The 56,838-nt window shown below is 69.9% G+C and carries 51 protein-coding genes, 1 pseudogene and 1 other annotated feature (2 of these 53 cut by a window edge); of the genes and pseudogenes, 25 read left to right on the top strand and 27 right to left on the bottom strand.

The features are described 5' to 3' along the window. The 3 genes from ACNF49_RS40335 to ACNF49_RS40325 form a co-directional block, all read left to right on the top strand. A protein-coding gene (locus ACNF49_RS40335; protein ID WP_482941011.1) for a TOMM precursor leader peptide-binding protein crosses the window boundary here: on the top strand, positions 1-108 show its 3' end. It extends 1,779 nt beyond the left edge of the window; 108 of the gene's 1,887 nt are visible here — the last part of the coding sequence; its start codon lies beyond the left edge, outside the window; its stop codon occupies positions 106-108. A gap of 11 nt (positions 109-119) precedes the next feature. Further along, positions 120-1,376: a hypothetical protein gene (locus ACNF49_RS40330; protein WP_482941010.1), complete on the top strand. Its 1,257-nt coding sequence runs from the start codon at positions 120-122 to the stop codon at positions 1,374-1,376. Between the two features lie 422 nt (positions 1,377-1,798). Further along, a complete protein-coding gene (locus ACNF49_RS40325; RefSeq protein ID WP_482941009.1) occupies positions 1,799-2,596 on the top strand; it encodes a nuclear transport factor 2 family protein in 798 nt (265 codons plus the stop codon). Here the strand turns inward: ACNF49_RS40325 and ACNF49_RS40320 are convergent. Further along, a pseudogene (locus ACNF49_RS40320) lies at positions 2,593-2,757 on the bottom strand (IS481 family transposase); the annotation flags it as partial. The gene ACNF49_RS40325 and the pseudogene ACNF49_RS40320 sit on opposite strands and share 4 nt — an antisense overlap. Before the next feature lie 828 nt (positions 2,758-3,585). On the opposite strand from ACNF49_RS40320, the gene ACNF49_RS40315 reads away from it, so the two are divergent. After that, complete coding sequence (locus ACNF49_RS40315) at positions 3,586-6,090, top strand: excinuclease ABC subunit UvrA (RefSeq protein WP_482941008.1); 2,505 nt, start codon at positions 3,586-3,588, stop codon at positions 6,088-6,090. Positions 6,091-6,144: 54 nt separating this feature from the next. Here the strand turns inward: ACNF49_RS40315 and ACNF49_RS40310 are convergent, their stop codons facing one another. Next, positions 6,145-7,440 (bottom strand): alpha/beta hydrolase, encoded by a 1,296-nt coding sequence (locus ACNF49_RS40310; protein ID WP_482941007.1) that lies wholly within the window; start codon positions 7,438-7,440, stop codon positions 6,145-6,147. Between the two features lie 494 nt (positions 7,441-7,934). Between ACNF49_RS40310 and ACNF49_RS40305 the strand changes: the two genes are divergently transcribed. The 4 genes from ACNF49_RS40305 to ACNF49_RS40290 all read left to right on the top strand — a co-directional run bounded on the left by ACNF49_RS40305 (position 7,935) and on the right by ACNF49_RS40290 (position 12,617). Then, a complete protein-coding gene (locus tag ACNF49_RS40305; RefSeq protein ID WP_482941006.1) occupies positions 7,935-9,167 on the top strand; it encodes a sensor histidine kinase in 1,233 nt (410 codons plus the stop codon). Next, positions 9,164-9,865: a response regulator gene (locus ACNF49_RS40300; protein ID WP_482941005.1), complete on the top strand. Its 702-nt coding sequence runs from the start codon at positions 9,164-9,166 to the stop codon at positions 9,863-9,865. The genes ACNF49_RS40305 and ACNF49_RS40300 overlap by 4 nt, the downstream gene beginning before the upstream one ends. 1,112 nt (positions 9,866-10,977) lie before the next feature. After that, positions 10,978-11,592: a TetR/AcrR family transcriptional regulator gene (locus ACNF49_RS40295; RefSeq protein WP_482941004.1), complete on the top strand. Its 615-nt coding sequence runs from the start codon at positions 10,978-10,980 to the stop codon at positions 11,590-11,592. Between the two features lie 164 nt (positions 11,593-11,756). After that, positions 11,757-12,617, top strand: coding sequence for an alpha/beta fold hydrolase (locus ACNF49_RS40290; protein ID WP_482941003.1), 861 nt, complete (start codon positions 11,757-11,759; stop codon positions 12,615-12,617). Between the two features lie 331 nt (positions 12,618-12,948). Here the strand turns inward: ACNF49_RS40290 and ACNF49_RS40285 are convergent, their stop codons facing one another. Beyond that, on the bottom strand, positions 12,949-14,181 hold the full coding sequence (locus ACNF49_RS40285; RefSeq protein ID WP_482941002.1) for a chymotrypsin family serine protease: 1,233 nt from the start codon (positions 14,179-14,181) through the stop codon (positions 12,949-12,951). A gap of 61 nt (positions 14,182-14,242) precedes the next feature. Next, positions 14,243-15,465, bottom strand: a protein-coding gene (locus tag ACNF49_RS40280) for an IS3 family transposase (RefSeq protein WP_482939532.1) whose coding sequence is annotated in 2 segments (ribosomal slippage) — positions 14,243-15,186 and positions 15,186-15,465 — 1,224 coding nt in all. Because the reading frame shifts where the segments join, the coding sequence is not laid out codon by codon here. Next, positions 15,074-15,187: a sequence feature (AL1L pseudoknot), on the bottom strand. (Overlaps the previous gene by 114 nt.) Before the next feature lie 310 nt (positions 15,466-15,775). Here ACNF49_RS40280 and ACNF49_RS40275 point away from each other — a divergent pair. Then, entirely contained in the window at positions 15,776-17,182 is a 1,407-nt protein-coding gene (locus ACNF49_RS40275; protein WP_482941001.1) for an FG-GAP repeat domain-containing protein, read from the top strand. Between the two features lie 470 nt (positions 17,183-17,652). Here the strand turns inward: ACNF49_RS40275 and ACNF49_RS40270 are convergent, their stop codons facing one another. The 6 genes from ACNF49_RS40270 to ACNF49_RS40245 form a co-directional block, all read right to left on the bottom strand. Further along, positions 17,653-18,738, bottom strand: coding sequence for an LLM class flavin-dependent oxidoreductase (locus ACNF49_RS40270; protein WP_482941000.1), 1,086 nt, complete (start codon positions 18,736-18,738; stop codon positions 17,653-17,655). Then, complete coding sequence (locus ACNF49_RS40265; protein ID WP_357971531.1) at positions 18,738-19,553, bottom strand: ABC transporter ATP-binding protein; 816 nt, start codon at positions 19,551-19,553, stop codon at positions 18,738-18,740. Before ACNF49_RS40265 ends, ACNF49_RS40270 begins: the two co-directional genes overlap by 1 nt. Further along, the gene (locus ACNF49_RS40260) at positions 19,537-20,571 is read right to left on the bottom strand and encodes a taurine ABC transporter substrate-binding protein (protein ID WP_482940999.1); all 1,035 of its coding nucleotides are present in this window, start codon (positions 20,569-20,571) and stop codon (positions 19,537-19,539) included. The genes ACNF49_RS40265 and ACNF49_RS40260 overlap by 17 nt, the downstream gene beginning before the upstream one ends. Before the next feature lie 22 nt (positions 20,572-20,593). Continuing rightward, positions 20,594-21,373 (bottom strand): ABC transporter permease, encoded by a 780-nt coding sequence (locus tag ACNF49_RS40255; RefSeq protein WP_482940998.1) that lies wholly within the window; start codon positions 21,371-21,373, stop codon positions 20,594-20,596. A 161-nt stretch (positions 21,374-21,534) separates the two neighbouring features. Then, positions 21,535-22,092, bottom strand: coding sequence for a hypothetical protein (locus tag ACNF49_RS40250; protein ID WP_357971528.1), 558 nt, complete (start codon positions 22,090-22,092; stop codon positions 21,535-21,537). A 42-nt stretch (positions 22,093-22,134) separates the two neighbouring features. Beyond that, on the bottom strand, positions 22,135-22,698 hold the full coding sequence (locus tag ACNF49_RS40245; RefSeq protein ID WP_357971527.1) for a hypothetical protein: 564 nt from the start codon (positions 22,696-22,698) through the stop codon (positions 22,135-22,137). Between the two features lie 606 nt (positions 22,699-23,304). Here ACNF49_RS40245 and ACNF49_RS40240 point away from each other — a divergent pair. Next, on the top strand, positions 23,305-25,383 hold the full coding sequence (locus tag ACNF49_RS40240; protein WP_482940997.1) for a WD40 repeat domain-containing serine/threonine protein kinase: 2,079 nt from the start codon (positions 23,305-23,307) through the stop codon (positions 25,381-25,383). Between the two features lie 345 nt (positions 25,384-25,728). On the opposite strand, the gene ACNF49_RS40235 is transcribed toward ACNF49_RS40240, so the two are convergent. Continuing rightward, positions 25,729-25,983, bottom strand: a complete 255-nt coding sequence (locus tag ACNF49_RS40235; RefSeq protein WP_357971564.1) for a MerR family transcriptional regulator — start codon at positions 25,981-25,983, stop codon at positions 25,729-25,731. Positions 25,984-26,873: 890 nt separating this feature from the next. Here ACNF49_RS40235 and ACNF49_RS40230 point away from each other — a divergent pair. The 6 genes from ACNF49_RS40230 to pqqE all read left to right on the top strand — a co-directional run bounded on the left by ACNF49_RS40230 (position 26,874) and on the right by pqqE (position 30,351). Beyond that, positions 26,874-27,644: a PQQ-dependent sugar dehydrogenase gene (locus ACNF49_RS40230; RefSeq protein ID WP_482940996.1), complete on the top strand. Its 771-nt coding sequence runs from the start codon at positions 26,874-26,876 to the stop codon at positions 27,642-27,644. A 62-nt stretch (positions 27,645-27,706) separates the two neighbouring features. Then, the gene (locus ACNF49_RS40225; protein ID WP_482940995.1) at positions 27,707-27,868 is read left to right on the top strand and encodes a hypothetical protein; all 162 of its coding nucleotides are present in this window, start codon (positions 27,707-27,709) and stop codon (positions 27,866-27,868) included. A gap of 137 nt (positions 27,869-28,005) precedes the next feature. Then, positions 28,006-28,290: an MBL fold metallo-hydrolase gene (locus ACNF49_RS40220; protein ID WP_482940994.1), complete on the top strand. Its 285-nt coding sequence runs from the start codon at positions 28,006-28,008 to the stop codon at positions 28,288-28,290. Then, the gene (gene pqqC / locus ACNF49_RS40215) at positions 28,287-28,958 is read left to right on the top strand and encodes a pyrroloquinoline-quinone synthase PqqC (RefSeq protein WP_482940993.1); all 672 of its coding nucleotides are present in this window, start codon (positions 28,287-28,289) and stop codon (positions 28,956-28,958) included. The genes ACNF49_RS40220 and pqqC overlap by 4 nt, the downstream gene beginning before the upstream one ends. 14 nt (positions 28,959-28,972) lie before the next feature. After that, positions 28,973-29,194 carry a pyrroloquinoline quinone biosynthesis peptide chaperone PqqD gene (gene pqqD / locus ACNF49_RS40210; RefSeq protein WP_498703307.1) on the top strand — a complete coding sequence of 74 codons (222 nt, stop codon included), beginning with the start codon at positions 28,973-28,975 and terminating at the stop codon, positions 29,192-29,194. Beyond that, the gene (pqqE, locus tag ACNF49_RS40205; protein WP_498703306.1) at positions 29,191-30,351 is read left to right on the top strand and encodes a pyrroloquinoline quinone biosynthesis protein PqqE; all 1,161 of its coding nucleotides are present in this window, start codon (positions 29,191-29,193) and stop codon (positions 30,349-30,351) included. The genes pqqD and pqqE overlap by 4 nt, the downstream gene beginning before the upstream one ends. Here the strand turns inward: pqqE and ACNF49_RS40200 are convergent. The 4 genes from ACNF49_RS40200 to ACNF49_RS40185 are packed head-to-tail and all read right to left on the bottom strand — an operon-like array spanning position 30,306 to position 36,555. After that, positions 30,306-31,649 (bottom strand): FAD-binding oxidoreductase, encoded by a 1,344-nt coding sequence (locus ACNF49_RS40200; RefSeq protein ID WP_482940990.1) that lies wholly within the window; start codon positions 31,647-31,649, stop codon positions 30,306-30,308. The genes pqqE and ACNF49_RS40200 overlap by 46 nt on opposite strands. Continuing rightward, positions 31,646-33,508: an ABC transporter ATP-binding protein gene (locus ACNF49_RS40195; protein ID WP_482940989.1), complete on the bottom strand. Its 1,863-nt coding sequence runs from the start codon at positions 33,506-33,508 to the stop codon at positions 31,646-31,648. Before ACNF49_RS40195 ends, ACNF49_RS40200 begins: the two co-directional genes overlap by 4 nt. Positions 33,509-33,513: 5 nt before the next feature. Continuing rightward, positions 33,514-36,351 (bottom strand): type 2 lanthipeptide synthetase LanM family protein, encoded by a 2,838-nt coding sequence (locus ACNF49_RS40190; RefSeq protein ID WP_482940988.1) that lies wholly within the window; start codon positions 36,349-36,351, stop codon positions 33,514-33,516. Between the two features lie 15 nt (positions 36,352-36,366). Next, positions 36,367-36,555 (bottom strand): DUF6229 family protein, encoded by a 189-nt coding sequence (locus ACNF49_RS40185; protein ID WP_125634764.1) that lies wholly within the window; start codon positions 36,553-36,555, stop codon positions 36,367-36,369. Between the two features lie 141 nt (positions 36,556-36,696). Here ACNF49_RS40185 and ACNF49_RS40180 point away from each other — a divergent pair, with 141 nt between their 5' ends. From ACNF49_RS40180 to ACNF49_RS40170, 3 genes are all read left to right on the top strand, one after another. Beyond that, a complete protein-coding gene (locus ACNF49_RS40180) occupies positions 36,697-37,287 on the top strand; it encodes a helix-turn-helix transcriptional regulator (RefSeq protein ID WP_357971519.1) in 591 nt (196 codons plus the stop codon). A gap of 684 nt (positions 37,288-37,971) precedes the next feature. Then, entirely contained in the window at positions 37,972-38,184 is a 213-nt protein-coding gene (locus ACNF49_RS40175; protein WP_357971518.1) for a hypothetical protein, read from the top strand. 751 nt (positions 38,185-38,935) lie between these two features. Next, positions 38,936-39,385 carry an RICIN domain-containing protein gene (locus ACNF49_RS40170; RefSeq protein ID WP_482940987.1) on the top strand — a complete coding sequence of 150 codons (450 nt, stop codon included), beginning with the start codon at positions 38,936-38,938 and terminating at the stop codon, positions 39,383-39,385. 584 nt (positions 39,386-39,969) lie between these two features. Here the strand turns inward: ACNF49_RS40170 and ACNF49_RS40165 are convergent. After that, the gene (locus ACNF49_RS40165) at positions 39,970-40,476 is read right to left on the bottom strand and encodes a GNAT family N-acetyltransferase (RefSeq protein WP_482940986.1); all 507 of its coding nucleotides are present in this window, start codon (positions 40,474-40,476) and stop codon (positions 39,970-39,972) included. Between the two features lie 441 nt (positions 40,477-40,917). Here ACNF49_RS40165 and ACNF49_RS40160 point away from each other — a divergent pair, with 441 nt between their 5' ends. Next, positions 40,918-42,477, top strand: a complete 1,560-nt coding sequence (locus ACNF49_RS40160; RefSeq protein ID WP_498703305.1) for a PHP domain-containing protein — start codon at positions 40,918-40,920, stop codon at positions 42,475-42,477. A 547-nt stretch (positions 42,478-43,024) separates the two neighbouring features. Next, complete coding sequence (locus ACNF49_RS40155; protein WP_357971513.1) at positions 43,025-43,987, top strand: LysR family transcriptional regulator; 963 nt, start codon at positions 43,025-43,027, stop codon at positions 43,985-43,987. On the opposite strand, the gene ACNF49_RS40150 is transcribed toward ACNF49_RS40155, so the two are convergent. From ACNF49_RS40150 to ACNF49_RS40120, 7 genes are all read right to left on the bottom strand, one after another. Then, positions 43,974-44,822 carry an alpha/beta fold hydrolase gene (locus ACNF49_RS40150; protein ID WP_498703304.1) on the bottom strand — a complete coding sequence of 283 codons (849 nt, stop codon included), beginning with the start codon at positions 44,820-44,822 and terminating at the stop codon, positions 43,974-43,976. The two genes, ACNF49_RS40155 and ACNF49_RS40150, sit on opposite strands and share 14 nt — an antisense overlap. Before the next feature lie 126 nt (positions 44,823-44,948). Then, positions 44,949-46,763: a dipeptide ABC transporter ATP-binding protein gene (locus ACNF49_RS40145; RefSeq protein WP_482940983.1), complete on the bottom strand. Its 1,815-nt coding sequence runs from the start codon at positions 46,761-46,763 to the stop codon at positions 44,949-44,951. Beyond that, entirely contained in the window at positions 46,756-47,742 is a 987-nt protein-coding gene (locus ACNF49_RS40140; RefSeq protein ID WP_482940982.1) for an ABC transporter permease, read from the bottom strand. The genes ACNF49_RS40145 and ACNF49_RS40140 overlap by 8 nt, the downstream gene beginning before the upstream one ends. Beyond that, positions 47,739-48,668, bottom strand: a complete 930-nt coding sequence (locus ACNF49_RS40135) for an ABC transporter permease (protein WP_482940981.1) — start codon at positions 48,666-48,668, stop codon at positions 47,739-47,741. Before ACNF49_RS40135 ends, ACNF49_RS40140 begins: the two co-directional genes overlap by 4 nt. Continuing rightward, positions 48,655-49,812, bottom strand: coding sequence for an ABC transporter substrate-binding protein (locus tag ACNF49_RS40130; RefSeq protein ID WP_482945647.1), 1,158 nt, complete (start codon positions 49,810-49,812; stop codon positions 48,655-48,657). Before ACNF49_RS40130 ends, ACNF49_RS40135 begins: the two co-directional genes overlap by 14 nt. Continuing rightward, the gene (locus ACNF49_RS40125) at positions 49,797-50,369 is read right to left on the bottom strand and encodes an ABC transporter substrate-binding protein (RefSeq protein WP_482940980.1); all 573 of its coding nucleotides are present in this window, start codon (positions 50,367-50,369) and stop codon (positions 49,797-49,799) included. Before ACNF49_RS40125 ends, ACNF49_RS40130 begins: the two co-directional genes overlap by 16 nt. A 244-nt stretch (positions 50,370-50,613) precedes the next feature. Continuing rightward, positions 50,614-51,255 (bottom strand): TetR/AcrR family transcriptional regulator, encoded by a 642-nt coding sequence (locus tag ACNF49_RS40120; protein WP_482940979.1) that lies wholly within the window; start codon positions 51,253-51,255, stop codon positions 50,614-50,616. A gap of 158 nt (positions 51,256-51,413) precedes the next feature. On the opposite strand from ACNF49_RS40120, the gene ACNF49_RS40115 reads away from it, so the two are divergent. Further along, positions 51,414-52,328 carry an aldo/keto reductase gene (locus ACNF49_RS40115; protein ID WP_482940978.1) on the top strand — a complete coding sequence of 305 codons (915 nt, stop codon included), beginning with the start codon at positions 51,414-51,416 and terminating at the stop codon, positions 52,326-52,328. Between the two features lie 170 nt (positions 52,329-52,498). Further along, positions 52,499-52,636 (top strand): hypothetical protein, encoded by a 138-nt coding sequence (locus ACNF49_RS40110; RefSeq protein ID WP_482940977.1) that lies wholly within the window; start codon positions 52,499-52,501, stop codon positions 52,634-52,636. Between the two features lie 149 nt (positions 52,637-52,785). On the opposite strand, the gene ACNF49_RS40105 is transcribed toward ACNF49_RS40110, so the two are convergent. After that, positions 52,786-53,436, bottom strand: a complete 651-nt coding sequence (locus ACNF49_RS40105) for a TetR/AcrR family transcriptional regulator C-terminal domain-containing protein (RefSeq protein ID WP_482940976.1) — start codon at positions 53,434-53,436, stop codon at positions 52,786-52,788. 405 nt (positions 53,437-53,841) lie between these two features. Here ACNF49_RS40105 and ACNF49_RS40100 point away from each other — a divergent pair, with 405 nt between their 5' ends. Continuing rightward, a complete protein-coding gene (locus ACNF49_RS40100) occupies positions 53,842-54,327 on the top strand; it encodes a DUF6326 family protein (protein WP_482940975.1) in 486 nt (161 codons plus the stop codon). 53 nt (positions 54,328-54,380) lie between these two features. On the opposite strand, the gene ACNF49_RS40095 is transcribed toward ACNF49_RS40100, so the two are convergent. Next, the gene (locus ACNF49_RS40095) at positions 54,381-55,148 is read right to left on the bottom strand and encodes an SDR family oxidoreductase (RefSeq protein WP_357971501.1); all 768 of its coding nucleotides are present in this window, start codon (positions 55,146-55,148) and stop codon (positions 54,381-54,383) included. A gap of 180 nt (positions 55,149-55,328) precedes the next feature. Between ACNF49_RS40095 and ACNF49_RS40090 the strand changes: the two genes are divergently transcribed. Next, a complete protein-coding gene (locus ACNF49_RS40090; protein WP_482940974.1) occupies positions 55,329-56,171 on the top strand; it encodes a helix-turn-helix transcriptional regulator in 843 nt (280 codons plus the stop codon). 82 nt (positions 56,172-56,253) lie between these two features. On the opposite strand, the gene ACNF49_RS40085 is transcribed toward ACNF49_RS40090, so the two are convergent. Both ACNF49_RS40085 and ACNF49_RS40080 read right to left on the bottom strand, forming a co-directional pair. Then, positions 56,254-56,658: a DUF4267 domain-containing protein gene (locus ACNF49_RS40085; protein ID WP_482940973.1), complete on the bottom strand. Its 405-nt coding sequence runs from the start codon at positions 56,656-56,658 to the stop codon at positions 56,254-56,256. Between the two features lie 33 nt (positions 56,659-56,691). Further along, a protein-coding gene (locus ACNF49_RS40080) for a hemerythrin domain-containing protein (RefSeq protein WP_482940972.1) crosses the window boundary here: on the bottom strand, positions 56,692-56,838 show its end. 492 nt of this gene lie beyond the right edge of the window; the window shows 147 of its 639 coding nt (coding positions 493-639); the start codon falls outside the window, past its right edge — the gene reads right to left on this strand; it ends in the stop codon at positions 56,692-56,694.

Below are 56,838 nucleotides of genomic sequence, written 5' to 3'. Positions count from 1 at the left end.
GCCAACCGGCGCCTGCGCGGCCTGGACCGGCTCTGGAGCGTCCCCGCCCGCCTGGGCCGCCGCCCCACACGTGAACCCGACCGCCTGCCACCCCACCCATTCCCGTGACGGAGCCTCTCATGGCGGAGTCCCCTGCCCCGTCGTCGGCCGACGGCATCGACTTACCAGCCGACAGCATCGCCGCCGTCCTGGCCGCCGTCCACGAGCACGGGCCGGGCAAGGGCCCGCACTCCGAGGGCCCGGTACGGCCCGAGCCGCCCGCCGTTCCAGGCCCCCCGCTGAGCTCGCTCGCGGCCTGGGGTGACTTCGGCGCCGCCCTGGCCAGGCTCCTGACGGACGTGCTCACCCCGACCCGCTGGGAGCCGCACAACCCGTTCAACGACCACCGCGCCTACCCCTCGCCGCGCGCCGCCTACCTGATCGAGCCCTGGCTGCGGATCGGCATCAGTGCCTGGCGCGTCGACCCGGTCCGGCGCACCCTGGCCGGTCCCGGCTCGCCGCGCCCCGCCCGGAGGGTCAGGCTGGATCTGCGGCGCCGTCCGGACCGGCTGCCCGCCGGCTACGGCTCGCTCGCCGAGGCCCTGGCCGAGTTGGAAGCCGGGCACCTCATGGGAGCCCTGGCCGAACGTGCGCCCGGCCATGGGCTCACCCTCGTCCCGGATCCTGCGGGCGTCACGATCACCCCCGGCGCCTCGGCCGCCGTCGCCTTGCCGCTCCTGCCCTCCTGGCGCAGCGCCGGTCTGGGGCCGCGCGGCGTGTCGGCCGACCCCAGGCCCTTGCCGGAGTCGGCTGCCCGGGCGGTCGCCGAGGCGCTCACGGATCCGCCGCCGGGCTCACCTGTCGCGACCTCGCGCCTGAGAGTACGGCTGGCGCTCAGGAACGTGACCGGCTTGCCGGACGGCTGGTACGCGCTGTCTCCCTTGGAGCCGCGAAGGTGCGACGACCGCCACCCGCAGTCCCCCCTGGAGGTACGACAACCGGGCGCCGCGATGGCGGCGGTCCAGGCCGCCTTCACCTACCCGCCCGAGCAGATCCACGTAGGCGGCATGAACCTGGCCGTTCTCATCACCGCCGACGTCGGGCGCGCGGTGCGGGAGGAGGGACCCCAGGCCTACCCCGCTCTCCTGCGGGCCGCCGGAGCGCTGGCGCAGCACGCCTGTACGGCTGCGGCCGTACAGGGCCTGTTCTGCCGCCCGGTGCGCAGCGTCAGGGAAGCGTCCCTGGAGGCCGCCGCCGGCGCACCCGCCGCTCATGACCTGCTCTACCTGGCCCTGGTCGGACGCCCACGGTTCGCCTCGCTCTCCTACGACCTGACGCCGCTCCGCCCGGAAACAGACCGCCCAGGACGAGAAGGCCGTCGGCGCGGCCGAAGCTGAACGCGACACCGCCCTCCAGGCCGAAGCCCACGCCATCACCGCGCACGCGCAGGTGAGCGAGGACCTGCGCGCTGAACGTGCGAGGGGATCGCGAGGACCGGCACAGATGACAACGCTTCCGTCTGAGCCTGGGTCCACGGTGTGAATTGTTGTGATCGTTCTTTGGCTCAATTTCTCGGGTCGCGGCTTGTCCGGGTGCTGCGGGCTGGGGCAGTGGGTGGGCCACAATGGCCGGTGACTGTCGTGGTCGTCGGGTTCGAGGCGGTGGCGCGGGACATGGGACGGGTCAGGCCGCTCGGGCCGGTGGCGGGTCGTGGACGGCCTCGAAGGCGTTCAGCCAGCCTGCTGCCGGCGCCAGCGCGCGTAGAAAGCGCTGGCTAGTACTCCAGTGACACTTCGCGATCTTGAGGCGTTCAGGTCACATGGCGACGGCCACCGCGAGATCTCCGGAGTTGGTGAAGACAACCAAAGATCGTGCGGTGGCCGCGAACCACAGCGGAGACCCTGATGGCTGGATGGTCATCTGCAACGAGCTGATGGCCCGGATCGCCGGCCGGTTCGGCCGCGTCGAGCCCCGTCGGGCCGCGACTGCAGGCCAGACGAAGGAGCACGGCCGAGCCGTCCCGGAGGTAGGACAGCGCGTCCAGTGGTGCGGGCCGGTCGTCGGTGGCGAGCTTGCCGCCTACGGGTCCGATTTACGCCGGATGCATCCTGTCCGAGGCGGACATGATGAGCGCATGATGGAAGAAGCAATGACGAATGACGGTCCGGCTTCGGGGGGCGACGAGGGCAGGAGCTCACTGGCAGTGCTGGAGCGGTTCTACCGGGCGGAAGTTGCCTATATCGCCGCAGGGGGCTTCGGCAAGGCCGACTTCGGCCAGCTTGCCGAGTGCCTGGACCCAGAGGTCGTGATGTACCAGGCGGACTCCCTGCCCTACGGGGGCACCTGGCGCGGACCGAGCGGCATCGAGCGGTTCATGGCCGCCATGAGCGAGGCATGGCAGTCCCTGGAGTTCCTGGAGCAGAAGTATGTGGTCGACGGCGGCAGTGTCGTGGTCTGGAACCGCGGCATCCTGCGCGCCCGCGCCACCGGCCGGGCCTTGGAGACCTCGGTGATGCAGCTGATGACGATCAGGAATGATCGCATCACCGAGATACACCCGTTCTACCTGGACACTTCTGCGGTCCTGCACGCCCTGCGCCCGGACGACGACGTCTAGCTGTTCTGTCCCGTGAGGTCGAGTACGCGGCTGGCTGGTGGCAGACCTGCTGGTGCGGTGTGGCCGCGGTGGTGATTGAAGGTGTGCAGCCAGTACGGCACGTGGCGGCGTTCGATCTCTGAGGCGTAGCGCCGGGCGTAGGCCCATTCGTCCAGCAGGGTGCCGTTGTCTGTCAGCGCTGCCAACGGCGAGAGGCCCTCCTGCGCCGCCCCGCACCCGGCTCGACCAGCCCGTGACGCACCAGCGCCCGATACACCCCCATCCGCGACGGCGGCGGATCCACGCCACGGCGACCGGCCTCGTGCGCCGGCCGGCCCGGTCCCCGCCGCGGATGCTGACGCCGCAACTCACACACCAGCACCTCCGCCGAAGACAGCACCTGTCACCCATGCCTTGGGACCGACGTGTCAAGCATGTCCCGGGACGGGACACGGATGAAAACATGACACAAGGCGTCGGGTTTCAGAGTGATCATCAATGCACCGGTCGGCGCCGATGTGGGCGTGGACCGGGGGCCTCATGGATAGACAAGGACCTCAATGCGCGAAACGCCCGAGGAGCTCAAGAAGCTTCAGGCTCTCCTCGAAGCCTCCCTGTCCCGTTCGCCAAGGCGCGCCACCTGGCCGCCCGTCCCGCCGCCGCACACATGCGCGGTGAGGATCTGGGCGTGTTCACGCACGGCACAGTGGAGATCCTCAACCCGAGGACGGGGAGCCGGCGGCGGACTGGCCGTACCTGTTCGCGTACTGCAAGAACTTCTACGGCGACGACGCCTTCGACCGGGACGATGACGTGGTCTACGGCCGGCCGCATCCGCACTGGATGACCGCCTATGCCCGGACCGGCCACGTACTGAGGGATCTGATCAAACGGCCGCGTAGTGGCGGAATCAACTTGTTCGACATGGGTGGGAGTCCGTCCGCCCGTGTTCTGTTGTGTTGCGAGAGGGTGGATCAAGGTTGACTGCGTTCGTACGGGACGTCGCCAGTATGGGGCGAGAGGCCATCGAGGTGGTGGGGGCTCGTACCAACAATCTGCGGGACGTGTCGGTGAGCATCCCCAAGGGGTGGCTCACCGCCTTCACCGGGGTGAGCGGCAGCGGCAAGACCTCGCTGGCCATCGACACCCTGCACAACGAGGCCCAGCTGCGGTACCTGGAGGGGCTTTCGCCGTTCGTACGGCAGTACATCACCCAGCGCAATCGGCCGAAGGTCGACCGCATCCTGGGGCTCGGCGTGACACTCGCCGTCGACCAGCGCCGCCTGAACCGCAACCCCCGGTCCACGGTCGCGACGATCACCGGCATCGACGGGCATCTGGGACTGCTGTACTCGCGCCTTCCGGGGATCGGCGCGGAGCCGGCGGCGCAGAGCGTCAACGGGCCTCTGACGACCGCTCATTTCGACCGCAACACCCCGGAAGGCGGCTGCACGGACTGTCACGGCGTGGGCGGGCGCTGGCAGGCGCAGGAGGACCTCATCATCACCCATCCGGAGCTTCCCCTCTTCGAGGGGGCCTCGCCCTGGTACGCCAAGTGGCGGTCGGGGGAGCACGCGTTCGTGCCGGCGCTCGCCGACAAGCGCGGCGTGGACCTCGGCCTGCCATGGCGGTCGCTGCCGGAGGAGTTCCGCCACTGCGTGCTGTACGGCACAGGTGAGGAGAAGGTCGAGGCGACCGTCGACATGACCAGCAAGAAGGAGACGGTCTCGGTGACCTACACCTCCAGCCAGCCGCTGCGGGGGGCGCTGGCCGAGGTGGAGCGGGTGTTCTTGAACGCCCAGACCGCCAGCGCCAAGCAGCGCTACCTGCCGTACATGCGCAAGCAGCCGTGCGGCACCTGCGGCGGCAGCGGGTACGACCAGGTGGCCCGGTCCGTGCGGCTCGGCGGGCTGACCTTTCCCGACCTGCTCCAGGTGGACGTACGGGAGGTACGCAGCTGGGCCGAGCGGGTGGTCGGCGACCTGGACGCCCGGCAGCGCGAGGTGGGTGAGCCGCTGCTGCAGGACCTGGGCCGCAGACTCGGGATCCTCGACCGCCTCGGCCTGGCCCATCTCCAGCTGTCCCGGAGCGCGGCGACCCTGTCCGGGGGCGAGTTGCAGCGAACCCGGCTCGCCGCGCAGCTCAGCACCGAGCTGAGCGGCATCGTCTTCGTCCTGGACGAGCCTGGGACCGGGCTGCATCCGGCGGACAAGGCGCACCTGCTCGACATCGCCCTGGAGCTGCGCGAGGCCGGCAACACGGTGCTCCTGGTCGAGCACGACCCCGAACTGATCGCCCGGGCCGACTGGGTGATCGACATGGGGCCCGGCGCGGGCCGCCTCGGCGGTGAGATCCTGGTGTCGGGGCTTCCCGCCGACGCGGCCGCCCACCCCACGTCACTGACCGGACGCTACCTGGCCGGTCAGGGGCCACGGCTGCGCCGGTCCTGCCGTCCGGCCGGGGATGACACCGGCTGGGTGGAGCTGCACGGCCTGCGTGCGCACAACGTGGCCGCGGACGTGGTGCGTTTCCCCGCCGGTCGGCTCACCTGTCTGACCGGGGTGAGCGGCAGCGGCAAGAGCAGCCTGCTCGGCGCGCTCGCGACGAGCGTGGAGGCCGCTTTGAACGGGACGACGATCGACACCGTGCGGCAGGTGACCGGCCTGGAGGGGTTCGACTGGGTCGCCGTCGTCGATCAAGAACCGCTCGGGCGCACGCCGCGATCCAACCCGGCCACCTACAGCAAGGCGTTCGACGTCGTCCGTAAGCTGTTCGCCGAAACCGACATGGCGCGCGCACGTGGGGTCAACGCGTCCTGGTTCAGCTTCAACACCGCGGGCGGTGGCCGCTGCGAACCCTGCACCGGTTATGGCCGCAAGCTGGTCGACATGCACTTCCTGCCGGATGTGTGGGTGGTCTGCGACGCATGCCAGGGGCGGCGCTACACGCCGGAGGCCTTGGAGATCAAGTACCAGGGATTGGCCATCGATCAGGTGCTGGAGCTGACCGTCGCCGAGGCGGTGGGGCAGTTCTCCGAACCCCGGCAACTCGCCGAAACCCTTGGAGCCTTGGACCAGGTCGGGCTCGGCTATCTGCAGCTCGGCCAGAGCGCCACAGAGTTGTCCGGCGGCGAGGCGCAGCGGCTGAAGCTGGCGTCCGCCATCCAGCGCGGTGCCGCGGGCCGCAAGGCCGGTCTTGTCGTTCTCGACGAACCCGTCTCGGGCCTGCACCCCTCTGACATCCAGCGTGTGGTGGATGCGTTCGACGTGTTGCTCGACTCGGGCAATACCGTCGTCGTGGCCGAACATGACATCCCCGTCGCCGCGTCCGCGGACTGGGTGATCGACCTGGGGCCGGGAGCCGGTCCGGACGGGGGCGCGGTGGTCGCGGAGGGCACCCCGGACGCCGTCGCAACCGCGAACACCCCGACCGCCGGCTTCTTCCGGCGGTACGCGGCGGGCCTGCCGCTCCTGGAAGGGCCGCGGCTCGGGTTCATGTCGCCAGCCGCACAGTAACGAGTCGATCACGGCCGCGATCGGGGTGCGCGTCGGCCCAGGCGCGGATCTGTGTCAGACGGCCGGGCGGCCGCAGGTGACGTCCTTACCGGGCAGGACACCGTCGACCAGGTAGCCGGTGACCTTGGTGTCGACGCAGGCGTTGCCCGCCGCGAGGTAGACGCCGTGACGGAAGGCGCCGTTCAATGTGATCATGCGGGAGCCGGTCAGCGCCCGGTGCATGGCCTGCTGGCCGGGATAGGGCGTCGCGGGGTCACCGGCCGCGCCGACGATCAACGCCGGTACGGAGTTGCCGATCCTCGTGGGCGCTTCAAGCGGCTTGACCGGCCAGAACGCGCACGGGGTGATGTTGCGGACGAGCGGTCCGAACAGTGGTTCGGCGGTGCGGTGCCGCTGGATGTCGCGGTAGTAGGTCGCCGGGTCGCGGGGTGCGGCCCGGTCACCGCACAGGATCGCCGTGCCCGCCCGGTCCGAGGCCGCTCCGGCACCGGTGAACAGGCCGTCGAGGAATTCCTTCAGCGAGGCGGGCGGCGGTGTCTCGCCGCCGCGGCTCAGCGCCCGCGCCTCCTCGGCGAGGACGGCATAGGACTGCGGGCCGTCGCTGTAGAGGCGTACGAACAGCCAGTACGGCACGACATGGGCATCGACGCGGTATCCGCCGATCTTCACGGGATGCCGGTTGATCTTCTCTACGGTCGCCAGGACGGCGTCACGTGTCCTGCCCAGCCCGTACTCCTTGTCATGTGCTGCGGCCCAGGACGCCCAGCGCCGCAGCGCGGCGTCGATCGCGGGGGCGGCGCGTGAGAGCATGCGCGGGCCGTACACCCGCGGGTCGACGGCGCTGTCGAGCACCACCCGGTCGGCCCGCGAGCCGAACATCTGCAGGTAGGTCGCACCCAGGTAGGTGCCGTAGGAGTAGCCGAGGTAGGACAGCTTCCGCTCGCCGAGCGCGGCCCGGATCACGTCCATGTCGCGTGCGGTGTTCCTGGTCGTGGCGTACGGCAGGGTCTGGAGATTGCCCTTGGCGCAGCCCGCCGCCAACTGTTCGGCGAGGCGCACCCCCTCATCGAAGGTACGCCGGTCGGGCCCCGCCGAGCGGAGGAAGGTGTCGGTCTGCCACCGGCAGCTGATCGGTGTGCTGCGGCCGACGAATCGGGGGTCCATGCCCACCAGGTCGTAACGGGCCGCGACCTCGGGCATCTCCTTGCCCAGGAGCGTCATCGAGAGGCCGGCGCCTCCCGGCCCGCCGGGGTTGAGCAGCAAGACGCCGCGGCGCCGGGAGGAATCGGTGGCCTTGATCCGGGAGAGCGCGATGGAGAGGGTCCGCCCCTGCGGTCTGCGGTAGTCCATCGGGACCAGAACGGTGGCGCATCGAGCACCGGCGGCGTCCATCTGTTCGCCCATCTGATCGCCGGGTCCGGTTGCGCAGGCGCGCCAGGTGATCGTCTGATGGTGGAAGCGGTCCAGGGGGTGGCCGCCTGCGCCGGCCCGGCGGCGCCCAATCCGATGCCGGCCGTGAGTGCCACTGCGGCAGCCGTTCCACTCTTGATGAGGAGCATGCGTCGTTCCTTGGTGAAGGGGTTGTTTCCTGCGGATCCGGCGCGCGTCGGATTTCGACGCTCCGGTAGTGATGTGTCCGGTCTCAGGGGGTGACCCCTGTTGATCGCTGATCACCGGCTGTATCCAAAACTAGGGGCCTGAGCAGCCCCTGGACATCGTGCGGAAGGTCGATCCGGGCCCTGCCACCGGCACACCAACCGCCCGCTTCTCTGCAACCGCTGCCCTAACGATGACTCCTCCCAAAGGAGGACAAAGCGGGTCATGCTGGCGGCTACCTTCGTCTCATGAACGTGGTGCGACGATGGGGCCGCTGGTGGCGCGGCTTGCCGGTGATGGTCGCCGACAGCCTGCTGGCCGGTGTGTCGACCGCGCTGGCGGTGACGCAGGCCGCCTTGTCCGCCCATGACCCGGTCGTGCTGGCGTACCTGCTGGCGGTGCTCACCAGCGCGCCGCTGGTGCTGCGCAGGCGTCACCCCATCCTCGTCCTTGCGGTGATCACGGCGGGCCTGATCGGCTGCGGCCTGGCCGGCTATCCCAACGGATTCCAGGCCCCGCCGGTGCTGGTCAGCCTCTACACCGTCGCGGCCTACCGCCGGGAGGGCCACCGCGACGGCGCCCTGGCCCTGGTGTTGATGGCGGGCATCCTCGTTCCCGACCTCATCAGGTCCGGGGTGACCTTCGCGATCGTCAAAAGCCTGGTCGAGAACGCGCTTCAGCTCGGCGCGGCCTGGGCCATCGGGGAGGGGGTGCGCAGCCGCCGGCTGCGCCACCAGGACCTCATCGAGCACGCCCGCCACCTGGAGATCGAACGCGAGGAGAAAGCCCTGCGAGCGGTCGCCGAAGAACGCGTGCGCATCGCCAGGGAACTGCACGACGTGGTCGCCCACCACCTGTCGGTCGTCTCGATCCAGTCCGGTGCCGGCGGTCGCCTGATCGACACCGAGCCCGACGCCGCACGCGAAGCGTTCACCGCGATCGCCGCCACGACCCGCGAGGCGCTGGCCGAACTCCGGAACATGCTGTCGGTCCTGCGCCTCACGTCCGACACCGGCGAGGACTCCTACGCCCCGCAGCCGGGGCTGGCCCAGCTGGACACGCTGCTGGAACGCTCCCGCCTGTCCGGCCTGTCGATCCGGCGGGAAACCTCCGGTCAGGTACGCCCGCTGCCGCCCGGCGTGGACCGGTGCCTGTACCGCATCACCCAGGAATCATTGACCAACGTGCTCAAACACGCCCCACACGCCGACGTGACCCTCACCCTGACCTACCAGCCCGCCGCGGTCACGCTGCAGGTCGGCAACAACGGCCCGGCCACCACCGGGCACAGCGCCGACGGACACGGCCTGATCGGCATGCGCGAACGAGCCACCCTCTACGGCGGCACCCTCACCGCCGGCCCACGTACGGACGGCGGCTTCACCGTGACCGCGCACCTGCCCGCCTCCCCACTCGCCGAGCCCGCTTTCGCCACGGCCCACCCGCAGCAGAGCGCACCACGGCCCGGGGCGCCCCGATGACCGGCCCCGACGCCGACCGCGGGACCATCCGCGTCCTGGTCGTCGACGACCAGGCTCTGGTCCGCGCGGGCCTGGTCGCCCTCCTGCGCACCGACGCCGCTCTCGCGGTCGTCGGCGAGGCCGCCGACGGCCACGAAGCCATCGCCCAGGCCGCGGCGACCGCCCCGGATGTCATCCTGATGGACATCCGCATGCCCGACCTGGACGGCGTCGCCGCCACGCGCCACATCCTCGCCCACGCCGCCGGCCCGGCACCGAAGATCCTCATCCTGACCACCTTCGACCTGGACGAACACGTCTTCGCCGCCCTGCGCGCCGGCGCCTCGGGATTTCTGCTCAAGGACACCCCCGCCGACCAGATGCTGGCCGCGATCGCCACGGTCGCCCGCGGCGAGGTGCTGCTGGCGCCCAGCGTCACCCGGCGCCTGGTCCACCATTTCGTCACCGCGCCCGAACCCAACCGGCGCCGGCCCGAGGAACTCGCCCGGCTCACCAGCCAGGAAACCGCCGTGCTCCACCTGGTCGGCCAGGGCCTGACCAACCAGCAGATCGCCACCCGCCTGAACATCGCCGAGGCCACCGTCAAATCCCACCTGGGCCGCCTCATGACCAAGCTCAAGCTGTCCAGCCGCGCCCAAGCCGTGGTCATCGCATACGAGACCGGCCTGATCGTCCCTGGAGCCGGAGACCGCACCTGATGCCCAGCAACTCACCGGTTCGGGAGCACCGGCCGGGATCTCCGGCATCGTGTCGACGACCTCGGTCTCCAGCACCACGGTGGCCCGGCGCAACGCCTCCGCGCCGCCGCCCGGCCTCCCTCAAGTGAGGCACTTCCCTGCGGCTTCCCGCCCCCAGGCGAGCTACGACCCGTGCGATCTTCACGCGCTGACGGCAGGACGGTGATCTCTGTGCTCTCCATGATGACCTTCGCGAACGCGTCCGACTCGCCGAGGGGCGCGAGCCGGAACCCAGCGCGGGCATCACCGGCCCGCAGTCACTGCGGGCCGCGGAGACCGGGCAGCCGGCTCGCTGGTACTCGTTGATCAGCCCGCCGGACTTGGCGGCGCTCGATCCCGCTGGTCGCCTGTCGGTGCACTATGTGCGGTACGGACCGATCGCTCGGCGAACGCGTCGATCGAGGCGCTCGCGGTGGGATCTTCAGCACGTGCATGTTGTCGCTTGCGAGCACTTCATCGAAGCTGCTGGTGAACTTCGTGTCCCGGTCCGGTGTCAGGAACCGGAACGTCCCGACCCGGTCCTCAGGTCGGCGAGGAGGTTGCGGGCTTGCTGGGTAACCCATTCGCCATCACAGTGGGCGGTCTCAGGAGTCCCTCCTTGTTGCGGGTTGTCTGCGGCACGAGCTGCTCGTCGGGCAGGTAGAAGCCGTCGCCGGAGCAGCACCAGGTCGGGCCTCTTGAAGGTGTAGGCGAAGATGCCCTGATTGTTGAACATCCAGTCGATGCTCGTGCCGTCGGCGATGTACAGCTCGCTCGCCTGCCCTGCCACTCATACCCGAGCTGATCCGCAGATCGGCATTGATCCTGATCTGTTGTACTCCGCCAATGCGGTTCGACTCCGAGGTGCTGGATCCGCCGGAGCCGGTCCCGGCGCTGCGGGACGTCCGCGACCGCCTCGACCGGGCCGCGGCCTTGTCTCGTTGACGAAAGTTCTGGCGGCAACGGCGGAAGATCCCGTCGGAGGTCGCCTTGCCGACATCCGGAGCTGACGGGGGTGCACTCCGCGGTGTGCCTGGCCAGCCTCCATCCAATATGTTAACCGTGGTTCCCGTTTCTTCCAGAGAGGTACGTACGTGGCCGAGTCCGACGAGCTGGAATCCCTCATCTCGCAGGGGCGCAAACATGGGGTGCGCAAGCGGGTCATCCTGCTGCAGGCGGCCCGGCTCTTCGTGGAGCGTGGTTACGCCGACACCGGGATCGACGACATCGGGGCCGCGGTGGGCATCTCCGGACCCGCGGTCTACCGGCACTTCCCCGGCAAGCAGGCCATCCTCCTCGCCCTGATCGAGCTGTCGCTGGAACGCCTTCAGGAGGGGACGCAAGCCGCGCTGGCCGACCGCGACCAGGACCCGCAGGAGGCGCTGATCGCCCTGGTGGACTGGTTCTCCCGGTCCTCCGTCGAGAACCGGAGTCTGACTCTGATCATGCAGGCCGAGCTGCTGTGGCTGCCGGAGCAGGATCGGCGGCGGCTCAACCGCCAAATGCGGCAGATACGTGAGGAGTGGGTCGGGCTGCTGATCGAGGTACGGCCGGAGCTGTCGGACCTGGCGGCGCGGATCGCCGTCACCTCCGTCATGGGGATGGTGACGGCGGTGCTCGCCGCCCGGCTGAGCGATGACATCCAGGCGCTGAGTGTGCACCTGCGGGCCCAGATGCTCGCCGTCCTGCATGTGCCGGCTGGATTGTGACGGCTCTGGATCAAGCAAAAAGTTAACGTGTATATACTTTTCGCCATGGGAGGGCGCTGTGGGAGCGGACTCGGCGCACGGTCCGTGAGCGCTCGTCCTCGTACGGGACGTCGTAGCGCCAGTCGTCGCCACTGGTGCGAGCCAGAACGAGGGGGCAGGACATGATGGAACGCATAGTCGAGGCCAACGGGATCCGTCTGTGGTGCGAGACGTTCGGTGACTCGGCCGACCCCGCGCTGCTGCTCGTGATGGGGCTCGGCGCCCGAGGCGCCACCTGGCCTGATGAGCTCTGCCGGCTTCTCCAGGAAGGAGGCCGGTACGTCATCCGCTACGACAACCGGGACACCGGGCTGTCCGGCTGTGTGGATTACGAGGCCAACCCGTACACCATGGTCGACCTCGCCCAGGACGCGGTCGGCCTGCTCGACGGCTTGGGCATCGCCACGGCGGACGTGGTCGGCGCGTCGATGGGCGGCATGATCGCCCAGGAGATCGCGCTCGAACACGCTGACCGGCTGCGCAGCCTGACGGTCATCATGTCGAGCGCCGAGCCCCTCGACCCCGCGACCAACACCTTCCGGGGCACGGTACGCGATCCACGGCTGGCCGCCTGGGACGCCGAACAGATCGCCGATCCGCCCAGCACCCGGGAGGAGCACGTCGAGTCGCATCTCAAACTGGCGCGCATTCTCGCCGGACGGTTGACGGCGTTCGACGAGGCGGCCACGCGCGCGATCATCGAGCGGGAGATCGAGAACGCCACCGATGCGGGCCACGCCTCGAAGAACCACATCCTTGCGGCCTTCGCCTCTCGTGACCGTTCCGGGCTTGTCGGCTCGATCACCGCTCCGACCCTGGTGATTCACGGCTCGGACGATCCCATGGCGCCCTTCGCTCATGGCCAGGCCCTGGCAGCGGCGATTCCCGGCAGCGAGTTCCTGCCCATCGAGGGAATGGGGCACGGGTTCCCGCCGCAGGTGATTCCTCGGATCTCCGCCGCGATCCTCCGGCACACCGGGCGATAGCCGACAACCCGTCGATCGCGGGGAGCCGCCCGCGTACGGCACGGTCGTGCATCCCCGACGTTCTACGCCCGCACTGCTATGGCGGAGATCGTGACGGCGAAGATGTTCGTGGCCGAGCTGGGTGACGGCCTCGTCCCGGTGTGTCGCGTCGCGGAGGAGCGCGGTGCTGATGCGACCGCCCCGTGGCCCGGTGAACAGCCGAGCCTCAGGATGCTCCATTGCTACTGAGGCCTCAGGATGTCCATGATGCTGCGCTTCAGTTCACCGGGACCCTTCACGTCTTACTGGGGAGCTCTGCAGAGCGTCGAGCCGGCATCGGTGATGCTGTGGATTACGCGGGATCGGGGCCGAGGTCGAGGGCCGGTTCGAGGCCGGGGAAGTCCCGCACGGCGGTGGCGAACTCCTGGAACAACAACCACTGGTCCTTGGTGATGATCCAGTCCTTGGTGATGGTGCCCGTGACCGTGCCCATCGCGCGGACTTGGGCGTCGCCGCCGGTCAGCTCGAAGACCGGGCCTCCACTGTCACCGTGCCTGGAGCTGTCGATCCGTTGCTTGGCCGAAACCAGGTTGCTGTAGCACTCCTGGTTGCCGTAGATGTCCTTGCCGCAGATCTCGCTGTACTTGTAGTCCACGGTTCGGCCGCACGAGGCTCCGGTGGTGGCGCCGGACATGCACAGCGACTGGTTCTTGTAGGTGAACCCCCATCCGACCACCGGCTTGGTGAAGTCGCTGCCGCCGGGGGAGCCGTCCCACATCCTGCCGTTGCCCTTGCCCGTGCTGACAAGGCCGGTGACGCGGATGAGCAGGAGGTCGTGGGCGACGTTCTCCTGCTCGGCGACGCCGATGACCTGGCCGGCGCCGTCGGTGAACACGTCGCCGGGAGCGCCGCAGTGCCCGGCCGTCAGCAGGTAGCGGGTCGAGCCGATGTACACGGGGAAGCCACCGGTGCAGTTGTAGCCCAGGACGGGGCTCCCGCCGCAGCCTGCAGCGCCGCCGAAGGTGGCGTTGGCGATCGCCACGCCGCCGTACCAGGGGAGGTCGTCGTCGCAGCGGGACGTGAGCTGCAGCGGCTCCTGCGCGACCACCTGGACCGGGACCCCGACGTCCGGCAGCGCCTGCCGTACGAGGGCCATGTCCTTCTCCTCGACTGCCGCGGTGAGACCGCTGCCGTCGAAGGGCATCTGGACGGCATGGACGCGGCCGCCCTTCTCGGCGCCCGAGGCCGCCCAGAGCCGGTCGGAGGCCGCGCTCAGTTCGCTCTCCGAGTACGCGGCCGGGCGCACCTCCACCGGGGCGATCTTCTCGGCCCGCTGGATCGCGGCCCGGATCGGGCCGGGGACCTTGCCCTTCCACCACAGGATCACCCGGTCCTCGCCGAGTTCGACGCCCGCGTACCCGCCGCCGTCCACAACTTTCCTGATCTGGTCGGCGGCCGCCGTCAGAGTGCTCTGCGGTGTGTCCTGTGGTGTGTTCTGGGTGGTCGCCGCGCGGACAGGAGTGGCGGCGGAGGTCATCGCCAGTGCCGCCATGAGGATGCCCGCGATCTTCGTCCTTAACTGCACGCTGCTCGGTCTCCTTCGTGGTTGCCTTCAGTGAACCGCGCCGGGTTTGTTGGAGACCGGGTTATGTGGCTGGGGTGAGAGTAGCTGAGTTGATCTCTGCGCGGTAGAGGGCTTCGTATTCGGCGGGTGGAAGGTCCTGGCAGGCGCTGTGGAGTCGGCGGTTGTTGTACCAGTCGACCCATTCCATGGTGGCGAGTTCGACGTCGTCCAGGCCCTTCCACGGGCCGCGGCGGTGGATCAGTTCGGTCTTGTACAGTCCGATGGTGCTCTCGGCCAGGGCGTTGTCGTAGCTGTCCCCGCGCGAGCCGACCGAGCTGACCGCGCCGGCGTCGGCGAGCCGGTCGGTGTAGCGGATGGATAGATATTGGCAGCCGCGGTCGGAGTGGTGCACCAGCCCGTTCAGCGTGTCGGTCTGGCCGCCGCGGCGCCACAGGGCCATCTCCAGCGCGTCCAGTGGCAGGTCGGTACGCAGGTGGTCGGTCAGCCGCCAGCCGACGATCATCCGCGAGTAGACGTCGATGACGAACGCGGCGTAGACGAACCCGGCCCAGGTGTGGATGTAGGTCAGGTCGGCCACCCACAGCCGGTTCGGCGCCGGCGCGGCGAAGTCCCGCTCGACCAGGTCGGCCGGCCGCGGACACAGCGGCTCAGCGATGGTGGTGCGGCGCTTGTGATCGCCCCGGACCGCGCCGGACAGCCCTAACCTGCGCATCAACCGGGCGACCGTGCAGCGGGCCACGGCCACGCCCTGGCGGTTGAGCGCCTTCCACATCTTGCGCACCCCGTACACCTCGAAGTTGTCGTTCCACAGCCGGATGATCTCGGCCGACAGCTGCTCGTCGCGTCGCTGCCGGGCCGAGGGCGGCCGGTTGCGGGCCGCGTAGTACGTCGCCGGCGCGAGATCGAGCACCTGGCAGATCGGTTCGACACCGAATTCGTCGCGGTGGGCGTCGATGAAGGCGACTATCTGGGCGGTCGGGGGTCGAGTTCCCGGGCGAAAAAAGCGGCCGCCGACTTCAGGATCTCATTGGCCCGGCGCAGTTCACGGATCTCCCGTTCGAGCTCGGCGATCCTCTGCGCATCGGCTGTCGAGGTGCCCGGCCGCTGTCCTCCGTCGACCTCGGCCTGCCGGACCCAGCTGCGCAACGCTTCGCGGTGGACGCCGAGCTGCTGGGCGACCCGGGCGATGGCGCCTGGCGCGTTGCCGGTCTGCTCGCGGACCTCGAACACCATCCGCACCGCGCGCTCACGTACTTCCTGCGGGTACTTCCTGGGGGCTGGCATCGCGTGTGATTCTCCCTTCCGCCAGCACGATCATGCTGGCTTCAGGGCCTCCAAGAAAGTCGGTGCGGTTCACAGCGGACGAAGCTAGAAGCGTTGTCTTGTGATCGGGTTGGATCGGTCTTGCGAAACCTGGCAGGCTCGACGAACGGGCCCTGAGTCCCGTCCATGCAGGTCAGGCCCGTATTCGTGGCATTTCCGGCGGCGGCCGTCCCGTGAGGGCGTCGGACGCGCCGACCTGCCCGGATCTGGTCGGCGGTCGTCGCCAGTCAGCCCCAACCCGGCCACAAGTCGCAAGCGCAATCCTCGCCCCATGCGCGTGAACAAGATCGCCTGGTCGGCCGCGGTGCTCGCGGCGGCCGTCGGGCTCACCACCACCCCCGCCGCACCCGCTGCGGCGGCGCCTGCCATCACCGTCAAGAGCGACTTCAACGCCGACGGGTACAACGACGTCGCCGTCGGCATGCCCACGTACCCGGGCTATCTCGGCACGAAGAACAGCGGCATGATCGCCGTCCTGTACGGCGGCCCGAACGGACTCAGCGGCGCCAAGCAGTTCCTGCGGCCCACGTCCGGCTGCTCGGGTGAATCGGCCGACGTCTGCCAGGGCTGGGGCAAGGGACTGGCCGCGGGCGACGTCGACGGCGACGGCAGGACCGAGCTGGTCACCGTGGGATTCAGCGAGCGGCAGGTCTTCTCCTGGACACCAGGCGGCATCACCCGGCAGGGCAGCTCCAACTCGGCGTACTTCGAGGGACTGACCGTCGGCAACGCCGACAACGACCCGCGAACCGACGTCATGGGGCTGTTCGCGACCGGCTGGAACCCTTCCTTCGGCGGCTGGTACAACGGCGGCGCCTTCGAGAAGGCGCCGCTCAACGCCCCGAGCGGCCCCCGGCTCCAGTCGTCGGCGATCGGCAACGTGAACGGCGACGACATCATGGAAGCGATGGTGGTGCTCTCCTCCGTCTACGGCTCGCCCAGCAGCGAGCTGTGGTACATCGACAGTCTGCGCAACCCGGCCCACACCCCCATGCTCATGGGCAACACGGCGGCCTGCGACAACCCTGAGGCGACCAAGCCCGCCTGTACCAAGAAGGATTCCCAGCTCGGTCTCGGCGACGTGAACGGCGACGGCTACCGCGACCTTGTCATGGTGACGCCCAGCACCGGTACGGTGCACGTCTGGTACGGCTCCTACTACGGCGCCGGCATGCTTCAGCCCGGCTTCACGGCCCGCAACCTGTCCTGGCTGACCACGCTCGGGTCCACCGACATCACCGTCACCATCGGCGACACCAACGGCGACGGCCCCGGCGAGATCGCCATCGGCCTGCCCAAGGCGACCATCGGCGGCAAGGCGGCCGCAGGGGCCGTGGCGCTGATCCCCGGGACCGCCTCGGGCCCGGACGTCTCCGCTGCCCGGATCCTGACCCAGGACGGCATCGCCGCACCCGACACAGCGCCTTCGGCGGATCCGATCGCCGAGGAGTCCGTGGCCGACGACCGCATGGGCGAGGCCGTCTCGATCATCGACGTTACCGCCGACGGCAAGGGCGAGCTGATCATCGGCGTGCCCGGAAAGAACGGCGGCAGAGGCATGCTCGCAGTGCTTGCCGGCACCGCCACGGGGCTCCCGTCCTCTGCGCAGTCCATGCACGCGATCCCCAGCGGGGTGAGCGCCGCGGATGCCCGCTTCGGCGCCATCATGCTGAGATAGCGCCACTGCGGGCGACGCCGACATGGACATCCGCGGCCCTGCTGTAGGGGAGGGCCGCGGACTCTCGCGCTTATCTCCCCAGAGCTCGTAGCTGCCGTCGCCGTCTCCGGCCCGCCGCGCTGGACTACGCGGCCACAGTCGCGGCGGCGTTCGAGGGCGCTGCCATGGCCGGCGGTGCCGCCGGCAGAAGCATGCCGGCCGCACCCATCAGCACGATGATGGTTGGCCTGAGCGTCCCGCCACCAGCTCCACGCGCACTGCACGTGCAGGTCGGCGATGCCGGGGCCGGTGCAGAAGACGTGCACCCTGTCGTCGGAGCCGATGTAGGGGGCTGCGCAGGACCCCAAGAGGGAACTGGCTGTGCTCGCCGTGGGCGGAGCCCGGTCACCGACCAACGCCATGACCGCCATCACCCTGCTGAAGAAGATCGCCGACGAGCGCGGGGGCGACTGACCCGCCTTCCAGGGGGCTCAGGCCGGAAGGGCCGACGTCCGCGGCACGCGCGGCAGGACGTGCTCGCCGACCCGGTACGCCTCCTCCAGATGCGGCCACCCGGACAGCACGAACTCCTCCACTCCTGCCGCCGCGTATTCGTGGAACAGCGCCGCGACCTCGTCGTACGAGCCGACCAGGGCGGTGCCGGCACCCTCGCGCACCAGCCCGACCCCGGCCCACAGCCCCGGGTGGATCTCCAGCTCACGGGTGCCGCCGGCGTGCAGGTCCACCATGCGGCGCTGGCCGACGGAGTCGTAGCGGGCGAAGCGGCGTTGGGCCTCGGCGATGCGGCCCGGGTCCATGCCCGCGAGCAGCCGGTCGGCCTCGGCCCAGGCGGCTTCGTTCGTGTCGCGGGCGATGACGTGCACGCGCAGGCCGTACCCGAGGGTGCGGCCGTGCGCGGCGCTGAGCGTGCGCAACCTGGCCACCCGCTCGGCGACCGCCTGCGGCGGCTCGCCCCACATGAGCACGACGTCGGCGTGGCGGGCGGCGACCTGCTCGGCGGCCGGGGAGGCGCCGCCGAAGTAGAGCGGCGGCCTCGGGTCGAGCGGCGCGGGCAGGCCGCCGCCCTCGACCCGGTAGTGCTCGCCGTGGTGGCCGAACGGCGCGCCGTCCCAGGAGCGGCGGAGCACGTGCAGGAACTCGGCGGTCCTGGCGTAGCGGGCGTCGTGGTCGAGGAAGTCGCCGTACGCGCGCTGCTCGACGGGGTCGCCACCGGTCACGACGTTCAGCAGCAGCCGGCCGCCGGAGATCTCCTGGAAGGTCTGGGCCTGCTGGGCGAGCAGGGTGGGCAGCGCGTAGCCGGTGCGGAAGGCGACCAGCAGCCGCAGCCGCTCGGTGTGCTGGGCCAGGGCCGCGCACACGATCCACGGGTCGGGGCAGCCCGCGCCGACGGGGGTGAGCGCGGCCTCGAACCCGGCCTGCTCGGCCGCCCTGGCCACCTGCGTCAGGTACGCGACGGTGGCCGGGCGGGCGGAGGGGCGGTAGGCGTCGGTGGTGGTGATGGCCGAGCGTACGTCGTGGCCGTCACCGGTCGTGGGCAGGAACCAGTGGAAACGCATCAGGAAACCTCGGGGTCGGACGAGGCGGCCCGCCGGACGGCTGCGGCCACGGTCTCGCGTACGGACGGGAAGTCGGGATGGGTGCGCGGATCGGCCGCGCGCGGCAGCTCCGAGGGCTGGTCGAGCACGATCGTGCCCGGCCCGCGGCTCATCACCAGCAGGCGGGTGCCCAGGTAGACGGCCTCGTCGACGCTGTGCGTGACGAACAGCACGGTCTTGCCCGTGGCCTGCCACAGCCGTCGCAGCTCCTCCTGGAGCCGCTCCCTGGTGAGCGCGTCGAGCGCGGCGAACGGCTCGTCCATCAGCAGGATCGCGGGGTCGGGCGCGAGCGCCCGGGCGATGGCGGCGCGCTGCTGCATGCCGCCGGACAACTCGTACGGCCGCCGCCCCGCCACCTGGCCCAGCCCCACGAGCGTGAGCAGCTCGTCGGCCCTGGCCGTCCTGACCCGCTTCGGCACTCCTGTCATGCGCAGCCCGAACTCGACGTTACGCCGTACGTTCAGCCAGGGGAACAGCCGCGGCTGCTGGAACACCACGCCCCGGTCGGGACCCGGCCCCGCCACGGGCTCGCCGCCCACCGTGACCGTCCCGGAGGTGGGCGCGGCGAACCCGGCGACGAGCCTGAGCAGCGTGCTCTTCCCACAGCCCGAGGGCCCGACGATCGTCACGAACTCGCCCGCGCCGACGTCGGCGCCGATCCCGCGCAGCGCCTCCACCGGCTCCGCCTTCGACCAGCGGGAGCGCGGCCGGTAGGTGAGCGAGACGCCCACCAGCCGCACCGCCGCCGCGGTGAGCGTGTCAGCCCGCGACGGCATCGCGCAGGTCCTTGGTGTCCAGGCCCTTCTGGTAGACCTCCAGGGCGGGCACCTCGGGCAGCTTGTGCTGGGCCTTGAGGAACTCGGCGGCGCTGCGCAGGTTCTCGGCCAGCGCGCCCGGCTTGTCCGGGGTGCCCAGGTAGGCGGGGCCGGCCTGCTCCTTGGCGTCCAGCAGGATCAGCTCGTCGATCTGCCCGGCGGCCTCGTCGGGGCTCAGGTTGAGCTGGCGTCCGACGGCCGCCGCCGCGGCCCGCTTGTCGGTGCGTACGAGCTTGACCGCCCGGTCCTGCTGCGTGAGCCAGGTGCGCAGCGCCTGGGGGTAGGAGGTGGCGAACTGGGTGCGGACGACGGCGAGGTCGGCCGTCAGTTTTCCCTTGGCGGCCAGCTCCTTGCTGGTGACCAGCACCTTGCCGCTTTTACGCAGCTCGCCGAGCACGGGCGTCCAGACGTAGGCGGCGTCGATGTCGCCGCGCGTCCAGGCGGCCTGGATGTCGGGCGGCTCCAGGTCGACGACGGTGACGTCGGACTCGCTCAGCCCGGCCTCCTGGAGCGCGGCCAGCAGGCTGTAGTGCGAGGTCGACGAGAACGGCGTCGCGATCTTCCGGCCCTTCAGCTCGGCCACCGAGCCCGCCTGGCGGGCCACGAGTGCCTCGTTCTCGCCGATGACGTCGAAGATCCACGGCACCTGGTACGGGATGTTCAGCGGCGCGGACAGGCCGCGGGTGACCGGGCTGCTGCCGGCCAGGCCGATGTCGATGCTGCCCGCGACCATCGCGGTGTTCACGTCGCCGCCCGAGTCGAACTTGATCCAGCTGATCTTCGTGTTCGGCAGCGCGCTCTCCAGCCAGCGCTGGTCCTTGACGATGAGGTCGCCGTTCGGGATGAGCTGGTAGCCGATCCGCAGTTCCTCGGGGCTGCCGTCGGCGGCGGGGGCGGCGCCGGTGGCGGCTCCGGTGCCGGTGGAGCAGGCCGCCAGGCACAGTGCGAGCGCCAGCGCGGGGATGAGGCGGTGTTTCATGGCTGATGCCTTCGCAGGGGGGTCAGGCCTTGCCGCGCCAGGGCACGAGCAGGCGCTCGGTGAATTGGAGGAGGGTGTCGATGAGCAGGCCGGACGCGCCGATGACGAGCAGCCCGAGCACGACGACGTCGGTCTGGTTGTAGCGCTGGGCGTCGCGGATCATCCCGCCGATTCCCGGCACGCCGTTGACGGTCTCGGCGGCCACGACCGTGGTGTAGGCCACTCCGACCGCGACCCGGACGCCGGTGATCACCTCCGGCAGCGCCGAGGGGAGCACGATCCGGTACGGAAGCTGCCACCGCCCGGCCCCCAGCGACCTGGCCGCGTACAGGTAGTCCTCGTGCACCCCGCGTACCGCGTCGGCGGTGGCCACGGCGACGGGTGGCAGCGCGGCCACGAACAACAACGAGACCTTGGGCGGCTCGTCGATGCCCAGCCAGATGATCAGCAGGCTGAAGTAGGCCAGGGGCGGCAACGTGCGGACGAACGTGATCAGCGGGTTGAGCAGGGCGCGCACGGTGGGGACCAGGCCGACGACCAGGCCGAGCGCGATGCCGCCCGCGATGCCGTACAGGCTGCCGAGCAGGATGCGGCGCAGGCTGGCCAGCAGGTGCTCCGACAGCAGGTAGCCGCCGTAGCCGCGCTGGCCGTCGTGCACGGAGGAGGTCAGGAAGAGCTGCTCCCACACCGACCCCGGGCTGGGGACGAACACCTCGGGCCACAGGTGGGAGGCCGCGACCGCCCACCAGATCGCGGCCAGCAGGACCACCCCCGCCACCCGAAGCCCGACCCCACGGATCACCGTCTCCGCCCCTATTCCACAATAAGCGACTGGTTTAGTGGGAATTAAGGTAGACGATCCCCCGGCCACACGCAAGAAGAACGACGCGCCGGCCCCTTCGGGCGCTGTTCTGTGCGCCGCGAGACCGGCCCTGCGGAAAGGCTCGGTCCCGCGGCACGGGGTCAAGCGTCGATGGAGACCCTGGCGTACTGGTAGGTCGTGTCGCCGTTCTCGTCGCCGGCGTGCCAGCGTCCGGTCATGATCTCGTTGGGCCACGCCCTGGAGGAGTGGTCGTTCTCCTTCATCTGCCCGCTCCACCTCCGGTCGACGAGCTTGACGACCTTGCCCTGCCAGAACAGCGCGGCCGGGTAGTACTCCGTCCAGCCGTGCTCGTCCCCGTCGTGCCTGCGGCCTGCGAGGCCGTGATTCTCCGGGGTGGTGTAGAACGAGGGTTCCTGCACGTGGACGCCGAAGATGTCGATGCGGACCACCGACACCTGCACATCGTTGATGAAGATGCGGCTGCACCAGTACGTGGTGTAGCCGTTCTCGTCACCGTGGTGAGCACGGCCGGTCAGCACCTCGTTGGCCGGACAGATGAAATCGCTGTCCGATTCCCGCACGGTTGCGGTGGACGTGGTCCTGACCTCGATCGTCGCGGCGGCCGCAGCCGGAGCGGCAGGGGCGAGGGTCAGCGCGGCGGCCGCCACCATCGCGGCGGCCAGAGCCTTTTTCTGCATGTTTCCGTCCTCGGGTTCTGGTTCCGTCCTGATGGGGCGCCGCTAGCCGCTGAAGGTGACCGTGGCGAACTCGTAGCCGGTCTGGCCGTTCTCGTCGCCGGAGTGCCAGCGGCCCGTCATGACCTCCAGTGCCCCCGCCTTCGTGGAGTGGTTGCTCTCACGCGGATAGGTGACCCAGTGCCGGTCGACGAGCTTGACGACCTTGCCCTGCCAGAACAGCGCGCCCGTGTAGTACGAGGTGTAGCCGTTCTCGTCCCCGTCGTGGCTGCGTCCGGTGAGGGCCTGGTGGGCCTGGGTGACGAAGAACGATTCGTTCTCCGGTTCGGTGCTGCCGAGGAAACTGAGCCTCAGCGTCGTCACCTGTTCGTTGTCGATGTAGATGCGGCCGCACCAATAGGTGGTGTCGGCGTTCTCGTCACCGATGTGCTCTCGGCCGATCAACACCTCGTTCGTGGGGCAGAGGAACTTGTGGTCCGACTCCTGCACGGTCGCGCTGTGCCCGGGACGGATCTCGATCACCGGGGTGGCCGCGGCCGTGGCGGGGGTCACGGTCAGGGCGGCCAAGGCGACTCCGGCCATCGCCGCGGGCACAACCTTCTTGTTCATGGTCAGGTCCTCCGGTAGGGGTTCACGGTGTTCCGGCATGCTTGATCACGGTGAGCCGGCCGCGTACGGTCCGGTCGCATGAGAACGGCCGGCCCCCTGCGCGGGCCCCGCCGATCTGGTCGGAAGTACCGGCCGCAGGGCACCAGGCCCCACTCGTACGTCCAGCACAGCTCCACGGTGAAGGGGCGGCCGGCCTCGTGATGGACCTGGCGCCGAACAGCACGGCGGCGATCCGCCTGCCGTTGGTCCCCCTGAAGAGTCGTGACACCGATGATTCCCATCTCGTTTCCCGGCCAACCCCCGGCACAAGTGCACAGCCGCGGGCTTGGAGGTCAGTTGGATCTCGCTGAGATCAACACGAGTCGCGCCGGCGTACGACGGTGCGCCTTGTCACCGCCGGCCGTCGGCCGAGGAGAAGGTGACCGAGGTGACAGCGAGTCGGTGAGGCTCGGCCGGCCGGGGGCCGCGTGGGCGTGCTGGACGAGGACGAGCTCGGCCGGCGCGCGCCGTATTGCCTCGACGCTTGGCAGGGAGGAACTGCGCTGGTGGCTCGCGGCCATGTCCACGTGCCTCCGCGGCGACGGCCTTTCTGGTTTACTGCGAATCATGAACGGGGTCTTGGTCGCCGGCCGATATCGCCTGATCGAGGAGATAGGCGCAGGTGGGATGGGCCGCGTCTGGCGCGGCCAAGACGAGCTGATGCGGCGTACGGTCGCCGTCAAGGAGATCCGCCTGCCGACGCCAGGCGAACACGACTACGAGCGGATCCTGCACGAGGTCACGTCGGCGGCTCAGCTCCACCACCCCTGCGTCGTGACGGTTCACGACATCGTCCCCACCGACGACGGCCCGATGATCGTCATGGAGTACTTCGCCGGCCGCTCGCTGGCCCAGGCCGTCGCCACCGAGGGCCCGCTCCCGGTGGCGCACGTGCGCGGGATCGCCGTCGACGTGCTGAACGTGCTGGTCGAGGCACACAAGGCCGGTATCAACCACGGCAATCTCAGGCCGTCGAACATCCTGCTGTCCGACACCCGCCTCGTCGTGACCGACTTCAGCGTCAGCCGTCCGGCCGAGGAACGCCCGCCCACGGACGCGCCGTTGGGCGTCGCCGCCTTCCTGCCGCCGGAACAGGTGCGCGGCGAGGACACCGGCCCGGCGGGCGACCTGTGGTCGCTGGGCGCCACGCTCCACGCCGCGATCGAGGGGCGCTCGCCGTTCGAGGGTCCCACCCTCGTCGCGACGCTGGCGGCGATCCTGGCAGCGGATCGTCCTCGCCCGGAACGGGCGGGGCCCTTGGCCCCGCTGCTGGACGCCCTGCTCCAGCGGGATCCGGCGCGCCGCCCGACCGCCGCCCAGGCGCTGGCGCTCCTCGCGGCAACTGCCACCCGGCAACCCGCCGCACCTCCCAGGGCCTTACCCGCCGCCCCCTACCCGCCGCACCCCGCAGCGCCCGCCGTACCGTCGAACGGGCCCTACCTCGCGCCGCCGGCCGGGCCCCCGCCCCTGCGCCGCCGCAGCCTCCTCCTGTACGGCGGAGCCGCCGCCCTGCTGTCAGCCGCCGGAGCCGCGGCCGTGATCCTGCTGGGAGACGACGACACCCCCACGCACACCCCGCAGGCCCAGCCGTCGCCCACGCCGAAGACCAGCGGGCCGCCTACCCCGGCGACCATCGCCCTCAAGTGGACGGCCCTGCACACGTTCACCGCCCACGACAAGAAATATCCCGGCAAGGCCATATTCACCCCCGACGGCGACTCCGTGATCACCAGCGCCTACCGTGGGGGCGGTGTGGTCGCGGTGTGGGACATGCGCACCGGCAAGCGCCGGCGTACCTTCGGCGACACCGATCTCGGCGCCGACTCCCTGTCCTTCAACCCGGACGGGACCAGGCTGCTCACCGAAGGCCTGACCTGGGGTTCGCTGTGGAATCCGGCGACCGGCGCCCTGGTCAGGAGGCTGTCGGGACATGACACCTTCTGGGCGGCGAAGTTCAGCCCCGACGGCTCGGTGCTGGTCACCACCGGTGCGGGCGAGCCCGTCCTGCTGTGGAACAAGGACGGCAAGCTGATCGCCAAGCTGAAGGGGCACAAGGGCATCGTCTGGAACCCCGCCTTCAGCGCCGACTCCAGCCTGCTCATCACCCCCAGCGAGGACCGCACGGCCCGGCTGTGGGACGTGCGCGAACGCGAGCTCCTGCACACGCTCAACGGGCACGAGGACATCGTCACCGACGCCTCCATCAGCCCCGACGGCAAGCTCGCGGCCACGTCCAGCCGAGACGGCACCACCCGGCTGTGGGACACCGCCACCGGCGAGCAACTGGCCGAACTGGAGGGCGAGGCCTACAACCTCGCCTTCCGCCCCGCCGGCCCCGCGCTCCTGGCCACCACCGACATCACCGGTCCGTTCAGGTTCTGGGACCCCGCCGCGCCCGCGCGGCCCACGGAGCTGCCCAACCAGGGCCGGCTCAACGCCCTGGCCTTCTCCGCCGACGGCTCGCTCCTGGCCACCTGCGCCGAGAGCGGCGAGATCCACCTGTGGGACGGTGCCACGGGAGCCGCAGTCGCGACCCTCACCGGCCACACAGGCGCGGTGCGGTTCGCGGTCTTCAACCACGACGGCACCGCACTGGCCTCCTGTGCGGAGGACGGTACGGCACGCGTCTGGCAGCTCTCACGATAGGTCGGCCGTTCACCCGCTTCACGGAGGGCCGCGTTCCCCGTCTGGCAAGCCGACGTCATCATCAGCGAGGCCCGCTTCGCCGCCGCCCGCCACTGCCGCCTCAAAAGCCCCCAGCAGGAAGACCTTACGCATGCGCACCATCCACGCCGTCACATCCGGAAGCGACGCACCACGTCGAGAGGGTCGTCGGCGGCCGGCATGATTCGCAGCTGACGCCGGCCGGCCTCGACGGGGGAGCGGTTGGAGCACGACGAGGGCGTGGAGGGTGCCGAGAACCCTCGCCCGCTCCGGCCTTCGAGAAGGCCGAGTGCAAAGCGGCCAACGGCATGGCCGGGGCCGAAGCGGTCAGTGGCGCCGGCGGAGTTCTTCGTTGATGCGCAGCGCCTCGGCGAGCTGGTCCTCCAAGATGATGATGCGGCAGGCCGCTTCCAGCTGGGTGCCGGCGTCGACGAGTTCGCGGGCGCGAGCGGCCAGGCGCAGCTGGTAGCGGGAGAAGCGGCGGTGCCCACCCTCACTGCGTAGCGGCTCGATCAGCTTGGCTGCGCCGAGGCTGCGCAGGAACGCGGGGGTGACGCCGAGGAGCTCGGCGGCCCGGCCCATGCTGTAGGCGGGATAGTCCTCGTCATCGAGCCGTTGCCCGAGACTGCCGGCCGCTTCGATCTCCTGGACCGGGTGATCGGCTGGGTGGTCGCCGGTGGGGCGGGGTCGCTCCCGGTCGGAGGCGGTGACCGTTGCCTGAGGTGTTTGATCCATTCAACCTTCCCGAATGCGAACAGGGGCCCCGGCGCCATGATGCGCCGGGGCCCAGAGGTTTAACACCATCGACCGGCCCTGCCTGCATGCTGCAGGGGCGGTTCACTTGTGCCGCACCAGCCGCCCGATGCGGGGGTGCGGGGATCGCGTAAGCGTGACCGTAGACCACCGTCCTGTTCGTGGAGCTGCGGTACCCGTGCGGCGACATGCGGCCGGCGACGGGCGATCCTGATGGCGTTCAACACTCCCTTCCGGTTATTCGTACCTCGGCGCTCCGATCGCCGGCGCCGACTTCCTGTAAGCGGCAGCGCGTCCACCGCCTCGGCCCCTCTTGCTCAACCATGCCGGCCGCGGCAGTCCGACCTTCTGCCCTACCTCGTTCTGTGCTGCTGTCCACGTTCGTCCGGCAGCCCCATCGTGGTGCTCGTGCTGCCCTCGTGGATCCATCCCTTGCGATGTCAGAAACTCTAGCTTCGCATAGCGCGAATGTCTACAGCGGCGACTACAGATTCTCTTTCGCGCTTGCGGGAGACCGCCGCCATGCCACGTGATCGGCATGAGCTGGGCGATGGGTGACGCGTGGTTCTTGTCACTGATCAAAGACCGCACACGATCCACGCCTTGAGAGTGTCGGCGTGGGCCTGGTCTGGTGGCGTGTGCGCGTAAAACGCCCCAAAGGTTGCCTGCAATGTCCGCTTATGCGTTGCTTTGTGACTCTTGGGGGCACGAGTGCCCGCATGGAAAGGAATGCTGCGGGTCTTCGCCGCAGCGGCAACCGCGGCCTCTGTGGTGGCCGGAACTGGGCGGCCTACCAGGGCAAGGTGCTGCGGATCATGCCCGACGGCTCGGTCCCGAGCGACAATCCCGTGATCAACGGGGTGTGCAACCACGTCTACGCCTACGGCTTCCGTAATCCCGACGGGATGGCCTTCAAGGACGGCCGGCTGTTCGTGGCCGATCAGGGGCCGAGCACCGACGACGAACTCAACAAGGTCGAGGCCGGCAAGAACTACGGCTGGCCCGGCATCGCCGGATACAAGGACGACCAGGCCTATGTCTACGGCGCGTGGGCCCAGGCGCCCGACTGCGCCAAGCTGCCCTACGACCCCAACAAGATCCCGTCGCAGGTGCCGCAGACCAAGGAGAGCGCCTTCGCCAAAGCCTTCCAGCAGCCACTGTCGACGTATGGCACGACCGTCAAGAGCGGCCACGATTTCGGCCCCACGCCGCCGTGCACCCTGGCGCCGTCGAGCCTGGAGGTCGCAGGCGACGACCTGATGGTCACCATGCTCAAGGAAGGCGTCGTCTACCGGGTGTCCGACGACGGCAAGATCAAGGACAACCGTCATCGGACCGTCAACCGTTACCGGGACACGGCCTTGGACGCCGATGGCAGGACCCTCTACATCGCGGTCGACTCCGCCGGGGTGACCAGGGACCTGCAGGGAGCGCCCACCACCCGTCTGGCCGATCCTGGCGCGATCTTGGCGGTGCCGTACGAGGGTTAGCCGTGGCCGGCGCGGGACCGGGAGCGCAGAGACGTCCACCGAAACACGACAAGGGAGAGCTCATGAACGAGCAGAACAAGCCCGCCAAGGCTCGTCGGCAACCGCCGCGCGATCATGCGAAGAAGCCACGCGCCCACGGCGAGCAGACCACCTGGCACAAGCCCTCCTACCGCGTCGTCGAGGCGTCCATGGAGATGTCGGCCTACTTCTTGGCCGACAGATAGGCCGGCCGGGGAGGACTCACATGCGCGTGCAGGTTCTCGGCAGCGTGGCAGGTGGCGGCCTGCCGCAGTGGAACTGCGGATGTCCCGGGTGTTCCGGGGCGCGCGCGGACGCCGCACGCTGCAGGCGTGCGCCCGCGATGAGCTCATGGCCTGCGGGGTTCGGCGTGGGGGCTGAGGTGGTCTTCGCCGACGGCACCTTCTACGACGACGACGAGCCGTGCCGGAGCGGGATATCGGCCAGATCCGCCACCCAGATGGGTCATCTGCCGATCGAGGCCACCCGTGCGCGGCTGGCCGCGCTGGAGGCCCGCTGCTTCTACACGCACCTGAACAACACCAATCCGCTGCTCGACCCCGACTCGCCGCTGCGCGCGGGCCTGGGCGTCGAGGTGGCCGCCGAAGGAATGGTGATCGAGCTGTGAGGGACTTCGAGGCCGAGCTGCGGGCCGTGGCCAGGCGCCGCTACCACGACCTGCACCCCTTCAACCAGCGCATGCACGCGGGGCTGCTGTCCGAGCAGGAACTGCGCGGGTGGATACTCAACCGCTTCCACTACCAGCGGCACCTGCCCGTCAAGGACGCCCTCATCCTGGCCAAGCTGGATCACCTCGACCTGCGCCGCCTGTGGATCCACCGCATCATCGACCAGGACGGCACCGCCGGCGGGGAGGGCGGCCTTGAGCGCTGGCTTCGCCTGGGCGAGGCCGCCGGATGTACCAGGGAGGAGATGTGGTCCGGCCAGGCAGTGCTGCCGGGAGTCCGGCTGGCCGTGGACGGATATGTGAACCTCTGCCGGCACGGCAGCGCGCTGGAGGCCGTGGCGGCCTCGCTCACAGAGCTTCTCGCACCGGATCTGATGAAGACCCGGATCGCCGCGTTCGAAGAACACTACCCATGGATCGATCCCGCTGGGTTGCGGTATTTCCAGGTCCGGATCGACCAAGGGCGCAAGGACAGCGAACGGGCGCTGCCGCTGGTGTTGTCCTGGGCTCGCAGTCCCGCTGACCGGCAGGCGGCGATCAGGGCGCTGGAGTACAAGTGCGAGGTGCTGTGGACACTTCTGAACGCGGTCGAGCGGGCCTACCGATGACCTGGCGCCCGTCGTTGAGCCCAGGTGCCCTGCTGCGGCATTGCCCGGTACGGCAGGCGGAACTGCTGATCGTGCCCGAACGGATCGTGGTGCTCAATGCCGAGGCGGCCGCCATCGTAGGGCTGTGCGACGGGCACAACACCGTCGAGGAGATCGCCGCGCGGTTCCCCTCCGAGGTCTTCGCCGACGTGACAGAGTTCCTGCGGGACGTGCGTGCCCAGGGATGGATCCGGTGAACGGGCCCTGGGCCATGCTGGCCGAGGTGACCCATGGCTGCCCGTTGCGTTGCCCGTACTGCTCCAACCCCACATCGCTGGTGACGAAGTCGGCGGAGCTGGACACCGCCACCTGGGTCCGGGTCTTCAACGAGGCCGCCGCCCTGGGCGTGGTCCATGTCCACCTGTCCGGCGGGGAGCCTCTGCTGCGCGGCGATCTGGCCGAGATCGCCGCGGCAGCGGCCTCGGCCGGCATCTACACCCAGCTTGTCACCAGCGGCGTCGGCCTCACCCGGGTGCGGCTGGCCGAACTCCTGCGGGCCGGGGTGCGCAGCGTCCAGTTGTCCACGCAGGCCGCCGACGCGGCCGCCTCGGACCGGATCGCCGGCCGCCCGTCCTTCGCCGACAAGCAGCGGGCGGCGGCGCTGATCGTCGAGGCCGGACTGCCGCTGGGCCTCAACGTCGTGCTGCACCGGCACAATCTGGACGCCATCGATCAGATCGTGGAGCTCGGCATCACCTGGGGGGCGCAGCGCATCGAGCTGGCCAACATTCAGTTCTACGGCTGGGGCCTGGTCAACCGGCGCGCCCTGATGCCTACGCGAGCCCAGCTCAGCGCGGCCCGGGAGAAGGTCGAGCGATGGCGCCGTCGCAGCGACGTCGAGCTGATCTGGGTGGTACCCGACTACTTCGACGGAACCGCCAAACCGTGCATGGGCGGCTGGGGCACGCTCTCCCTGACCGTGGCACCCGATGGACGCGTGCTGCCGTGCCCGGCCGCCTACTCGCTTCCGCTGGAGCTGCCCAGCGTGCGCACGCACAGCCTGGAGTGGATCTGGCGGGAGTCGGCGGCGTTCAACGCCTACCGCGGCACGTCCTGGATGTCCGAACCGTGCTCCGGCTGCCCTCTCAGGCACCAGGATTTCGGGGGCTGCCGCTGCCAGGCATCCAGGACGCGGAGGACGACGGCTTCGCCTACCGCACCTTTGCCCGCGACGCCCGCTAGCTGTATTGACCACGAGCGTTGGTGGGTTCGCGGGCGCCGGCCCACCGGCGAGCGGGAGACGGGCCCGGCGCCACACCGTCTCGGGCCGGTTCCGCCGCGCGCCCGAGGTGGGGACGTCCCCGGCTCTCAGCGCAGCGACTGGGCGGAGCGGAACAGGCCGGTGGGGTCGTAGGCGGCCTTGATCTCGCGCAGGCGCGGGAGGTTGTCGCCGTAGTAGGCCCGGGCCCAGTCCTCCAGGTCGGCGTCCGGATAGTTGGGGTAGACCCCGCCGGACGACCACGGCGACACCCGTTCCCACGACTCGCGCAACCACGCGTGCGCCTCCCGCCGCCGCTCGTCGCAGGCGCGGAAACCGACCTGGACGGCCTGCTTGAGCAGGAACCGCGGACCGCGGTGGACGAACGCGGTCGCGTCGGAGGCCGGGCGGCCGATGGCGCCCGCCCACGGCACGAACTCCAGGTCCCGGATCTCGCCGCGCACGCGGTCGGCGACCAGCCGGTCCAGCAGGTCCTCGACGGCCGTACGCGGCAGGAGACCGTCGAAGAAACCCGACTTGTTCAGGCGCAGGCCGGGCCGCTCGCCGTACGGCAGCGCGGTGACGGGGCCCTGCCCGCCGTCGGCGTAGGAGTGGTGGCAGGCGGCCGCCGCGCCCTCCAGCCGGGTGAGCCGCAGGCGGCCCGGCGGCGCGAGCGCGTCGACGACCTCGACGGCCCGCTCCTCGGCGCCGACGACGACGCCGAAGAGGACGGCCTGCGGCGGCTCGTCCGGCTCGTCCCCGGAGATGACGGCGATCTCCAGGTTGACCTCGTCCGGCGCTTCGGGCGCCCACCGCTGCCAGGCGTCGATGAGGTCGGCGGCCCGCTCGAAGTCGCAGACGGCCTGCACAGCGGTGACCGGCACGATGGGGCGGGTACGCAGCGTCATCCGGGTGACGACGCCGAAGTTGCCGCCACCGGCCCCGCGCAGCGCCCACAGCAGATCGTCGTCCGCCTCGACGCGCGACCCGTCGGCCAGGATCACCCGCGCCGCGAGCAGGTGGTCGGCGCCGAGCCCGTGAAGGCGGCTGAACACGCCGTATCCACCGCCCAGCACCGCTCCGGTGACGCCGACCGCCGGGCACCAGCCGCAGGGCACCATGCGCCCGTGCTCGGCCAGGCGCCGGGCCAGCTCGCCGATCCGCACGCCGGGGCCCACCCGCACGTTCTCCGCGCCGACCTCGATCTCGTTCGCCGCGCTGAGATCGACGAGCAGGCCGGTCGTGGAGGAGTGCTCGGCGAAGCTGTGACCACCGCCGCGCAGGGCGAACGGCATGCCGCGGGCGCGGACGAGCTCAAGGACGCCGACCACGTCCGCCTCGGAGGCGCAGCAGGCCACGGCGGCGGGCAGCTTCTCGGTGAGCGTGCCGAGGAAGGGCTTGCGCCTGGCCTGGTAACCAGGCTCGCCCGGACGGATCATGCGCGGGCCGGTCATCGGCGTGCCGGCTTTCCGGTCTGCAACGCGTACAGCTCGGCGTAGCGTCCCCGCAGCGCCAGCAGTTCCTCGTGGACGCCCTCCTCGGCCACGCGCCCCTGGTGCAGCAGGTAGATGCGGTCGGCGTGGCGGACGCTGGTCAGCCGGTGCGTGATGAGCAGGATGGTCCGTTCTCCGGCGATCGCGCGGAGGGTCTCGTAGACGGCGTACTCCGCCTTGGCGTCCAGCGGTGCGGTCGGCTCGTCCCAGATCAGCAGGGCGCCGTCCCGGAACAACCCGCGGGCCACGGCCAGGCGTTGCCACTGGCCCGCCGACAGCTCGTGGCCGCCCTTGAAGTGTTTGGACAGCAGGGTGTGCCATCCCGCGGGCATGCCCGCGACGACGTCCGCGGCGGCGGCGAGCGAGGCGGCCTCGCGCAGGGCGTGGTCTTCCGGGTCCGGGCGGTCGTGGCGGCCGATGCGGACGTTGGTCCGGGCATCGTGCGGCCAGCGGACCGGGTGCTGCGGGACCAGGACGACCCGGTCGGCCAGGGTACGCGGGTCCAGGAGGGCGGTGTCGATCCCGTCCCATCGCATGGTTCCGCTGGTCGGCCGGTAGAGCCCGGCGAGGAGCCTGGCCAGTGTGGTCTTGCCCGAACCGTTCTCGCCGACCAGCGCGATCGTCTGCCCGGCGCGGATGGTCAGGTCGATGTCGCGCAGCGCGGGAGTCCGCCTGCCGGGGTAGGCGAAGCCCACGCCGCGCAGGGTGACGCACTCCGGGGAACGCGGGACCGGTACGCCGGACGCCGGTCGTTTCCTGGCGTCGGCGTCGGTGAGGAAGTCCTGGTAGTCGGCCACGTACAGGGACTGTTCGAACAGCTGGTTGGCGGCCTGGGTGAGCTGCCGCAGCGCCCCGGCGGCCACCCTGACGGCGATCACCGCGGTGCCCGCCGCGGCCGGCCCGATCCAGCCGGCGTGCAACATCAGACCGAGTACGGCCAGCACCCCGGCCAGGGCGAGGCCGGCCAGCGCGCGGCCCGCGGTCCTGCCCCGCGCCATGGACACCCCGACCTGGGTCTCCCTCTTCTTCAGCACGTCCGCCACCTGGCGGTACTCGGCCAGCACGTACGGCTCGGCCTGGCAGGCGCGCAGTTCGGCCGCCGGGTCCCGCTCGGTGGACAGCTCGGCGAGCATCTGCACCCGGCGGTTCAGCGTGACCATGCTCCGCATGCCGGCGTACCCGCGCCGCGCGACCGTCAGCACCGCCCAGGCCTCCGGGATCATGCCGGCCACGAGCAGCGGCACCAGCAGGGGGTGCAGGACGGCCAGCCCGGCCACCGCGGCCGTCACTCCGCAGACGGAGCCGAGCAGGTCGATCGTGTTGCCGACCGCGCGGTCGAGGTGGAACAACCCGCGGTCGCGGGCCCGGTGCAGGCCGTCGTAGAAGTCGGCGTCGTCGAAGTCGGCGAGCTGCACGTCCAGGGCGGCGGCGAACAGCCGTTCCTCGGTGGCCCGGCGCAGCGCCGGTTCCAGCCGCGCCCTGGCCAGCTCCACCGCCGCTTCGGCCGCCCCGCGCAGCGCCAGGATCCCGGCGACCAACGCCAGGCCGGGGGCCGCCGCCACGAGCCGGTCGGGCGCCGCGCCTGACGCGAGCAACTCGTCCAGCACAGCCACGCTCGTCAGCAACCCGCCGGCCGTCGCGGCGCCCGCGGCGAGCTGAAGGACGAGGACGGCGATCGCGGACCGGCGCCCGCACCGCCAGATGAGCCGCAGCACCGGCACGGTGACCGCCACCAGTTGCCGCGGCGTGCGGCGGGATCCGTCCGGCTGGTCGAGGTGCCAGTAGGGAGTGACGAGCTCCTCGTCCACCCTCTCGTCCATGGGGCTCATGCCAGGTCCGGCAGCAGCACGGACGGCAGCGCGCACTCGGGGTGCATGCGGAGCAACTGGTAGGACACTCCGCCCAGACCGGGCAGCAGGCCCGGCGCGAAGGCGTCTCTGGCCAGGCCGCTGACCGGGCCGTTGGTCTCCAGGCTGCCCAGGATGACGGCGTCCAGCCGGTCCCGCTCGACCGGTGCGACGCCGGCGGCCCGGGCCTGCTCGATCGTCTCCCAGCAGCCGAGATCGCCGTGGCAGAGCGTGTGGTTCCAGCCGATCCCGTCGGCCCAGCAGGAGGCGGCGGCGCGCGCCAGCCTGTCGCGCCACCGGGTGCCGCCCTCGCGGGCCAGCCGGTCGGCGGCGACGAGCCCGATCCCGCCCGCGCCGTGGCACCACGCCTTGGCGGCGAAGCCGTCGTTGCGAAGGTCCAGCCAGCCGCGCTGCTCGGCGTCGTAGAGGGTGTCCTCGTAGGCGAAGGCGGCCCCGGCCAGCTCACTCATGCCCTCATGGTCACCGGGGGAATCGGCGAGGCGCGCCAGGGCCCAGCCGATGCCGCTCGCGCCGTGCGCCAGCCCTCCGAGCCCTTGCGGGAAGCGGAGGCTCGGCCAGCACACCCCGCCGGAGCGGCGCTCCGCCAGCCCCGCGAGGCGCTCCCCGATCGTACGGGACAGCCGGGCCCAGCCTGCTTCGCCGGTCTCCCGGCTCAGCAGGAGGAGCGGAACGATCGCCCCCGCCATCCCTGACAGCAGGTCGTAGCTGTCGTCGGCCTCGATCGAGTCCGGCAGCAGTCCCGCCAGAACGCGGGCGCGCTGAAGCGCTTCCTCCCCGACGACACCCAGGGAGCGCAGCAGCAGCCAGCTCCACACCTGCGAGGCGATCCCGAGGTAGGCACCGGGAGGATCCGGCCGCAGGCGTACCCCTTCCTGCCGCCTGGCGGCGTCGCGGTCCTCCATGGCGCGGATCGTGCGCAGGACCGCTTCCAGAAGCCCGTCCAGTTCCGCGATCGGCTCGGCCCTGCCGTCCGCGGCTTCCCTGATGTAGGCGCTCAGCAGGATCGCCAGGCCGTGGGCTCCGCCGTACAGGTCGAGCGACAGCGGCTGCACGGCCCAGCCGGTGAGGTCGAGCACGGGCGTGATCCACGTGACCGTGCCGTCCGCACCGCGCACGGCGCTGTCCAGGACCTCGCGGAGGATGCGGGCGGCCGCCGCGCGCCGCCTGGGCTCCAGCCGTTCGGTACGGACGAGGCCGGGCGGGAGCCGTTCGAGGTCCGGCATCCAGCCCTCGTTGAGGTACGCGCTGACCAGAGCCGCCTGAGCCACCGCGCGGTCCAGGCCGTGGTCGCGCTCCCGCCAGCGGGCCACCGCACCGGCGACCAGATCGCTCTCCGGGCCGCACCTGGTGTCGGCGGGGCCGCGGAGCATGCCGACGCGCGGCGTGGTGTCGAACATCGGGATGTCACCGTGGCACAGCTCGTCCACCTCCGCGGCGATGATCGCGGCGTCGCCGGGGGCCCCGGGGACGTTCTCCGACATCTTCGCCAGCAGCCGGGCGGCCTTCGCGCGGGCGTCCGCCTCGTCGTGGAGCGCGGCCGGATGCCACAGCATGCGCGCCAGCTCGGCGTACGACTCGGTGGAGCGCAGCACCGCGCGGACGGGACAGTCGGAGAACGGCGCCAGCAGCGGCTCCAGCTTGCCCGACCGGTCCAGCTCGGTCAGGCGGTCGTCGAGCTCGTCGAGGCCGGCGATGATCAGGTCCCAGTACCGGCCGAGCACCGGCTCGGGGCTGGGATGGTTGGCCGCCGGCGGCAGCGTCACCCGCTCGGTGCCCATCCTGGGGCTGTCGGTGCCCGCGCCGAGCACCACCGGCAGCTCGATCTGCGGCTGCTGGCCGGGCAGCGCGCCCGCCGCCGACATGTCCACGCCGCGCCAGCCCAGGGCCACCCCTCGTCCCGGGAGCAGCCCGATGCCCAGCACCGAGCTGTTCACCAGCTCCACCGCCGTGTCGAAGGCCCGGCCGTACCCCGAGGGACGGGCCTTCGCGTGCGGGGCGAACAGGCTCTCGCAGTCCACGACCACGGGGTGCGGCCCGGCGGCGATGAGGTTCTCGGCGTGCAGGTCGTTGCCACCGAGCAGGCGCATGAGGGCCAGCCAATGGCCCAGTCCCCGGTAGAACGCGCGCAGTTCGCCGTCGCCGTCGCAGTGGCGGTGCTCGATGTGCTCGGCCCAGCCGTACCCCTGCCTGGTCACGACGGCGGGCACTCGCATGGTCGGGACGCCGAGGTACGTGAGCAGGTCGGCGAGCGCCGCGTCCACCGCCAGCGAACGCGGCTTGTAGACCACCCGTCCGCCGCCGCCGTGCAGCACGACGACCGTCTGCCCGCCCCGGTGGCTGTCGCCGGCGCCGAACTCGACGCGGTCGAGCTCGCCCGACGGCGCTCCCGGAAGCGAGACCAGCCTCGCGCGGTCCGCGGCGAAGCGTTCGGCCAGGCGGAACGCGGCGGCGCACCGATTGCGGATGATCGTCGTGAGCCTCGGCATCATGCCGGGGTAGAGCACCGCCAGATCGTTCCAGAATGCCGGTTGCGCCGCACTTCGCCGCCACTCCCGCCAGCGGGCGGCGGGGTCGGCGGCGGTCAGGCGCCCGGACAGGCGGGCGGCGTTCACCTCCAGCACCAGTACCCTGGTGATCTTGCGGCGGACCTCCTCCTCGACGGACAGCGCAGCGCCTGACAGGACGGCGCTGCGCTCGGCCGGCGCAAGACCGGTAAGTGCGCGCAGCCGGGCCCCGAGGTCGGTCAGTGCGGGGCCGATCAGCGGGTCCAGCGGAGGGTCGAACTCACCGGTCATGCGCTCCGCCCCTGCTCAGCAGCACTGATAGGTTCTGGAACCCGAGCAGGCGGTCCCGCATCTGCCGGAGCCGCCCGGCCCTGTCATGGTGATCTCCGACTCGACGTACATGCCGGGCATCAGCGGGCCTGCCGGGCTGTCCGGGTCGTCGCCCGCCCTCCAGGCGGCGATGATCTCCTCGGCCCTCTCGAGGGTGACGGTCATGTTCGCTCCCTTCTCGAATCTGGCCCCATGATTCGGGGTCGACGCAACGCCTCATAGGCCTCATAACTGCGCACTTGACGACAGATAGGGGATATGAGATAGACAGGCGTGATCACCGTTTCTGCGGTAGATGATGACCAGATGCTCATCGACGGGCTGGTCGCCTGGCTGGCGGTCGTTCCCGACGTACGGCTGACGGGATGGGCCGCCTCCGTCGCCGAGCTGCTCAGGACCGAGCCGTCCCCGGCCGACGTGGTGCTGCTCGAGGCGCGGCTCGCCGACGGCTCCGACCCGGTCGAGAACGTATGCGCGCTGGTCCTACGGCGGCGGCGGGTGCTCGTGGTCAGCGCGATGCCCGGTGGCAACCTGGCCAGGCGGATGATCGAGGCGGGAGCCGGCGGATACCTCACCAAGAACCACAGGCTGGAGACCCTGCTGTCCAAGGTCAGGGAGCTGGCCGAGGAGAAGATGGCCTGCCCGCCGGGCCCTGCGGACCACATGGCCGGGCGGGATTGCGTCCGTCCTGTCCTGTCCCCTCAGGAGCATGCGGTGCTGCTCGCCTACGCCTCCGGAATGACGCTCGCCGCGGCGGCGCGCAGCGCCGGAGTGCGGCCGGGAACCGCCAAGAACTACCTGGAACGTGTCAAGGAGAAGTACCGGAAGGCTGGGCGCCCGGCGTACACGAAGCTGGAGCTCGCGGTCCGGCTGAGAGAGGACGGCCTGGCCACCTGACCCTGCGGACGCCGATTGATCATCCGGCCAGGTCAAGCTGCATGCCGATACTCCTTCAGGATGTGTTGGGAATGGGAAGCGGTCGGAGCGGAGCTGCCTGGCACAGAGCCCGATGCGGCCGTTGTTCGTTGGAGAAGGCTTCGAACTCGCAGAAGGTGATGCTGGTTCCAGATCAACATCAGGTCCAGCAGTTCGCGCCGGCAGGACTGGATCCACCGCTCCGTGATTGCCTTCATTCGCGGTATCCGGATACCGCTCCTGACGATGCTTATTCCGGCATCGGCCAGTACCGCGGTGAACGTGGCGTCCCGGATGGGCGGTGACGCCGAGGATGCGGATACGGCGGGTGGCGTGCTCGATGACCGCCAGAACGTACAGGCGGGCGCCGGTGAGGGTTGCGGACTTCGAAGAAGTCGCACGCCAGTAGGGCGGTGCCTGGTTGCGTAGGAACGTGGCCCAGGTTGTGGCGGTCCGTTCGGGAGCCGGGTCGATGCCGTGTGCTTCGAGGATTTCCCAGAGCGTGGAGGCGGCGACCTTGATACCTAGCGTGGCCAGTTCACCGTGAACGCGCCGGTAGCCCCAGGAGGCGTTCTCCCGTGCGGCCGGACCAGCAACGCAAGGTGCTGGAGTCTCTCCGTCGGCAGGCGGTGAAGCAACACAGCGAGGAGGAACCGATCAGTCGGCGTGAACGCGGGCTTGGTCACCGGGCCCTCCGAGCGCGGCCCGCGGATCGGTTTCTCCCCGATCAACACCCGCTTCGCCGCCTGTCGTGACGCGCTCGGCCTGGATCGGGCGCTGGACCTCCCGGTCGCCGAGTTCCTGCTGCAATCGAGGGTGATCGAGCTTGGTTCCGATGGAGAGATGAGCCGTTCGCTACGGAGTGGCCAGCGTTGCTGACCCGCCCGGAAGCACTACCGACTCTGTCAAGAAGGCCGAATCAAACTTCCCGACGAGGTGAATTGTTGGCCTATTCCCAGCCCGCGTCCACGATTGCCAGTCTGCCGGCTAATGGCGGCCGATCGCCGGCGCCGTATGGTTGTAGTTATTTGGTCACCTATCCATGGGCGATGTCCCGACCCAGTACCACTGCTTCGGCGGGGCATAGTTTGACATCAATTCTCCATGCGACCGGGCCGTGACCCACTCCTGCCATTGGCATCGGATCTGAACGTTGATAGTCGCCTGCGCCGGTTCCTCTCGAGGGGGTGTGGCCGGGCGCGTCGTGGTGATCTCGTCTGACACCGCTGGTGGGACCAGGTGGCGGAGGCTTGAACACTGTCCGCATGTGGCCACGGCTGGAGGATGATTTCCCGCCCGCAATCAAGTTTCATAGAGGCGAACAGCGCGTCGCCGCCTCGATCATCGACTGGAGGGGATCAAATGGCCGTTTCTGCTGTCGCAAATTCGGGCCATCACCGACGACTCCATGATGTCCAGGCGCAGCCGTGGTTCGGCAGCTCATCACGGGTTTTCCTGACGGGCGCATCTGCCGGAATTCGAGGCTGAGGAATATGTCTCCGAATGGCAACTGTGTCTCTGTTGACCCTTGAGTGTCGACCGGCTCAATGTGCTGACCACTGGCAGGGTCGCACCGTCCGGTGTGTGTGGCAGGGCCCTGCCCCGAATTCCCCCTATCCAGGAGGTACCCATGGCTCCCTACCCGTCGCGAGCCCGGCTGATCGTCAAGCAGTCGGGCAAGGTGCTGGCCATCGAGAACGCCAGCCTCAAGGACGGCGCCAGCCTGAACCAGTACGACACCGGCACCCAGGACAACGAGAAGTTCGAGCTGCGCGACGCCGGCGACGGCTACGTCCGCATCGTGGTCAAGCATTCGGGCAAGGTGCTGGCCATCGAGAACGCCAGCCTCCATCAGGGTGCCAGCCTGAACCAGTACGACACCGGCACCCAGGACAACGAGAAGTTCGAGCTGCGTGACGCCGGCGACGGCTACGTCCGCATCGTGGTCAAGCATTCGGGCAAGGTGCTGGCCATCGAGAACGCCAGCCTCGATCAGGGTGCCAGCGTGAACCAGTACGACACCGGCACCCAGGACAACGAGAAGTTCCGGCTGGAGCCCATCAGCGACGCTAACTGGTAGCTCACAAGGTTGAGCACGTCCGTGCCGTCCGCACGCCGGACGGCCGGGCGTACCTGACATCGCGGCTCACCATCTCCGCACTGCCACCCGGCAGGCAGCCGAAGGAGGCGCTGGCAGGCCTTGAACCAGTGATCCGGCGTGTCAGGCGCGCACGCTCTCTGGCCGGCGACGGCACGAGCGAGCAGCTCTCCTGCTCCCGTACGTGTCCCTGCCGTGATCCCGTCCCGCTGCCCTTGCTGTCACTGCAGCAGGTGGTGGTGGTTACGTGTTCAGCCCTCGGTCTAGCCCTCCGTGGCGTTCAGCAAGCGGCGCGTGAGGTCGCTGAGACGCGCGGCGGTCTCCTCGGAGAAGCGCCGGTTCGGCACCCGGCATCTCGTTCTCGAGCAGCTGCAGGCTCGTGCGGACGTCAAGGCTCGGCAGGCGGTGGGGCGCGGCATCAACCGCCTTCAAGACACTGTGCCATGGCCGTCAGATACGACAAGCCCGCGGTCCGCCACGAGGTGACCGTCCTCGTGACGGCCATCAACGCGCCGCCATCCTTGGCTGCAGGGCGGCCCGTGCGATTCCTGCCGGTGAGGCGGGCATCAACTTCCGGGATTTCCTTTTCGAGGATCAAGCACGTCACTGGACGCTTCGGTGTGCCCCGTTCGCAGAGGGAGCTCCAGGACGTCCTCCCTGCCGAAGACCTGCCCGGTGGGAACGAACCCGGCAGAGGTGTAGAGCGCCCTGGCCGCGATGTTGTCGCCACGCACCCCCAACCGCAGCACCGGTACGTCGAACGCGTCCCGCACGTGGGCGATGACCTGTTGGAGGGCCGCTCGGCCCAGCCCCTTCCCCTGGTGATCCTTGTCGATCATCAAGCGGTAGAGCCAGATCTGGCCGTCATCGGGATCGGGGCCGTACATCGCGAAGCCCACGGCGCGCTCATCGTGCATCACCGCACGGGTCACGAAGCCCGGCAAGAACCGGCTCTCCGCAATCGAGTACAGGTTCGACGCGATGAGATCAGCCTGGTCGTCAGCCACCCTCAGCTCGGCCACCGCTTCCCAGGTCTCCTGGCACAGGTCGTCAAGGCGCACACGAATCGACATTGGCCCTCTCTATCGGATCATTGCGCAGACCGTCATGCGAATATCACTGCGATCAGGCACAGGACCACTGCGCGAATCGCCGCACGTCCCGCACGGAGGTCGGACAGACGACCGCCCCATTGCCGTACCAGCAGGCCGACAGTGCTGGGGAGGGCCGGCAGCGCAGAGGCGTCCCGAACAGCGCCACAGACGGCTCGCCGGAGCCTTCCGCCGTTCGGCAAGAAGTCGCCCAGCATTCGCTTCCTCCCCATGCAAGCCGTCACGCTCCTCTGCGAGCGTGACGAAGGGCCGCAGGTTCACCTGCTCCGCCCCACTTCGTGCGCAAGCTCATGGGCCACCCGAGAACGACGCACCAGGTATTCCAGATGAAAGGTATGACCCATGTGCCGCACCCATGCACACTCCCACAGCGCACCGGAAGGAACGGCTGCGTTCGCCGACTTGTCCGTCTCAGAGACCGAACTGTCGCCCGCCGACCTCGGTCGGCGCCGCTTTCTGCTGAACAGTGGGCTGCTCGGCATCAGCAGTCTCGGCGTCACCGCTCTGGGCGGGCTGACCGCGCGTCCCGCCGCCGCAACCAGCAGAGGCTCCCGCGCGCTCCACTGGCTGGCCGGCGACCATCACGTTCATACGCAGTACAGCTACGACGGCATGTACACCATTGAGCAGCAGGCTGCGGGCGCTCTCAAGCACGGCCTGGACTGGCTGGTCATCACCGACCACGGGCACGCCGCGCACGAGAAGTTCGCGGTCGAGTCCACTTTTGCCGACATCGTCACCTCCCGGGGCAAGCACCCTGAGCTGCTGTTGTGGCAGGGGCTCGAGTGGAACGTTCCCGGAGCCGAGCACGCCACGGTGTTCTTCGACGGTGCTCGCGATGAGATCCAACTGCTGCGCGCGTTCGAGCGGCTCTTCGACTCCAGGATCAACGGCACCGGCGCCGGCAGCCCGGCGAACGAGGCCAAGGCGCTGGAGGCGCTCGCCTGGCTCGAGACCGCGCTGCGCACGGGTTCGGCGAGTTCCGCGCTGTTCCTGATCAACCACGTGATGCGGCGCGGCAGGTACTCCCCGCGTGACCTGCGCACCTATCGCGACAAGGCGCCGAACATCGCAGTCGGCATGGAGGGCGCGCCTGGCGCCCAGAACGAGCCCAGGGCCCGCGGCGACTTCAACAACACCGCCGACGCCGACTCCTGGCCCGGCTGGCGGCCGGAACACTACCCGACGTACGGCGGCTTCGACTCCATGACCGGAATCCTGGGCGGCATGTGGGACTCGATGCTCGCCGAGGGCAAGGGCTGGTGGATCACTGCCAACTCCGACGGCCACTTCTACAACGGTGACTCGATCGTCGAGCCCTCCCGACCTGCTGACTGGTACGACCAGCACGGTAGGTACCCTGATCCCATCGACGGCGGCGTCCCGCTGCGGCACGCCGACTTCTGGCCAGGTCAGTTCAGCCGCACGGTTGTAGGGGCGACCTCACGCAGCTATGGCGCGGTCATGGAGGCGATCAAGGCCGGGCGATCCTGGGTGTCGATGGGCGGCCTCATCGACGGGCTGCACGTCGACGCGCACGCCCCCGGCAATGCCCCGGCCACGTTCGGCGGACGGCTGTCGGTGCGGCGCGGCGACGACGTCACCGTCACCATTTCCGTCGATCTCGCCGGCCGTCCTAACGCCAATGAAGAGATCCCCCGGCTCGCCCGCCTGGATCTGATCCGCGGTGCGATCACCGGGCCGGCCGCCGACCCCGACGTCTTCACCGCCCCGGACGTGAGTGTGGTCGAGTCGTTCCTGCCGAAGGGCAAGGGCCGGGTCGCCCAGTTCCACTACAGGTTCCGCGACGTGCGCGAGCCGTTCTACTTCCGGCTGCGTGGCACCGACGGCAGGCGCAGCGCTCCCGGCGGGATGGAGCCGGCGGCGGACACAGGCCGCAATGAGAACCCCTGGCACGACCTCTGGTGCTACACCAATCCCACCTTCGTGGAACTGACATAGAACGATTCGACGACACCCGCTCCCACTGCGGTACACGGTCTCGCAGTGGGAGCGGGGATTCGCCGTGCGACCAGAGCGGCAACTGGGACCATCGCCGGGTGCAGCTCTCGCTTGTCCACCGGTCGGTAAGAGGTCTGCTGACGGTGCTCATGCGCTCTGGTCCGTCCAAGGACGTCGAGCTACTGGTGCTCCGGCGCCAGCTCCGATGGCCGACCGCAGTGGCACTGTGGCGTTCTCCACCCCTGACCGGTCCAGCGGCACACCCGTGCTCGGCGTGCTGACCGTCGAGGAGAACGCGACCGCCTGTCTCGCGCGCCCGGAACACGCCTGCACCGGCGTCGCACCCGGTCCACCCACGACAGCCGCCGCTGTCCGAGAGACACATGCCAGGTCAGAGCAGGTGACGCAGTTCTCGGCGCCCACAGGCGGCGTACCCCGTGCCGGCGCGCCCGCGTCCGGAAGGGCCCGCTAACATCGGGGTCTCCCGGTCCCGCCTCGCGGATGCCCCACTGCGACGGACGCCCGGCCGACCCGCCACGGAGCCCGCGTGCCCACGATCGACCCCCGACGTCTCCTCATCCTCCGTGCCTTCGTGCTGTCCGACTCTGTCACCGCGACCGCGGCGGCGCTGCACCTGACGCCGTCCGCGGTGTCGCAGCAGCTCGCGGCGCTCGAGCGCGAGGTCGGTCACGCGCTCGTCATACGCTCGGGGCGCAAGCTGGTGCTCACGCCGGCCGGGCGCATCCTCGCCGGGCACGCCGAAGAGATCAGCTCACGGCTGAAGATCGCCGAGGCTGACCTGGCCGCGCACGCAGGCGGCGTCCTCGGGCAGCTCAGGATCGGCGCCTTCCCGACGGCGATCAGCTGGTTGGTGGCACCCGCCATCGTCGAGCTGCGCCGTCAGGCCCCGGGTGTCGACGTCACCGTCGTCGACGCGGAGGCGCACATGAGCCACCGGATGCTGATGCGAGGCGACATCGACGTGACCGTCAGCATGGAGTACGAGTCCGACCCCGAGCGCGATTCCCCCGACATCGTGAAGTTCCCGCTCTATATCGAGCGGTTCAAGGTCGTCCTCCCACAGGCGCACCCGCTGTCCGGCGAGGAGGGCATCGGGCTCACCCAGCTCACCGAGGAGGGCTGGATCATGCCCTCGCCCGGTAATCCGTGCCGCACGATGGTGCTGCAGGCGTGCGCGGAGCTCGGCTTCCACCCGCCGATCACCCACGTCTCGGACGACTACCGCGCCGCGCTGGCGCTGGTCGCCGCCGAGGCGGGGATCTGCCTGGTGCCGGAGTCCGCGCTCTCCGCCCGCGACGCCGAGTGGGTGACGATCCTGCCGACGCGCGGCATCGCGCCGCTGCGCAAGGTGATCATGACGACGCGGCGGGACAACCAGGGCCACCCCGTCGTACGCGCGGGGCTGGAGGCGATGCGGGCCGCTGTCGCCGAGCCGGACTCGGAGGTCTACGGCCCGCTCGCGCGGTCCGACACCTTCAGCGTCGAGTGACGGCTCCCGCCGGTGGCGCGTTCTCACGGAGGAAGGCGTCGACGTGCCGGTGGTACTCCTCCGGCTTGTCGCGGCGCACGCAGTGGTGTGCGCCCTCGATCACGACGACGTCGAAGCCGGGCGCGACGGCCGTGAGGCGCTCACGGGAGTGTTTGTCGACGATGACGTCGCCGGTGCCGGTGACGAGCAGCGCCGGTACGCCGGCCGGGCCGACCGTGATCTGCCGTGCGGTCGGCGTCCAGATCCGGCGCTTCTCGTGGACCCGCTGCTGCATGTAGTCGATGTCGACGGCCTTCATCGCCTCGGCGAGCGGGCGCAGCTCCTGCTCCGCCCAGTGGGGCTTGAGCTCGCGCTGCATGTCCATGAGTTCCTCGACCGACGCCGTGTCGGCGTAGTCGAAGGGGTCCTTGGTGGTCTGCTCGACGCTGAGCCACGGGTTGGGACCGGCCTCCGGAACCCACCACGGCGGGTCCTCCAGCACCACGCCGGCCACGAGGTGCGGGGCGTCGGCGGCGACGAAGGCGGCGATCCGCGCGCCCATGGAGTGTCCGACGACGAGCGTCCTGCGCCCGGTCTCGTCGAGCATGTCCTTGAGGATGTCGATCGCGTCCTGCACCATCACGTCGGTGGACGGAACGCCCTCGTGCTCGGGCAGGCGGCCGGGCGACTTCCCGTGGCCCCGCGCGTCCGGCGCCACGATGTGGTAGTCGCCGCCCCAGCGGTCGACGGCGTCACCGTAGCAGTCGCCGGACTCCACGGCGCCGTGGAGGATGAGAATGGCAGGCGCGTCTGCTGCGTCCCGCCCATACTCTCGGACGAACAGGTCTGTTCCCACGTGTCCTCATTCACTGCTCTGTCGCGCCGGCCCCCGGCCGGCTCACGACGGGGTTGTCGTTCGGTGGATCATGGTCATGATCGTGGCACGCCTCTTCGGCGTCGCGCAACGCTCCCGCAGGTCAGGTCAGCAGCTCGCCTCCGGTGTCGCCTCGACCAGCGCGCGCGTGCAGGGGTGCCGCGGGGAGCGGAAGATCTCGTCGGACGAGCCGGTCTCGACGATACGGCCGCGCTGCATGACGGCGACGCGGTCGCTGTAGAGCCGGATCACCGCCAGGTCGTGGCTGACGTGGAGGAACGAGATCCCCTGGTCGCGCTGCAGGTCGGCCAGCAGGTTGAGGATCTGGGCACGCACCGACACGTCGAGCGCCGAGGTCGGCTCGTCCGCGATGATCAGATCCGGCTTGAGGGCGAGCGCGCGTGCCACGGCGACGCGCTGGAGCTGCCCGCCGGACGCCTCGTGCGGGTAGCGCCCCAGGTAGTCGGCGCCGAGGCCGACCGACTCCAGCAGCGCGACCAGTTCGGCGGTCGACGTCGTCTCGCCGTGCGCGCGGAAGACGTTCTCCAGCGTCTGCCGCACGGTCTGCAGCGGGTTCAGCGACGCCAGCGGGTCCTGGAAGACCATGGCGACGTTGCGCCGCAGCCGCCGCAGTCCTCGCCGGCTGAGGCGGGCGATGTCCTGCCCGCCCGTACGGACGGTGCCGGACGTCGGCACCACCAGGCCGTTGGCCATCCGCGCCAGCGTGGACTTGCCCGAGCCGGACTCGCCGACCAGGCCGAGCGCCTCGCCCCGCTCGACATGGAGCGAGACGCCGTCCACGGCGAGGAAGCCCTTGCGGCCTCGGCCGAGGCCACCGGCGGTGCGGTAGCGCTTGCTGACGTCGGTCATCTCCAGGATCGGCTCGCTCACCGGGCGACCTCCTGCGGTTCGGGGAGACGATCGAGGTGGCAGGCCGCGAGGTGCACGCCGCCGCCCTCGCTGGTCGGGCGGACGGTGGGCAGCGGTACCTCCACGACACAGCGTTCGCCGACCTGGTCGGCGAAGCCGCAGCGCGGCGCGAAGGCGCAACCCGGTCCGGGCGTCGCGCAGCGACGTGGGCGTGCCGGGGATGGCGCGCAGCCGTGGCCGCTCCCCACCGATGTCGAGCCGGGCATCCAGCCGCGGCGTGGCCGCCCGGAGGCCGGCGGTGTACGGGTGGGCGGGCTGATCGAAGATGTCGCGGAGGCTGCCGTACTCGGCCTGGCGGCCGGCGTACAGCACGAGGACGTCGTCCGCCGCACTCGCCACCACTCCGAAGTCGTGACTGATCAGCAGCATCGCCATGCCGTACTCCTGCTGGAGCCCGCGGAGCAGGGCCAGGATCTGCGCCTGCACCGTCACGTCGAGCGCGGTGGTCGGCTCGTCGGCGATGAGCAGAGCCGGCCGGTTCACGAGGGCCATCGCGATCACCGCGCGTTGCCGCATGCCGCCCGAGAACTCGTGCGGGAAGCGGCGTACGGCCTCCACGGGCTCGGGGATGCCGACCCGGTCGAGCATCTCGACCGCACGGGCCCGCGCAGCGCGACGGGTGACCGACGGGGCGTGCAGGCGGACCGCCTGGGCGATGTGCGCGCCGATGTCGAGGTACGGGCTGAGCGCGGACATCGAGTCCTGGAACACCATGGCCACGTCGGAGCCGCGGGCCCGGCGCAGCTCACGTTCGTCGGCGGAGAGCATCTCCCGGCCGGCGACGACGATCCGGCCCCGGGCGCTCGCCCCGCGCGGCAGGAGCCGCATGATCGCCCGGCCGGTGATCGTCTTGCCCGATCCCGACTCGCCGACCACGGCGAGCGTGCGGCCGCCGTCCAGCCTCACGGAGAGGTCCCGCACGACATCGGCGGTGACGCCGCCGCCGGTGAACGAGACGCACAGGTCCTCGACCTGGAGTACGGGATCAGGCACGGCGGATCCTCGGGTCGAGAAGCGGCATCAGCAGGTCGGCGATCAGATTGCCGACGATGATGAGGAAAGCGGAGAAGAGCGTCACCCCGACGACGATGCTCAAATCGGACTCGTTCACGCCGGACAACAGCAGGTCGCCGAGCCCGTGCAGGCTGAACACCTTCTCCGCGATCACCGAGCCGCCCAGGAGCGCGGTGACGTCGAGCGCGAACATCGCCACGACCGGCACCATCACGCCGCGGACGGCGTGCCGGTTCACCCGCCGAGCCGACGCGCCACGGGCGGTCATCGCGACGAGGTGGTCGGCCGAGAGTTCGTTGAGCAACTGGGTGCGGGTGACCCGGATGTAGCCGGCGGCGAGGATGAACGACAGCACCATCCACGGGCCGATCAGGTGCCAGGCCCAACCCGCGGGTGACTCCGAGAACGGCACGAAGCCGGAGTACGGCAGCGCGTTGAGCATGAAGCCGAAGACCTGGACGACGAGCAGACCGACGAGGAAGGTCGGGACCGACAACCCGAACATCGCGAAGCCGATCGAGAACCTGTCGACGATCCCGCCCTTGCGTATCGCCGACAACGCGCCGAGGCCGATGCCCACGACGAGGCACAGGACGGCCGCGCCCAACGCGAGCGACAACGTGACGGGCAGCCGCTCGGCGATGAGCGTCGTGACGTCGCTGCGGTTCGGGAACGAGTAGCCGAAGCAGGGCGCCTGGCAGTGCACCTGCTGGGCGCCCTCGCCGTACGTACGGCCGGCGAAGAGGCCCTTCACGAACTCGGCGTACTGCCACACGGGGCTCTGGTCGGTCTGCATGTAGGCGCTGACCTTGGCCCGGGTCTCGGGCGGGCACGGCTTGCCGCACATGGCGCGGGCCGGATCCTTCGAGGCCCCGAAGAAGAGGGCTATCGTCACGAAGGCGATCGCGAGGAGCATGAACACCGCGGTGGCCATGCGGCGGGCAATGTAGACGATCATGCAGCATCCTCCATGCGCACGTCGAGGACGTCGCGCAGCGCGTCACCGGCGAGGGTGGCGCCGAAAACGATCAGGAACACCACGGCGCCCGGGAAGAGCATGTACCAGACGTCCGCACCGCTGTAGATCCACGGCAGCGAGTCCGAGAGCAGTTTGCCGAGGTCGGGAACGTCGCCACGCATGCCGACGCCGAGGAACGACAGTCCCGCGACCACGCTGACGTTGCCGGGCAGTGACATCGCGAACAGGACGACGACCAGGCCGAAGAGGTGCGGCAGCATCTCCCTGCGGATGATCTGCCAGGGGGCGGCCCCGCTCGCGCGCGCCGCCTCGACAAAGGCGCGGGCGTTGAGGGCGCCGGCCTGGGCGCCGATGATCCGGGCCGGAACGGTCCAGCCGAAGAAGGCCAACACCAGCACGAGGACCAGGCCCCGCGGCATCTCCGGCGGCACGATCGCCATGATCGCGATGACGAACATCAGGCCCGGGAAGCCGAACATGAAGTCGATCACCCGCCCCGCGACGGCCTTGAGCCAGCCGCCGAAGTACCCGATCGCCGTACCGAGGACGGCTGCGAAGGCGATCGACAGGATGCTCGCCCCGAAGGCGATGAACAGCGACGAGCGGATGCCGTAGACGATCTGGGCGAACAGGTCGACACCCGTCACCGGGACGACGCCGAGCCAGTGGTCGGCGCTGACGCCACCGAAGGCGCCCAGCGGACGGCCGCCGTCCGGGTCGAGCAGGTCGGTGTGCAGGGTGTTCGGGTCCTGCCCCTCCATCCGCACGAGCAGCGGGGCGCAGAGTCCCGCGACGAGCGGCACGACCAGCATGACCAGGCCGGCGACGCCGGACCGCTTCCGGAGGAAGCGGCGGAGGACCGAGGCGCCCCGGCCCTCCGCCTGCTGGATCTCAGCGATCGACACCGACGACCAACTCGTTCGCGAACGGCGGGTAGGCGGGGATGAAGTAGTTCATGATCTTCGAGCCGGCCAGGGCCTGCGTGCGCTGCACGAGGATCGGCACGACCGGGGCGTCCTCCATGATCTGCCTGTCGATCGCGGCCCACATCTTGGCGGCCTTGTCGAGGTCCGGCTCGGCTATCGCGGCGTCGATCGCGGCGTCCACCTTGGGGTCGGAGAACTTCGAGGCGTTTCCGCCGCCGTTGCCGATCTCGCTCGACGCGAACAGCGGCTGGATGGTGCTCATGCCGCTCGGGAAGTCCGCTCCCCAGCCGTTCGTCGTCATGTCGTAGTCGCCGTCGGCGGACGAGACCAGCTCGGACCAGGTGTTGCTGTCCAGGCCCTTGAGCTCGACCTTGACGCCGACCCGCGCCAGCGAGTTCTTGATGCTCTGGGCTTCTTTCTCCTCGATCGCGCTCACGTCGGTCGGATAGGTCAGCGTGAGCTTCAGGTCGGAGACACCGGCGGCGGCGAGCAGTTCCTTCGCCTTGCCGACGTCGCCGGTGTCACCGCCGTCGTACAGGTTGTACTCGGTGTAGCCGGGGATGCCGGGCGTCATGATGGTCGAGGTGATCTGGCCGCCGAACTTCGGGCCGCCGTACACGCTCTGCACCTCGGCCTTGTTGACCGCGTAGTTGATCGCCTGCCGTACGCGGAGGTCGGACAGGCCCGGGCGCTTGACGTTCATGGCGAGGTAGCGGAAGTAGCCCGACGGGCTGTTGGCCATGCGGTCGGAGATCGACGAGTCGGACTGGATCCGCTGGAACTGCGACGGCGAGATGAGCGCGTTGCTGATCGCGGTCTGGTCCTCGCCCTTGTCGTCGATGAGGCGCTGCACGATCGTGTCGTTGTTCAGGCCCATGTCAAGGACGATCTTGTCCGGGCCGGCGAACCGTACCTGGTCGCTGTCGGCCGTCCAGTTCGGGTTGCGGTCCAGCACCGCCTGCGCCCCCTTGCGGAAGCTCGTCACCTGGTACGGGCCGCTGGCGACCGGGTGCTCGCCGTACGTCTCCGGCTTGGTGTCGGCCGCGGCCGGCACCGGCGCGAAGGCCGGCATGCTGACGATCCACGGCCAGTTGCCGAACGGACGCTTCAGCCGGAAGACGATCTTGTGGTCACCGGAGACCTCGATGGAGTCGAGCTCCTTGCCGTCGTACGGGCCGTCGTAGTCGGTGCCGCCGACCAGCAGCGTCTTGTGGTAGCCAAGGCCCCCTGGAACATCGGTGCGAACGACCGCTCGATGCCGTACTTCACGTCCTGGGCGGTGATCGGGCTGCCGTCGGAGAACTTCAAGCCCTCCTTCAACGTGAAGGTCCACGTCTTGCCGCCGTCGTCCGTCTTACCGGTGTCGGTGGCGAGGTCCGGCACGAGGACCGTGTCCTTGTCGGGGAGCGTCCGCCACGACGTCAGCCCGCGGTGCACCCACCGCAGTCGGCTGGTCGGCACCATCTGCGCGTTGGCGGTCTCGAAGGACTCGGTCGCGCGCCGCGAGAGGTAGTGCAGGGTCCCGCCCTGGGGCACGGACTCGAGCGGCGCCGCGTTCTTGCCCTTCGTCGGCTCGGTGGACTGCGAGGTGGACTGCGAGTTCGCGTTGCAGCCCGCCGTCACGAGGGCCAGGACGAGCGCGAGCCCTGCGGGCACCACTCTCCGGGATCGATTCGCCATAGATCGCGCTTCCTGTGAAGCGGCCCCGATCGGTCGGGTCCGCTGCTGGATCTCAGGAAGGGAGTCTGTTGGCGAGCGAGAGCACGCGTCCATCGAGGAGTTCTGCACCGGATCTTTCAGATTTTCTGAAAGATCGTGGGGATCCGCGCGCGCGGCGTCCATGATAGTCCGGCGACCCCGGTGGCCGGAAGACCGCTGAAGAGACGATTGCGCACTCGGGAGTGAGCACTCCGAATCTCGGCGCCTAGGCTCCCGGCTCGCCGTAGAGGGAGGTCATCCAGATGTGGGTGAGCACTTCGACGAGGGTGTCCTCATCGTTGAAGGGGGCCACGTCGAGGGTGGCGAGATAGTAGAGGCGCTCCCCGAGCCAGGTCAGCGCCGCGCCCAGGGCGGCCGGATCCACGTCCGGCGCGGTGGCGCCATCGGTGGTGACGTGCTCGGTGGTGATGCGTTCGGTGGTGACAGCCGTGAAGCTCGCCATCTGGTCGTGCCAGAGTGCGGTGAGCTCCGGGTCGGTGCGCCAGTTCTCCACGATGGCCCGCAGCACGGGCGCCTCCTCGCGCCACAGGCGGGCGCCCTGGCTGATGCCGTGGCGTACGGAGGCCCGCCGCTGGTCGGGTTCGTCGTGCGTGAGCCAGGGCTGCGCGACCTCGTGGCCGCGGGCGATGGCGCGACGGACGAGCTCGGCCAGGACCTCGTGCTTGCTCGCGAAGTAGAAGTAGAAGCTGCCGCGCGCCACCTGGGCGGCGGCCAGGATGTCGGCCACGCTCAGCTCGTCGAAGCGCCGCTCGTCGAGGAGCCTGCGCGTGGCGGTCAGGATCACCTCGCGTAGGTCACGGTCGTCGTCCTTCGGCCGTGGTGCGCGACGGCCCGCTCTCGCCTCCATTCTCGAATCCTAGCGTCTAGACAGCTTGTCTAGACGCTATGTACAGTCCTTGCCATGAGATACACGACGTTCGGAACGAGCGGGTTGCGAGTGTCCGAGATGATCCTCGGGACGATGGGCTTCGGCGAGGACTGGGGCTGGGGCGCTCCGCTCGAGGAATGCCGCAGGAGTTCACCGCGTACGCCGAGGCGGGCGGGAACATGATCGACACGGCGAACAGGTACACCGAGGGCTCCAGCGAACGCATCGTCGGTGACCTGATCGCCAAGGAGCGCGACCGCTACGTGCTCACCACCAAGTACACGCTGTCGATGGACGGCGACGACCCCAACGCCTCGGGCAACCACCGCAAGAACCTGAGGCGATCGGTGGAGGAGAGCCTGCAGCGCCTGGGCACCGACTACCTGGACGTCCTGTGGGTGCACATCTGGGATCCCGCCACCCCGATCGAGGAGACGTTACGCGCTCTCGATGACCTGGTACGCGCGGGCAAGGTGCTCTATCTGGGCTTCTCCGACGTGCCCGCCTGGGTGATCGCGCGCGCCAACGCCATCGCCGAACTGCGCGGCTGGACGCCGTTCATCGGCCTGCAGCTGTCCTACAGCCTGCTGGAGCGCGATATCGAGCGCGAGCTGCTGCCCATGGCCGAAACCCTGGGCCTGTCAGTGGCCGCGTGGGCACCGCTGGCTCGCGGTGTGCTGTCAGGAAAGTTCACCCGCACCGACGCCGCCGCCGGGTCCAGGATCAGCCGCGATGCCGTACCCGACCACCACCTGGCGATCGCCGCCGAGGTCGACGCCGTCGCCGACGAGCTCGGCGTCTCCTCCTCGCAGGTGGCCCTCGCCTGGACCCGGGCACACCGCACCTGGATCCACCCGATCTCCGGCGCCAGGACTCTCGACCAGCTCACCGACAACCTCGCCGCCTTCGAACTGCGGTTGCCGTCGGAGATGGTGGACCGGCTCGACGAGGCCAGTGCCTTCCCGCTCGGGTTCCCGCAGAACTTCATCCAGATGTCGCGCGAGTTCGTCTACGGCCCCTCGCTCGGCCGCTTCGACCGCCGAGTGCCATAGGCGCTGGGCATGGCAGAGAGTCGTTCGCGGACGCAAGAGTGCCGAACATGGTGAACGCGCGACGCGGTGATGCCTCCGGTCCGGGCGGGCATCGGGCTGCGCCGGGGAGACGGCGGAGGTCGCGGCGGACAGAGGGAGCGGAGAGCTCCGGCGAGGGGGCGTACTGGGCCATGTACGACGCGATGACTCCCGAGGAGCAGAGGGAGCACGACAAGGCCACCCGCAAGGGGATCAAGCTCGCGTACAAGCTCGCGAAGCACTACGTGAACGTCGATACTCCAGATCCTGACGACAAAGACGACGACTGAGCCACCGAAGGGCCATGAGCGGCGACGCCGCAGGTGCGCATTCGCCGGCGCGGGACGTCTGGGTCGGGCATGTGTGGGTCATGCGAGTACGCCGACCGCGCGGCGCGGACCACATGAGAGTGCGTTACGCCGACATCACCGATGGAGGCTCACGTAGGCACTCTCAGGGGCTCGAGGGCGTCCAGGACGAGGTCGAGGCCGAAGGTGAACTCCTCCGCCGGGTCGTAGCCGGCGGCGGCGAGCACGGCGGCGGACTCGTTGAGGTAGGGGAACTCGTCAGGAGGAAGCTGGGGCAGGTAGACGTCCTCGGTCATGTCCGCGAACTCGTCGGCGGTGTCGAACGGCAGGCTGGCTTCCTGCAGGGCGAAACCGTACACATAGCTGTCGAGCAACCAGTTGGCGTGCGTCGCCATCAAGACCGGGAAGCCGGCCCTCCGCAGGCAGGCGGTGACCGCTTCGCGGTGGCGGAGGTTCGCGGGCCCCGGCGAGGTCCGCGACTCCATCAGGCCGATCGCCCACGGGTGGCGTGCGAGAACCTGTCGGGCGGATATCGCCCGACAGCGCATCGCCGACTGCCAGTCGGTCTCTTCGGGCGGAAGCTCGATCTCCTCGAACACGACGTCGATCATGGCGTCCAGCAACTCTTCCTTGCTCGCCACGTAGTAGTAGAGCGACATCGCGCCCGCGCCGAGCGCGCCGGCCAGCCGGCGCATGCTCAGCCCGTCGACCCCCTCGCGGTCGGCGATCCGGACCGCCTCGACCACCACCCGTTGCCTGCTCAGCGCCGCGTCTGACGCCACCTGGCGTTGTTCCCTCGCAGACACGGGTCTCCTCTCGCTCGCTCGAACGGCTTGACAATCGTCCCGCGCACGGTCATGGTACAGCGTACTACTTGTAGTACAGCGTACGACGTACGGCGTACGAAACCAGCCGGAGTCGTAGCTCGGACGTGAGGAGGCTTCTGTGGGAATCGAACAGCGATCGAGTGCCGGAGCACGCCTGGCGCCGGGGGCGAGTCCGGCCGGGGCGATGACGATGCGGGCCGCCGACCAGCACCGTTACGGCCTGCCCTCGGCGCTCGAGTCGTCCGAGGTCCGGGCTACCGCTGCCCGGTCGAGGCGATGGGCTCGTCCAGGTGGGCGCGGCCTCGGTACATCCCTGCCGCCAGTGCGGCGGAGGGACCGCTCCTCTCGAAAGAAGAACCGATGACCATCCGAACGAAAACCCCGACCCTGCTCGACAACCGGTCGGTCCCCGTGCACGCCAAGCTCGCCGCCGCATGGACCAGCTTCATGTTCCTCTACATCTACGTCGACTACTTCCATCTCCACAAGCCCGGCGTCATCGACAACCTCCGTGCCGGTGTCGTCTTCGAGTTCGACACCAGCCCGATGTTGTTGACCATGATGCTCACGTCCGTGGCGATCCCGGCGCTGATGGTGATGCTCTCCATGACGCTGCCCGCCCGGGTGAACCGCGCCACGAACCTCGTCGTCGCATCGCTCTACATCCCCTACTCGTTGTTCAACGCGGTAGGGGAGTCCTGGGACTGGGCCCCCTTCTACGGCCTCTCCATCGGAATCGAGGTGCTGCTCCTGGCCTTCGTCCTGCGCTCCGCCTGGACATGGCCTCGAACCCCCGCCGTCCCAGCCGGTCCCGCGACGACCGACCTTCGACAGAACGCACGCTAAACATCACGTGCCGTGCCCGTCAGAGGCACAGACGGGCACGGTGGCGGAGGCGGTCAGCTGGGCTGGCCGGTGGGCATGATGGTGACCTGCTGGAGGTTCGCCCGAGGCGGCAGGCTCGCGATGAACCCGACGGTCTGCGCGACATCCTGCGGCGTGAGCCACTCCATCGTCTCCTTGGAGCCCTCCAGCCATGCCCGCGCGCCCTCGTCGGTGACGTGACTCTGCAGCTCGGTGCCGACGATCCCCGGCTCGATCGCCGAGACCCGCACGTTCTTGGCCCCCAGCTCGGCCCGCAGGTGCCGGGACAGATGGGTGACGTACGCCTTGGTCGCGGAGTAGACGGCGAAGTTCGGGAAGATGTTCTGCGCCGCGATGGAGGAAGTGTTGATCAGGTCGGCCACGCCGCGTGTGCCCGCGGCCTCGACGAGCTGGGGGACGAACGCGCCGATCACGTTCATCAGGCCCGTGATGTTGAGGTCGATCTGGCGCTGCCACTGGTCGGCGGCCAGCTCCTCAATGGGGGCGGGCAGCATGACGCCCGCGTTGTTCAACAGCAGGTCGGCGCCGCCGAGCTCGGCCGCGACCCGTTCGGCGGCGGCCCGCGCCGCCGCCGCGTCGGTGACGTCGGCCGCCAGTGCCAGGGCCTGGCCTCCGGCTCTGCCGATCCGGACGACGAGGTCGTCCAGCCGTTCCGCGCGCCGCGCCACGACGACCACACGTGCGCCCAGTGCGGCCAGTCGTTCGGCCGAGGCCTCGCCGATCCCGCTGGACGCGCCGGTGACGACGGCCACGCGGCCGGTGAGAGGGGTTGCTGCGTTCATGGTGCGAGCCTTCCGAGTCATCCGCGGCCCATCGCCGCGCTCCCTCATCAGCACACCAGCCCGCGTCCCCTTCCCGGGGTGCCCGAACAGGCCCTGACCAGGCAGGTAACCGCGAGGCAGGTACTGGCAGGGCCACCTCCGTGCACCTGGCCGCTCGCCCGTCCCTGCACACTGGAGGACATGGACCGCAGTCGCGAACTCGCCGACTTCCTGCGCTCACGCCGTGCCCGGATCACGCCGGACCAGGCCGGGCTGCCCGCCGACGGCCGCGCGCGTCGCGTGTCCGGCCTGCGCCGCGACGAGGTCGCCAGGCTGGCCGGGGTCAGCACCGAGTACTACACCCGGCTCGAACAGGGCCGCGCCGGTCACCCCTCGCCCGAGGTCGTCGAGGCGCTGGCGCGGGCCCTTCAGCTCGACCCCGCCGAACGCGAGCACCTCACCGACCTGCTGGCCCGTCCCGCCCGCCACGCCCCCGTCAGCCCCCAGCGGGTCAGGCCCGGCCTCCACCTGATGCTCCAGACCCTCCACGACGTGCCCGCCTTCATCCTCGGCCGCCGTACGGACGTCCTGGCCGCCAACCGTCTGGCCCGCGAGGTGCTGACCGACTTCGAGGCCCTTGCCGTGCCTCAGCGCAACCTGGCCCGCTACTACCTGCTCGACCCCGAAGCCCGAACCCGTACCGGCGACTGGGAACGCGTCGCCGCGGAAACCGTCGCCATGCTCCGCCTGGAAGCCGGCCGCCACCCCGAGGACCGCCGGCTCGCCGACCTCGTCGGCGAGCTCACGCTGCGCTCGCCGGAGTTCAGCTCCTGGTGGAACGACCACCGCGTGCTGCGCCGCACGCACGGCACCAAGCACTACCACCATCCCCTCGTCGGCGAGCTGCACTTCCACTACGAGTCCCTCCACCCGCCGGGCGACCCCGACCAGACCTTGTGCGTCTACAACGTCGAGCCGGGCTCCCCGACCGCGCAGGCGCTCCGCCTCCTCAGCAGCTGGGTGGCGCCCACCGCCGCACCTTGACGGAGCACCTCGGGTAACGGTGACCGCAAATCGTCGGTCGTCATTGTCGTCTCCCTTTTCGAGTTGCCAGAGAATGCGGACGTCAGGCGCGCTGTGCGGCGGTTGCTGGGGTGGTGCCGGCCTCGCGGAGGGTCAGCAACCCCGTGACCGCGATCAGCGCCGAGGTCAGGCCGTGGACGCCGAGCGCGGCGGCCGTGGATCCGTGGTGGGCCAGGACGTTGACCATGTCGCCGAACGGGGCGACGGCCGTCATGAGCAGGACCCAGCCCAACGGGCGGCGGTGGCCTGTCACCAGCAGGACGCCCATGGCCAGGCCCATGGCGAGCTCGCGGCTGCCTTTCACGATGGAGAAGCCGCTGCCGTCAGAGGGCCAGTTCGCCAGCCCCGGGAAGGTGGTCCCGAGGGGCAGGACGAAGGACAACCCGAGGTAGAGGGTGAACAGGACGACGACGGCGGCCAGGACGGTGTTGAGCTTCTTCAGCGACATGGTCGTTCTCCTTGTTGTACGGACGGGCAGGGTTCAGCCGCGGACACGGCGGATGTGGCGGGCGTAGCGGGGACTGCCGATGACGTGCCAGATGACGCGGACCGGGACGGGAAGGCCGCCGAGGACGATGGCGCGCTCGGCCGGGTTCGCGTCCTCCAGGACGGCGCCGAAGATCGTGAG

The sequence above is a fragment of the Actinomadura sp. ATCC 39365 genome, assembly GCF_054392275.1.
Note: the sequence above shows the minus strand (reverse complement) of the source record. Positions and strands in the feature narration are given on the sequence as shown.

Coding starts and splice junctions, on each gene's coding strand:
- ACNF49_RS40330 (WP_482941010.1), top strand. CDS start 120: ATGGCGGAGTCCCCTGCCCCGTCGTCGGCCGACGGCATCGACTTACCA.
- ACNF49_RS40325 (WP_482941009.1), top strand. CDS start 1,799: ATGGCGACGGCCACCGCGAGATCTCCGGAGTTGGTGAAGACAACCAAA.
- ACNF49_RS40315 (WP_482941008.1), top strand. CDS start 3,586: ATGGGGCGAGAGGCCATCGAGGTGGTGGGGGCTCGTACCAACAATCTG.
- ACNF49_RS40310 (WP_482941007.1), bottom strand. CDS start 7,440: ATGGACTACCGCAGACCGCAGGGGCGGACCCTCTCCATCGCGCTCTCC.
- ACNF49_RS40305 (WP_482941006.1), top strand. CDS start 7,935: ATGAACGTGGTGCGACGATGGGGCCGCTGGTGGCGCGGCTTGCCGGTG.
- ACNF49_RS40300 (WP_482941005.1), top strand. CDS start 9,164: ATGACCGGCCCCGACGCCGACCGCGGGACCATCCGCGTCCTGGTCGTC.
- ACNF49_RS40290 (WP_482941003.1), top strand. CDS start 11,757: ATGGAACGCATAGTCGAGGCCAACGGGATCCGTCTGTGGTGCGAGACG.
- ACNF49_RS40275 (WP_482941001.1), top strand. CDS start 15,776: ATGCGCGTGAACAAGATCGCCTGGTCGGCCGCGGTGCTCGCGGCGGCC.
- ACNF49_RS40270 (WP_482941000.1), bottom strand. CDS start 18,738: ATGCGTTTCCACTGGTTCCTGCCCACGACCGGTGACGGCCACGACGTA.
- ACNF49_RS40265 (WP_357971531.1), bottom strand. CDS start 19,553: ATGCCGTCGCGGGCTGACACGCTCACCGCGGCGGCGGTGCGGCTGGTG.
- ACNF49_RS40260 (WP_482940999.1), bottom strand. CDS start 20,571: ATGAAACACCGCCTCATCCCCGCGCTGGCGCTCGCACTGTGCCTGGCG.
- ACNF49_RS40250 (WP_357971528.1), bottom strand. CDS start 22,092: ATGCAGAAAAAGGCTCTGGCCGCCGCGATGGTGGCGGCCGCCGCGCTG.
- ACNF49_RS40245 (WP_357971527.1), bottom strand. CDS start 22,698: ATGAACAAGAAGGTTGTGCCCGCGGCGATGGCCGGAGTCGCCTTGGCC.
- ACNF49_RS40240 (WP_482940997.1), top strand. CDS start 23,305: ATGAACGGGGTCTTGGTCGCCGGCCGATATCGCCTGATCGAGGAGATA.
- ACNF49_RS40235 (WP_357971564.1), bottom strand. CDS start 25,983: ATGGGCCGGGCCGCCGAGCTCCTCGGCGTCACCCCCGCGTTCCTGCGC.
- ACNF49_RS40230 (WP_482940996.1), top strand. CDS start 26,874: ATGGAAAGGAATGCTGCGGGTCTTCGCCGCAGCGGCAACCGCGGCCTC.
- ACNF49_RS40225 (WP_482940995.1), top strand. CDS start 27,707: ATGAACGAGCAGAACAAGCCCGCCAAGGCTCGTCGGCAACCGCCGCGC.
- ACNF49_RS40220 (WP_482940994.1), top strand. CDS start 28,006: ATGAGCTCATGGCCTGCGGGGTTCGGCGTGGGGGCTGAGGTGGTCTTC.
- ACNF49_RS40200 (WP_482940990.1), bottom strand. CDS start 31,649: ATGACCGGCCCGCGCATGATCCGTCCGGGCGAGCCTGGTTACCAGGCC.
- ACNF49_RS40195 (WP_482940989.1), bottom strand. CDS start 33,508: ATGGACGAGAGGGTGGACGAGGAGCTCGTCACTCCCTACTGGCACCTC.
- ACNF49_RS40190 (WP_482940988.1), bottom strand. CDS start 36,351: ATGACCGGTGAGTTCGACCCTCCGCTGGACCCGCTGATCGGCCCCGCA.
- ACNF49_RS40185 (WP_125634764.1), bottom strand. CDS start 36,555: ATGACCGTCACCCTCGAGAGGGCCGAGGAGATCATCGCCGCCTGGAGG.
- ACNF49_RS40180 (WP_357971519.1), top strand. CDS start 36,697: ATGCTCATCGACGGGCTGGTCGCCTGGCTGGCGGTCGTTCCCGACGTA.
- ACNF49_RS40170 (WP_482940987.1), top strand. CDS start 38,936: ATGGCTCCCTACCCGTCGCGAGCCCGGCTGATCGTCAAGCAGTCGGGC.
- ACNF49_RS40165 (WP_482940986.1), bottom strand. CDS start 40,476: ATGTCGATTCGTGTGCGCCTTGACGACCTGTGCCAGGAGACCTGGGAA.
- ACNF49_RS40140 (WP_482940982.1), bottom strand. CDS start 47,742: ATGATCGTCTACATTGCCCGCCGCATGGCCACCGCGGTGTTCATGCTC.
- ACNF49_RS40125 (WP_482940980.1), bottom strand. CDS start 50,369: ATGGCGAATCGATCCCGGAGAGTGGTGCCCGCAGGGCTCGCGCTCGTC.
- ACNF49_RS40120 (WP_482940979.1), bottom strand. CDS start 51,255: ATGGAGGCGAGAGCGGGCCGTCGCGCACCACGGCCGAAGGACGACGAC.
- ACNF49_RS40115 (WP_482940978.1), top strand. CDS start 51,414: ATGCCGCAGGAGTTCACCGCGTACGCCGAGGCGGGCGGGAACATGATC.
- ACNF49_RS40110 (WP_482940977.1), top strand. CDS start 52,499: ATGTACGACGCGATGACTCCCGAGGAGCAGAGGGAGCACGACAAGGCC.
- ACNF49_RS40100 (WP_482940975.1), top strand. CDS start 53,842: ATGACCATCCGAACGAAAACCCCGACCCTGCTCGACAACCGGTCGGTC.
- ACNF49_RS40095 (WP_357971501.1), bottom strand. CDS start 55,148: ATGAACGCAGCAACCCCTCTCACCGGCCGCGTGGCCGTCGTCACCGGC.
- ACNF49_RS40090 (WP_482940974.1), top strand. CDS start 55,329: ATGGACCGCAGTCGCGAACTCGCCGACTTCCTGCGCTCACGCCGTGCC.
- ACNF49_RS40085 (WP_482940973.1), bottom strand. CDS start 56,658: ATGTCGCTGAAGAAGCTCAACACCGTCCTGGCCGCCGTCGTCGTCCTG.